The sequence below is a fragment of the Longibacter salinarum genome, from assembly GCF_002554795.1.
Lineage (GTDB): Bacteria > Bacteroidota > Rhodothermia > Rhodothermales > Salinibacteraceae > Longibacter > Longibacter salinarum.
This window is the reverse complement of the sequence record NZ_PDEQ01000006.1, coordinates 57,672-115,342: the sequence shown is the minus strand read 5'-3', so window position 1 is coordinate 115,342 and position 57,671 is coordinate 57,672. Positions and strand designations below refer to the sequence as shown.

Here is a 57,671-nt window from a genome sequence, read left to right as displayed (position 1 = left end):
GGGAAGCCAAACTACGGACGCTCTCCGGCCAGATCGGATACGGTGGTCGTCCCGGTGTCTTCGGAGAGAGCCGATGGACCCACCGGAATTTCTACGGGGCTGCCAGAAATCTGAGTGTGGGAGTCATTGCTGAGACAGGCTGGCCCGTCGAAGACCCATTCAACCTGTTTGGCGGCAATGCATCTGGTGACCCCCAGCGACGCTTCCGGCTGTCGACGACACTCCGGCAACCGTACATTTTCACGACACGACTCTCCGGATCCTTCGAGCCCTTCTTTCAAGAGCGACTCAGCGACAAACTCGTTCCTGCGTCCGACCGATTCCTCGGACTCAACGAGCGTCAGTTCGGATTCAATGCCGGCCTGATCTACGAGATGCTTCCGTTCCGGACCCTCAATTTCCAGTACACCTTTACGCGAACGCAGCAATTCACGGCCCCGGATCCGGGATCGGAGCCCGATCAACAACTCGATGTCGGAGACTCTGACCTTTTCGACAAAAGCATCGTCTCCCTTAACGCGACCTTTGGAAAGACGGACGACTTCCTAAACCCGACGCGAGGCTTTCTCATCCGTCCCTCGGCAGAACTCGGTGGGACAATTCTGGGCTCGGACGTTCAATTCGGACGCCTTGGGCTGGACATCACGGGATACCTTCCGCTAACGGACAATGTTGAAATCGCCGGTCGCCTATTTGGCGGGCGGATCTGGCCCTTTGGGGACAGCCGGGATGCTCTGACCATTCCGTCGGACACGTCTGGTCGACCGGCCGACGAAATACAAACGATTCTGGGTGACAACTTCACCTACCAAAACCGCTTTTCCGATTATCTCTTCTACGCCGGCGGCAGCAGCGACGTCCGAGGCTGGCCCCCCGATCTCGCCGGTGGAAAGGTCGTCCGCTTCTCCTCCGTGACGGGAACGTACGTCTACGAAGCGATCGGAGCCAAGACGACGGTCGGAGCGAATATCGAACTCCGCCTGCCCTTCCCCGGCCTCAGTGATGACTTTCGTACGGCCGTGTTTCTTGACGCCGCGCGACTCGATGCTGGCTCGCTTGACCTGACGCCGCCGCCCGGAGCGACCGATGTCGTGACCTTTCCGGCGTCGGTCCGAGGAGGACAGCCCGTGATCGCGACGGATACCGAGCAAATTCTTGTTGGCACCGGCGCGGGCATGCGATACAAAACGCCCGCCGGATTTATTCGTCTCGATATCGCGTACAAACTGACACCGGATCGTCTGGACCTGAGGCAACCACAATCGGTCGGCGACCGGGCCGAAGTTCGCGAATCTGAACAGGACGACCCGAACCAGAATATCGAACGGCCTCCTTTTGACGCGGACAAACGTTTCATCCGCCGATTCCGACTTCACTTCGGGATTGGACGTACCTTCTGACACGATTCGCGAGCGGGGCCGCCCCGGCGACCAGGCCGCCCTAAACGATCTTTGGTCGTCATTCAGGCCATCTTGAGTATTCAGTCCATGCGCCCTTGAGCACGCCGCCCTCCGACGCATCCGACGGATCACCGTCGAACGATGCTTCTCCCAAACATGATGCGCACAACGCAGAACACGACGCGCCCCAATCGTCGAAATCGGGGACGAACCGCCGCACGTGGACTCGACGGATTGAGCGCGGCCTGGCGTACACCTTTGCTACGATCACGATCATTGCGTTCGGCGTCCTGCTTGCCCTGCAGGTCAACCCGATTTCAACGGCCACGGCGCGCTACCTGGCCTCTACGTTTAATCCCCTCGAAGGCACCACGCTATCGATCGATCGGGTTGACGGCACGTGGTTGACCTCGCTGGAACTGACCGGCGTTCGCCTCACGCGGACGGACTCGACGACCGGGGAATCCGTCGAAATGGCCCGTATCGACACCGTGCGTGCGTCATACCGGCTATCCGATCTGCTGAACAAAACGCTGCACGTCACGAACGCACGCGTGGCTGGACCGGATGTGACCCTCCGCCAAGCGGCCGACTCGACCTGGGACTGGGTCGACGTTTTACCCACCTCGACCGACACCACAACCTCTGACTTTGTGGTCCGGGTCGACGATGCGACGCTCGCGCGTGGCAAAGCAACCGCCCGATTTTACGCCGAGGGGCGCGATAGTGTCGCCGCCGTCCGGGATCTCTACGTTGACCTTCCGCACCTCACGTCGGATGCCACACTCGGCGGTCTAGGTGTGCGTGCCGAACTCGACACCCTCGGGCTGCGAGCGACGGTCCCCGGTGACACGTCCGACGTCACATTTGGGACAAAGCTTCGGCTGGATCCCACGGCGCTGCGTCTCGACACGCTGACGCTATCGTCTTCCCGTAGCGAAGTAAAAGGACACGGGTTTGCTCGCCTTCCGTCCGGACCGTCCGGCCAGCTGGAAGATGTCGACCTGGAGATCCTCGCCCAGCCGCTCTCTTTCCTCGACCTCGTGCCGCTCCTTCCCGCAGCCAATCTCGATGCGAGCGAAGAAGTCACCGCTGCGCTTCGGCTCTCAGGTAGCGGAGACCTGCTCCACACCCAACTGATCGCCGACTTTCGAGACGGAGGCGCTATTGACGTGGACGCGTCATTCACGCCGCGGACGTCGCCCACGTCGGACACAACGAAGAGGCAGTCGGCTTTACGCTATGATGTGCAGGCAGACATTGACCGCCTGACGACGAGTCTCATCGGCCTCCCCGATACGACGGTCAACCGCATCACATCCCGCATCCGTGCCGACCTGGAGGGACCGGCCGTTGACCGCCTGACCGGACCGGTATCGTTAATCATCGCAAACACGCGTGTGGCAGAAACCCGAATCGACTCGTTCGCTGTCGATGCAATGCTTCGCGACGGAACGACGAATTTCGATGTCCGCGGGACCGTAAATGAAACCGGACTGGACGGGTCGGGCCGGGCCGAATTATTCAGAGAGACGCCCACCTATCGCCTTTCTGCACAGCTAACCAACCTGGATGCGACACGCTTTGGGGTCCAAGATTTCCCCACAGACGTGAACGGCAAGATCGACATTGACGGATCTGGTTTCAGCACCTATGACCTGCAGGCCGCCGTCGACCTATCGCTCGAGCGCTCCCGCCTGCGTGACCTCACCCTATCGAGCGGCAACGCCCGTCTAAGTCTATCGCCGGATTCTGTTGCCGGCCGGGTGGGCCTGCAGACCGCCGATGGCTCCGTGCAGGTATCGGGGAAAGCCTATCTCGATGGATCGGAACGCTTTCGCATCGACACGGCTCGCGTGAAAAACCTCAACGTGGCTGCGCTTATGGCAGACACGACCGATAGCCGATTCCATGTGAGCATGACGGCCAATGGGCGCGGCTTCGATCCGACGGAAATGCGCCTCGACGGTCGACTCACTGTCGAAGAGTCTCACTACGGCACGATCCGGATCGACTCGCTATCAAGTCGCGTCGGGGTGGAAAACGGACGCCTGTCCGCGAATCTCGCCACAAGCCTGAACGAGGGGCGAATCTCCCTCACAGCCAGTGGGCGACCTTTCGACGACACGATCACACTCGGCATCGATGAAGGCCGGTTCGAGGCGATCGACATCGGCGAGTGGATGGCTGACAGCGGATACTCATCTGACCTCAACGGTACGTTTGAGGGATCGCTTCGCGGGACGGAACCGCAACGGCTCCAGGCATCTGCGGATGTGAGAATCGACACGTCGCAGATCAACCGAGCGGAGGTTTCCGAGGCCCGCATCAACACCACGATGGAAAACGGCGTCGCAAATGTCGCAGCGTCCCTGACGTTGCCGGAAGGGACAACCAACCTCGGTCTCACGCTCCGTCCCTTTGCCGACGAGCCAGAAATCGTCATCACCGACGGGAGGATTCAGGGCCTCGACGTGGGGGCCCTCGCCGGCATCGACGGTCTGCGCACCGGCCTAAATGGCGATCTCTCCGGACAGGTACGCGGTACAGCTCTGGAAGAAGTGGCTGGCCAACTCAACCTTCAGATCGCCTCGTCCTACGTCAACAACGCCGACGTTCAGACCCTTGACCTGTCCGTTGACGCCGATTCCGGGCGTGCTCAACTCCAAGTACAGTCGCAGCTTGCGGGCGGATCGCTCCAGGCTGACGGACGACTTGCATTCGACGGCACGACCCGGGATGAAGTCCAGAGCGACGCTGCGACCGATAGCACGGCGCTCGACCTGAACGTACGCGCCGAGACTCTCAACCTCGCTGCGCTCGCCGGAACCGATAGCCTGGAAGCCTCGCTTGAGTCCCTCCGCCTGACATTCGACGGAGCCGGGACCTCGCTCAGCGACCTCCGAGCCGAAACCGACCTCGCCGCCCGAGGAGTTCGAGCCGCGGACCTAAACGTAAGAACGCTCGATGTACGCGGGGCCCTTCGCGATGGACGACTGCGCGTCGACACCCTCCTCGCGCGGTCCAACGCATTCGACGCAAACGGCGGAGGAACCGTCGCATTCGTCGACACGGTCGGCGCACGCTCCGATTTCCGCTTCACGGCCCAGTTTCAAAACCTGTCTCCCCTGCGTCGGATCATGGGCTCGGAGCGACTGGATGCGCAGTCCGCGGAGATCGACGGTCGCATCTACGGCGCACCGGGGGCATTACAGGCAAACGTCGAAGCCCGACTCGAAAGTCTCGTCTACGACGACATTCGCATCGCGAACGCGGAGTTTCGAGCCGCCGGCGCACAGGGCGACACAACCGCAGTCGATAACTTCGAGCTTGCCGGACAGGTCGACTTTTTCTCGGTCTCTGCTTTCCGTGTCGAACGAACGCAGCTCCGAGTGGACTACGATTCGTCGTTCGCTGACGTTGAGCTTCAAGCCAAGATCGACAATGAACGTAATCTGTCGATTGATGCGACGCTCGACCCGTTCTCCGAGCCTCAGCGCCTGCAACTGAATGAGTTTAACGCGACGCTCGGCGAAAGCAAGTGGCAGTTGCTCCAGGAAGCGTCGATCACGTATGGGGACGCGTACCGAGTGAATGGACTCTTGCTTTTCAGCGACAACCAGCAGATCGCCGCGGACGGTCGCATCGATCCCAACGGAACGCAGAGTCTCGTGGCGACCATTGAGCGCTTCGACGTCGCGTCGATCGCTGACCTTGCCGGGTATACCGGTCTGGGCGGCACATTGAACGGCACGGTGAGCCTCAGCGGGCCCGCCACCGCACCCGTCCTGGATGGCAACCTCGACATGGCCCTGAACTCAGGCGGCGAAGATGTAGGCGACCTCGTAATGTCGCTCTCGTATGATAGCCTCCGCATCGAAACCGATGCCACGCTGACACACACGAGCGGAGAGGAATTCACAGCCAACGGGCATCTCCCCGTCGATTTGCGGCTCGACTCAACCGATCCGGTCGACATCAGTGATGACGACGTGGACCTGGCCTTCTCCGCTACCGACTTTCCGATCGACTGGATCGATCCGTTCCTCGACCCCGCTCTCGTGACGGACCCGAGCGGCACACTGACCGCAGATCTGGGAGTCGACGGCACCGTCGCGACGCCAGAACTGACGGGGTCGGCCTCGCTAAATGACGGTCGTATCAGCGTGACGGACCTGGACCTCCGATACCGAGACGCATCTGCTCAACTGAATTTCGAAGGGGAAGACATCGTCCTCGAGAGCGCCTCCGTCTCCGACGATAGTGGCGGCCGAATGGAAGCCACGGGACGGATCAACCTTACCGACCTTACGCTGGGGCAATACGACCTCGACGTCACGGCGAACGACTTTACGGCGATTGACACGCGGGCCTTCAATGAGGTTCGCATCGATGGCAATCTTGATGTTACGGGAACGACGGACTCCCCCGTGGTCAACGGGCGCGTCACGGTAATCCAGGGCGATATCTACTACTCGGAGACGCTATCGGCGGCGGAAACGGCGGACCTGGCCACGGTACAGTTGAACGAAGACGATCAGCGCCTCCTCGAACGACGCTTCGGCGTGCGACTCAGCCAGGCGGACACAACAACCATCGACACCTACGCAGCGATGGCGATGGATCTCAACGTTTCGATCCGTCGCGACACCTGGCTCCGCTCGCGTGCCAACCCCGAGCTTAACATCCAGTTCACCGGGACGCTCGACCTGCAGAAAGAGCCATTCGAGGATGCACGCGTCTTCGGATCGATCGATGTCGTCCCCGAGCGGAGCACCGTGCGACAATTCGGGCAGGAGTTTCAGATTCAGGAAGGCGTCCTGACCTTCAACGGCGATCCCGCCGAACCGTACCTGGACTTTACCGCCGTCTATGAAAAGAAATCCCGCGCGACGAACAGCACCGAAGTCCAGATTACGCTCTCTGCGCAGGGACGGCCGGAAGACCTGGATCTGAGGCTCAGCTCGCAGCCGCAGATGGACACGCGTAACATCCTGGCCTATCTTGCGACCGGGCAGCCGGCCGATCAACTTTTCGGAGGCGGCGGTGGAAGCACCGGGGACTTTGCGGAGAACCTCGCGATCGGTCAATTGACAAGCCTGGCAGAGAACTTCGCCACGAGCAATGTGGGCCTCGATGTCGTGCGTATCCAGTACCAGCCGAGCGGCGGATCCTACTTCGTTCTCGGACGCTACGTAACGCCCCGGTTCTACGTCGCCATCGAACAACCGGTGACCGTCGACCAGAATCAAGGCCAAAACACATCCAGCCTCGCCCCAGACCTGACGCTCGAGTACGAACTGACGGACAACCTCCTCCTTCGTGCTCAGAGCCGACAACAATCGCTCCGGTTCAACGTCCTGTTCGAATACGCATATTAGACCGGCTAGCCCCTGCATCTCTTCTTTTTCTTTCGTAAAAGACAGATAAGGCGAATCGTGCTTTATCGGTCTTTTCAAGTGACACGGTAGCGCATATACAGGGACTACCAACTGGCACCGACGCGCCTCAACGAACCGCTTTTCAAATCTCGTTAGCTCATGTCTTCCCCGCGCTCGTCCTCTATGGCTTCCCCTGAAAGCGACCCGGATACATCTGGAGAAGAGGCGCAGGACCGTGCGCATGCTGCGAACGGAGGAAAGCAAACGACGGCTCCGAATGCAGAAGGCCCCGGTGACGAACCGTGGTTCGATCGAATGACGGCATTCGAAACGGTTCTCATCGCGGGCGGCGTGGTGCTGTTTCTCGTCTTGCTCTACGAGATGGAGGTTCCCTCCCAAGATGGGAGCTTTCTGAATCCGCTTCTTGTCTCGGTTGCCGGACTGATTATGCTCTGGCCCCTCCGAAGGCACCAAACCGTGAGGGCTCTGCTGTTCTCCGGTGGGATGCTGGTTCTCCTATGGACCATGAACCAGGTCGCTGGCATCCTGGTGATGTTCGTCGGCGTCTACCTCATGGCCTACCTCTTGAACCCGGCGGTAACGGTGCTTCGCGACTCGTACCGAGTGCCCCGATGGCTGTCATCGCTGATCGCTGCAATGATTGCGGTCGGGGTTGTCGTTCTATTTGTGCTCTTACTCGCGCCGAACATCGCCAACCAGATCGAAGCATTCTCCGACCGCGTCGTCGGCGGCGTCGACTCGCTCCGTGCGTGGCTCGCCTCGTCAACCGTGCTCGACTCCCTTGAGCAAGCGGGCGTGATCGAAAAACAGGAAGCGATTGGCCAGGCGCAACAGTTCATTCAGGAGCAGGCGCGCCAGCTTCCGGAGGCGGCACAGCGTCTCGCTCGCAGCCTGGGATCGCTTCTCAGCTTCGTGACCGTCCTGGCGCTCGTGCCGGTTCTGTTTTTCTACACCCTGAAGGATTATCCCTCGATTCGTGACGCGATCATTGGCCTGTTTCCCACAGCGAGCGGTCGCAGGGACTACCTCGTTGAGGCCGGTAGTATCGTTGGGCGCTACCTCCGCGGGCAGCTCGTGATTAGTGCCATCGCAGCGTTCAACGTATCCGTCTTTCTGTACATCTTCGACATTCCGTTCTGGCTCCTGATCGGGCTCATGGCGGGCGTGCTGAACTTCATCCCGAATCTTGGCGCCATCGCCACGATGATCATCGGAGGCGTCATCGCCCTCATCTTTGGCGGTTGGATCAAAGCCCTAATTCTCGTTGCCGTGTTGCTCGGACAGGGACTGCTTGAGCAAAGTCTCTTAACCCCTAACATCATGAGTTATCAGGTCGGGCTCCACCCCGTTCTGGTTCTCTTTTCGCTTCTCGTTTTCGGATCGTTCCTCGGCATCTTTGGCTTGCTTATCGCCGTTCCCGCAACTGCAATTCTGACGACCGCCTACCGCGCCTACCGAGAAGAGCTGACACTGGAACTCAGCGACTACGGCACGCCGGATGAGGCAAAGGGGCAGGGCTCTAAACCGCTCATCTAGACTGGGCCCATCTCGTGCAATCTGAAATCAACCCTAAGCCTCTACCCGATCCTCGGTGCTTCTCGGTAGCACCACGTGGGTTTCCGTGAAGACTTTCGAACTTATTAGCGTAAGTACAGCCGGAAATCGAAGTTTTTTTGTTTCAGGGTTGGTGCTTTCCGGGCGGCTTTGTACGTTAGTCTACCTCACACGCGGCAACTCTCGCGTGTTTATTCTCATGCCCCCGTTGTACCAACCGAACCTGTCGCTTTGACGCGCACCTTTCGGTCACCTCGAACATTCAGCCTACCCCATTCACTGCTCGGACGGTGGATTCGCCGCATGACCGGCGACCGTTTGCGAGGCGAAGCGTTATTCATTTTAACGCTAACGACACTCGTCATGGGGGTGCTTATCGCCCACTACCTCGGCTGGGCTCTGCTTCAGCCGATGATGACTGGCTCGGACACGAGCACCTGGCAAATCGGCTTCTGGCTCGCCCAGGTCGGATCGGTCGCTTTCCTCCTCCTCATCGGAGGCATCGGATGGCGTCCTGAAGTTATAGCGACTATCGACACCGAGGCCGGCCTTCTGTCGGTCGAGCAAGGAAATGTTTCTGCATCGGTGGACGTGGATGATATACAGGATGTATCTGTCGTTTCTGCCCGTCAATATCATCTTCACTACCGCCGGTATGCAGCGACGAAGCCGTTTATCGGCAAACTGGGCGATGAAGTGGTAATCGTACGCACGACCCAGGGGCCGCTCGCCATTTCAATCGATGACGCGGAAGCCGGCGCCCTCGTCGATCTCGTATCCGAGCGAGACGAACTTCTGGTCGAATCGGCACCTGCGAGCTAACGGACGTTTATACGATTTGGGTTTCAAAACGTCGGCGTCTCTAACGGCCTCGATTCGGTGGACACGCCCCCTCCAGCAGAAGAACGTTTGAACGTATCCCGTTGAAACGCTTCTCTTCTCAACTCGGAGCCGCTTCGACGACACGGTTTGGGCAATCAAGACCGTATCGTTCGGAAAACGTAATTCTACGTGCGAACCGGATGTCCCGGTCGTCGTACCGCTCTGTCCGTGCCCCCTGTCAGCTCCCCCTCGCAACGTGCAGTTTCACCTCGATTACACCGACGCCGCCACCGATGCTCGGGTCGGCCGCATCGTGACAGATCACGGCGTCATCGAAACACCGACCTTCATGCCCGTCGGCACGCTCGGCTCCGTCAAAGCGGTCGAGCCCCGCGAGCTCTCTCGCGACATCGATGCCGACATCATTCTGGGCAACACCTATCACCTCTTCCTCCGCCCGGGCACCGACGTGCTCGAGACAGCCGGCGGTCTGCACCAGTTCATGAACTGGGACGGTCCCATCCTGACCGATTCCGGTGGGTTTCAGGTGTTCTCGCTCGGTCACCGCGCGACTCTTTCCGAGGAGGGCGTCGAATTCCAGAACCACATTGACGGCGATAAGCATCTGTTTACGCCCGAGACGGTGATCGACATCCAGCGCTCCATCGGTTCCGACATTATGATGGTGCTCGACGAATGCCCTGCCGCTGATGTCACGAAGCAGTACGCGCGGACGTCGAACGAACTCACGCTTCGCTGGGCGGAACGGTGCAAAAAGCACTTCGACGCCACCGACCCGCTCTACGGCCACGAGCAGGCCCTCTTCGCCATTGTGCAGGGCGTCGTGTATCCCGAGGTTCGCCGGGAGTCCGCCCGTGCGCTCGTCGACATGGACTTCCCCGGCTACGCCATCGGTGGCCTCTCGGTCGGCGAGACGCACGAGGAGATGTACGATATGGTGGAGGTCGTCGCGCCGCTACTGCCGACGGACAAACCGCGCTATCTTATGGGCGTCGGGACCCCGGAGAATCTCCTGGAAAATGTCGCCCGTGGCATCGACACATTCGACTGTGTGATGCCGACGCGCAACGCGCGGAACGGGACCATCTTCACCACGCAGGGCCGGATTAATATCAAGAATGCGCAGTTCACCCAGGATCACACGCCGATTGATCCGGGACTAGAAAACCCGGTGTCGCAGAATTTCACCAAGTCGTACCTGCGCCACCTACAGAAGACCGGCGAGATCCTCGGTCTCCAGCTCGCCTCCATCCAGAATCTGGCGTTTTACCTCTGGCTGATGAAGACCGCGCGCGAGAAAATCGCAAGCGGCGACTTCAAATCGTGGAAAGATGATATCATCCCCCAGATCACGCATCGCTGGTAGAAATGGCAATGCTAAGGGCGAAAGGCGAAGGGCTAAGTGCTAAGTGCGAAATACGAAAGGCGAAATGATAAAGGCGAAGGGCGAAGTGCTAAGGACTGAGTGCTAAGGGCTGAGCAGGGGTTCAGAATTTAGACTCGGTATCCGGCGGGACCGATCGACCACGACGTCCGCCTCCCATTCTCCCCTTCCCCCTTTCCCCCTTTCTCCCCTTTCCCCCTTTCTCCCCTTTCCCCCTTTCTCCCCTTTCCCCCTTTCTCCCCTTTCCCCCTTTCTCCAGCCCTCGCCGCGAACTCGAACGGGCCGCTTCCGTACATCCACGGCACCTCACGTGAGACGTAATCACGGCGCTGACCTGCCCTTCCAGACCCGACCTCACTTGCTTCCATGAAACAGTTTGATGTCCCGGTTTTCTACCGGAGTCCCATCATTTCGACGGTCAAGGACGCGCGGAAGACGCTCGACCCGCGGAAGAAAGATCTGTCGCCGTCCGTCATCGACTTCGGTCCCGTGCGATTTAAGATCGCACGGCACTTTGGCTTTTGTTACGGTGTCGAGAACGCAATCGAAATCGCCTATCGGGCCCTCGACGAGAACCCCGACAAGCGGGTCTTTCTCCTGTCGGAGATGATTCACAACCCGCATGTCAACACCGACCTTCAGGAGCGCGGTGTCAAATTTCTCCGCACCACGAGTGGAGAACAGCTGATCCCGTTCGACGAGTTGAACGAGGACGACGTGGTCATCATCCCCGCCTTCGGGACAACGCTGGAAGTCGAGCAGACGCTGGCCGACCTTGGCGTAGACACGGAGACGTACGATACGACCTGTCCGTTCGTCGAGAAGGTCTGGCGTAAGAGTAAGCAGATTGGAGGCGACGAGTACTCGATCGTCGTCCACGGCAAGCGGTACCACGAAGAAACGCGAGCGACCTTCTCCCACGCGAAAGAGCAGGGACCGGTCGTCGTGGTGCGCAACATGGAAGAGGCGGAAGACCTCGCGAAGGTCATTCGAGGAGACGAGGATGCTGAGTTCTTCTACAAGCACTTCGACGACAAGTATAGCGAAGGCTTCGATCCGGAGACCGATCTTGAACGCCTCGGCGTCGTGAACCAGACGACGATGCTGGCCACAGAGACGAAGGCGATCGCGAATCTGCTCCGCGAGGCGGTCATCGATCGCTATGGCGTCGACAACGTAAAGGAGCATTTCGCGGATACAAGCGACACGCTCTGCTACGCCACCAACGAAAATCAGGATGCGACGCTCAGTCTAATCGACGATGGCGGCGATGTCGGCATCGTCGTCGGTGGATACAACTCGTCGAACACGAGCCATCTCGTGGAGCTCTGCGAAGAGAAGATGCCGACATACTTCATTCGAAGCGCCTCCGAGTTCGACTCGCCAGCGGAAATCAAGCATTTCGATCTTCACCGCCAGGACGTGACGACCACGGAGAACTGGTTCCCGACCGACGACACCCCGGTCGATATCGTTCTCACGTCCGGCGCGTCGTGCCCCGATGCACTGCTCGATGAGGTCATTCGCAAGGTCGTCGCCTGGTTCCCCGACGCGCGATCCGTGGAGGAAGCCCTCGAGCCGTTCGAGACGGCACAGGAAGAGGAATAGAGCGGAAGCGACATCGCTCTTCCCGACCCATTTCCCCCGGAAGATCACCGCATCGACTCTCCGATTCGTATGGCGTGGTACGATACCTGGTTTGGTAGCGAGGCGTACGAACTCGTATACCAGCATCGCGACGACGACGAAGCACGCACGGCAATCGACCTTGTCGAATCGTGTGCAGATCCCGAGGACGAAGCCCGGATTCTAGACGTAGGCTGCGGGCGAGGTCGCCATACGCTCGAACTCGCGCGACGCGGCTACAACGCAACAGGAATTGACCTCTCCAAGGCGTCGATCGAAGACGCCCGATCGTCCGCACGAGATCTGGACCTCAAGGTCCATTTCGATGTCCAGGATATGCGAGAACCATTCTGTGACGCCTGTATGGATGGTGTCGTCAATCTATTCACGACGTTCGGCTACTTCGAGCAGGACGACGAAAGCGAACGGGCCATCCGTGCCATGACGACGTCACTTCGTCCCGGAGGCTTCCTCATCCAGGACTTCCTCAACCCGCCGTACGTCCGCGAGACGCTCGTCGAGGAAGACCGTTCGGAGCAGAATGACGTCTCTATTCGACAGCGTCGATGGATCGAAGACGGGCGCGTCCACAAGCGTATCGATATTACGGAGGGACGCGAGACGAGAACATTCCGGGAGAGCGTCCGCCTCTTCACGCGCGACGACTTCGAGGCGATGTACAATCGAGCGGGACTGGAACTACAAGAGGTCTACGGCGACTACGACGGGTCCGCACACACCGAGAATAGCCCACGGACCATCCTCTACAGCGTCAAGAGATAATCCCTTCGCCTGCGTCGTGTGATGCATCGCTCCACAAGCAACTCAAGGGACAAATCGGACGACAAAGCGTCGCAGCGTGAAACGCATCAACGCGAAACGTCCCAACGCCTAACGCTAAAACGCACCAACGCCAACCGCCCATGCAAGCCGCACTGAATTACGCGAACGACCACTTCGACCGCTTTACGGAAGAGTTGGAAGACCTGCTACGGATTCCGTCGGTCAGCACCGACTCGTCATACGCGGACGATGTAAAAGATGCAGCCGACTGGCTGGCGAAGAACCTCTCAAGCGTCGGTGTGGAGCACGTCGAGGTCGTCGAAACCGACGGTCACCCGATCGTCTTCGCAGAGCATCATGTGAGCGACGACAAGCCGACCGTTCTGGTCTACGGGCACTACGACGTGCAACCGCCAGATCCGATCGACCTGTGGGACACGCCTCCCTTCGAGCCGCAGCGGAAGAATGGGACGCTCTATGCCCGCGGTGCGTGCGACGACAAGGGACAGATGTTTATGCACGTGAAGGCGGCAGAGGCCTACCTGACGCAGGAAGGCGAGCTGCCGGTCAACCTCAAGTTCCTGATTGAGGGCGAAGAGGAAACCGGCTCTGTCCACCTGGCGCCGTTCATCGAGGCGAATCAGGAGAAGCTCGCAGCCGATGTGGTCCTCATCTCCGACACCGCGATGTTCGCACCCGGTGTGCCGTCCATCACGTACGGGCTGCGTGGGCTCGCCTACACGGAGGTAACGCTCCGCGGCCCGAGTCGCGACCTCCATTCGGGCATCTACGGCGGTGCCGTCGACAATCCGGCGAACGCCCTCAGCCGCATCATCGCCGACCTACACGACGATGATCACCGGATCGCCATTCCGGGATTCTACGATAACGTACGCGACCTCACGGACGAGGAGCGCGAAACGTATGCCTCCCTCCCGTTCGACGAGGAGCAGTGGAAGAAAGAGATCGGCGTCGACGATCTTCGCGTGGAAAAGGGCTATACGGCAGTGGAGGCGATTTCCGCTCGTCCGACGCTCGACGTGAACGGCATCTGGGGCGGCTACACCGGCGAGGGCGCTAAGACCGTTCTCCCGGCCAAGGCCCACGCCAAGATCTCGATGCGCCTCGTGCCGAATCAGCGCGCAGAGGACATCTACGACAAGCTGGAGGCATTCCTCATGGAGCGGTGCCCGAACACGATGACACTCGAGTTCAAGCGTCTGCACGGCGGGAAGCCGGTCCTGGTCGACACGGAATCCGATGCCATGCAGTCCGCCAAGCACGCCATGGGCGAGGTCTTCGGGAAAGAACCCTTCTTCGTCCGTAACGGTGGCTCCATCCCCGTCGTGGCCGACTTCAAAGATATCCTCGGGCTCGACAGCGTTCTGATGGGCTTTGGGCTCGACTCCGACGCCATCCACTCCCCCAACGAGCACTTCGGTCTGGAGCGCTTCCAGAAGGGCATCGAGTCGATCATCCGCTTTCACGACCACTTCGGTAGCACAAGGTAGCACGGTCTTGCTGTACTGGCTACAACCAAAAAGGACGGAGCGCTCCGACCCTGGCGCTCCGTCCTTTCTGTGTTACGACCCGTATGTCACTGCGAGTCCAGACTCCCTAGCTGAAGTAAATCCAGATGGCCGCGACGGCAACGAGCAGTGCGATGGTAAACTGAACGTCGAGGCGCTGCCAGGCACCATCATCATCTCCGTCGGACGAGGCGGTGGCGACGGCAATATCTGCGCGCGCCTCCTCGCTCAGGCCGGCGACATCCTCGTCCGCAGTTGCAAATGTGAGCCCCGCCACTTTGTGTCCGCTCGGTGCACCCGTCAGGATACTGACGCCAATCAGGATGAGCACGCAGACGACGAAGAGGAAGAATGCGAAGTGCAGGAAGTTCATTTCAGCGAACGTCTCCAGTAGCGTGCCCGAGGGTAAACTATCGCCCGCGGGACCGTTGACCAGCTCCATAACGAGACGGAGCGCTCCGATCACGAAGCCAGACAGAAGCGACGCCATCGCGCCGCGTGCATTGACACGCTTGGAGAAGATACCGAGCAGGAAGACAGCCGCAATCGGCGGCGAGATGTATCCCTGAACGCTCTGCAGATAGGTGTACAGCTGGCCGCTGATGCTATCCATCAACGGAATCCAGGCGAGGCCGAGGAGCGTGAGCACGATCGTCGACAGGCGCCCGACCCACACAAGCTGGCGTTCGGATGCGTCCGGCTTAAGCTCGCGGTAGACATCCCACGTCACGAGCGTCGAGCACGAGTTGAAAACACTCGACAACGAAGACATCAGTGCCGCAAGAAGTCCGGCCACGACGATCCCGCGCAATCCGACCGGAAGCAGAGCCCCAACGAGAACGGGAAGCGCCTGGTCCGGGTCGGCAAGCTGCAGCGCACCCTGCTGATTCAGCGCGTAGGCCACGATGCCGGGAATCACGAAAATGAACACCGGCAGGAGCTTGAGCCAGCCGGCGAAAATCGTTCCCCGGCGCGCGTTATCGATGTTCTTGGCCGAGAGGGTACGCTGAACGATGAACTGATCGGTACACCAGTACCACACGCCCAGAATCGGAGCGCCGAAGATGATGCCCGTCCACGGGAAGTTCGGATGCGACATCGGCTTCCACATATCGAAGAAGCCCTGTCCAGCCGCCGCCTGAAGCTCACCCCACCCGCCGAGTTGACTGATACCGATGACAGTCACCGCGATGGCTCCACCGATCAGGACGAAAACCTGAACGAGGTCCGTGTAAAGCACGGCGCGCAGGCCACCAAGGATCGTGTACGCCCCGGTAACGCCGACGACGATCAGTGCCCCCGTCCAAAATGGGACGCCAATGGCCGTGAAGACGACGCCACCCGCAAAAATGGTGACGGAGATCTTCGTCAGGACGTACGCTATGATCGAAATCGTGGCAAGGTACCATCGGGCGCCCGAGGAATAGCGGCGTTCGAGAAACTCCGGCATCGTGAAGACGCCGCTCTTGACGTAGAACGGAACGAACACCCATCCGAGCAAGAGCAGAATGATGGACGCTAGCACCTCGAACTGGCCGACCGCCACCCCGCTACTCGCTCCGGTGCCGGCGAGACCGATCAGGTGCTCCGAGCCGATGTTCGACGCAAAGAGAGAGGCACCGATGACGAACCAGCCGACGTTTCTCCCGGCGAGAAAATAGTCCGCCGAGTCTTCCGTCCCCTGGCGCTCCTTGATGGTGGCCCAGGCCGCGACGCCGAAGATAATCAAAAAGTATCCGACGATGACGGCCCAGTCCGTTAAGCCCAGGGCGAGCTGTTCGATTTCCTCCATTGTGTGGTGTACGCCTCAGATAATCGGGGATGAAGTATCCGTCGCCGCTACGGATTGACGATCGATTCCGGCTGGTAGACACGCACGTAATCGACCTCCATCCGCTGCGGGAAAATGCTATCGTCCACACCCTGTGCACCACCCCAGGTCCCACCGACAGCGATATTCATCAGCAGGAAGAAGGGCTGGTCGAATGGCCATTCCGCGTACCCGGCGGAGGGGTTGGACAGTCGCTCATTCGCAAAACTGAAGTACTGGGTGCCGTCGATGTAGGCTCGCACCTCGTCCGGCGCCCATTCGATGCTGTAGACGTGGAAGGCAGAGGTCGCATCGGACACCGTCTTTGATTTGCCGCGTTGCGTTCCCTGGATGTGGTTGTATGCTTCCGTATGGACCGTCGCATGAATGACGCCTTCATCGTATCCGACATGCTCCATGATGTCGATCTCGCCGTTGTCCGGCCAGTAGGCATCGCCGTAGACATCGTTCTCGGCGAGCATCCAGAGCGCGGGCCACGTACCACGACCGCTCGGCAATTTTGCACGGATCTCGTAGCGACCATAGGTCCACGTTTCCTTCGAATTCAGGCGGGCCGACGTGTACCCGTTGCCGCTATAGTCTTCCTTTTTCGCCTCAATGATGAGATGCTCGCCATCGACACGTGCATTCTCCTGGCGATCCGTGTAGTACTGGAGCTCTTGATTACCCCAGCCGTTTCCACCCAGGTCGAAGCTCCATTTTGTCGTATCCAGCATCGACCCGTCGAATTCGTCCTGCCACACAGAAATCCACGTGGGCTCTTCTGGCCATGATTCCGAGTTCGTTGCCGAACCCGACGAAGACGTCCCCCCCGATTTCGACTCGGGTGCATCTAGACAACCAACAGGAAATAGCCCGCTAAGAAGCAGAGCGAGAAGAAGTAGCGTCTGGCGTTTCATGTGTCGAGTATTCCTCCGCACACCATAGATGTTAATCGTCAGCCGTATCGCCTTACTCCGTCATCGGAACAGCATCGGGTCCGTTATTCCGAGGAGGAAAGTTGCAGCGGCTGTCCAGTCACGCGTAGTTGCTCGTTGAGGGCATCAATCTGAATCCGAAACTCTCCGGGCTCAACGACCGACTCGCCATCTCGTCCGATAAAGCTGAGATCGTCTTGGGATAGCGTAAACGTGATCGATCGCCGTTCGCCCGGCGCGAGATCAACTTTTGCAAATCGTTTCAGGCGCCGTGCTGCGGGTGTCACCGTGGCGACGACATCCGTCACATAGAGCTGAATGACATCCTTCCCCGGCCGGTCTCCCGTGTTTTCGATTGTCACCCCGACCTCGATTTGCTCTCCAGCCTGCAGGTTCGATGTCTCGATTAGAGCTGGACGTACGTGCAGATCGCTATAGGCAAAGGACGTGTAGGACATGCCGTCACCGAAGGCAAATAGTGGATCGGCACCGTCCATTCCAAAGTCTTCCGCAAGCCGCTCGCTCGGCTTATGATCGTACGTCGCGTACCCGGAAGGCGTCGCCGGATACGTGTACGGCAGGTGACCCGACGGATTCACGTCCCCGTACAGAACCTCCATGATCGCCTGTCCTCCCTCCGGCCCTGGATTGTAGGCTGCGAGAATAGCGTCCGCTCCTTCATGGACGGTCCCGAGCGTGCGTGGGCGTCCCTGCGCAAGAACCAGCACAACGGGGGTACCCGTGGCGGCAATGCGACGCAGCAGGGTGCGCTGCGCGTCCGGGAGCATCAGATTGCGAATGTTGCCCGCGGTTTCGGCGTACGCGCCTTCACCCAGGGCTACGACAGCGACGTCAGACTCTTGGGCGGCGACAACAGCTCGGTCGAGGCCCTTTGCATCGGTCAACGTCGCTCCCGGCACATATGTCATCCGGTCCGGGCCAACGCGCTCTCGAACAGCCTCCATAATGGTTGGACGCCCCTCGTGAAACATATCCTGCGACAGCCCCCCTCCCTGCCAGGTGTACGTCCAGCCGTTATTCAGAGACTGCATCGAGTGAGCCGTAGGGCCGGTCACGAGAACCCGTTGGCGGTCCGAAAGAGGGAGAACATCGTCGCGATTGCGGAGCAACGTGAGGGACTCACGTGCGGCCTGAAGGGCAACCTCACGATCTTCTTGAGTGCCAACGTTTTCAGCCGAGCGCATGCCTGCAAGTGGATCCTCAAAGAGTCCCAGACGGAGCTTCATTCGAAGAATGCGCCGGACCGAGGCATCGATGCGTTCTTCGCTTATCTGCTCGCTTCGGACAAGGTCCAGCGTATGCTCGATGAAGGATATGTCAGACGGCACCATACTCATGTCGATGCCGGCCTCAATCGCCATCCGAGTCGCCTCACGTTCCGTCGCCGCCACGCGATGCAGGCTGACGAGCTTTTTCACGTCGAGCCAGTCCGTTACGACCACACCCTCGAAGCCGAGTTCATCGCGGAGGACGTCAGTGAGCAGATAACGACTGGCATGCACCGGCACGCCGCTAACCTCGCCAGAATTGACCATGATGGAGGCTGCTCCGGCCTCAACCGCATCCCGAAATGGCGGAAGATACGTTTCCCGCAGCTCGATTTCAGGGATCTGTGCCGGCGTTCGATCCCGCCCGCTATCGGATCCCGAGTATCCAATGAAATGCTTTAGACAGGCCGCTACGTGATCTGGGCTTGATAGATCTGTGCCCTGCAGACCCTGAAGCGCGGCGAGACCCATCATCGACGTCAGATACGGATCTTCACTCGGCGATTCGTACAACCTCGGCCACCGTGGATCCCGGCCGACGTCGAGCACCGGAGCAAAATTCCAGGGGATGCCGCTGGATCGTACGTCTCGCGCCGTAATCGCCGCTGCCTTTTCGGCAAGCGGCAGATTCCACGTCGCGGCCATGCCCTGGCTTTGTGGAAAGAGGACCGCCTCCTGCGTATAGTTCGCCCCGTGTACGGCATCGATCCCGTAGAGGACCGGTATTCCCAACTCACCGGACATGGCCTCCTCCTGAATCGCCCGAATAATCTCGTGCCAGTGCTCGAGCGGATAGGCGGCACTGACGACATTTAGAATGGACCCTACATGGTGGTCTCGGATGACACGCCTGAGCTTCTCCGAATCGATGGCCTCGGGAAAATTGTCGGAGCGAGTGACCATTCCGAGCTCTAGCTGCGTCATCTGCCCCACCTTCTGCTCCAGTGTCATGTTGGACAGGAGCTGGTCAATCCGGGACTCGACGCGGGCTGAATCTGCATCGGCGGAGCTGGACATGATGCGCTCTGCGAAGGCGCCGCTCGATCGTTCATCCACGGTGACCGCCTCCTCGTCGGCTGTCACAAGATACACGGTGCGATCCATCGGCATGGTGACGCCCTCTGCGTCCGCGCGCTGTCCCGTTTGGCTGACCTCATTCGAGCCCATCGCGCCGTCGCCACCGACCGTAGGCATCGGCCCCGTCGACTGCGACTGTGCGCATCCGAGGACGAGAACGGAAAGGGAAACCCCGATTACAGCGAATACGAACATCATGGGCGAAAACGAGAGGGCGAAGGTCCGTCGGAAGGGGCGCGTCATGTGTATCCAGCAGAGAAAAGGATCGATCACGATCGCGATGGGGTGCCACCGCGCGGAAACCATGCGGCGGCCCGCTCTCAATTCTAGAGCGAGCCGCGCACGCTGCATCAAGCATCAACGAACGATGGTGAGTTTTTCCGTGCGCGAGAAGCTGCGACCTTCAAACCGAAGGAAGTAGACGCCGCTCGCGAGGTCGGCAGTGGAAATACGCGCCGTTTTCGCCGCCCCGGGCGTCGACACCCCCGATGCGACCGTTCGAATACGCTGGCCGAGAATGTCGAACAGCTCGATCGTCACGGGCTCTCGTTCCTTCACCAGGTACTGTACACGCGCCATATCACCGGATTGGATCGGGTTGGCCGTATTTCGGAGGAGCGTGAACGAGGAAGCCATGTCGATCGACAGCGTCAGCTCTTTGGTAGGGGTAGAACCACCATCGACGTCGACCTGGCGGAGACGGAAGCGGTGCTCACCCGGCGAAAGGTCTCGAACCCGGTATTGGTACCGCTGGACTTCGGAGGTCGTGCCCGCGCCATCCACGAAGCCATTTGTGCGAAACCCATCGCCTCCAGATGCGACCTGCACGTCGAAGCCGGCATTATTCGTCTCCGTCAGCGTTTGCCAGGAGAGGATTGCGTCCGTGCCATCCAGGCGTACATCAAAGCCCGCGAGTTCGACCGGGAGCGGTCCGTCGGCAGTGAAGCTAATCGCGTCCAGAAGTAGCTGTCCGCCCTCAGGATCGCCGACACCATCGTCAGGCGTAGCACTCGTGATGGAGAAGACAACGCCTGCGACGGTCCCGTTGAAAACGCCATCCCCGCCGGCCTGACCGTTCTGATTGCGTTGTAGATTATCGATCTCAACAGATGCCAACTGGTACGAGGGCGCTCCCTCTTGGAGCGACGACGCTCCCTGGACGCGTAGCTTGAGCCGGAATTCGTCATCGACCGCCGGGTCGTATGAGCCGTCGCCGTCTTCATCTTCCTGCACATTCGCCTCAAGGACAAACGACGTATTCGGGCTTCCTGCGTTGAACTTGTAGTAGAAGTTCAATCGCGGCGACGAAAAGCCACTGAGATCGGCGTTGATATCGTTTTTCCCAAAACCACCAATAAATCCGCCCTGGCTTCCGTCGCCGGACGCAAAGTCTGCAGCGAGCGACACGGCGCCTCCATTCTCCGGGGGTGTATCTCCACTTGTACCAAGCGTGACCCCGGTCTCGCCAGCAAACGTGAAGTATTCCGACACATCATCATCTTCGATGTCATCGAAGATCGTGGTCATACCAGGAGCTGCATTCGGCTCGATGGGTTCGCCATCGGAAAAGCTCACATAATCGATGACAAGTTGACCACCCTCTGGGTCGCCGCTTCCGTTGTCCGGCGTTGCCTCGTTGATCGAAAAGACAACCGCTGCAACGGTGCCGTTAAAAACGCCGTCTCCACCGGCCTGGCCGTTCTGATTGACCAGCATTCTCTCGACCTCAGCCGAGGCCAAAGCAAAGTCGGAGTCTCCCTGCACTCGGATAAAGAGACGAAATTCGTCATCTACATTCGGATCGTACGAGCCGTCGCCGTCTTCATCTTCCTGTATGTTGGCCTCGATCGTAAACGCAGATTCGGCACTACCAGCGTTGAACTTGTAATAGAAATTCAGTCTGGGTAGCGAATAACTGGAGATGTCCGCGTTGATATCGTTCTTACCAAATCCACCGATGAACCCGCCCTGGCTTCCGTCACCGGCTGCGAAATCAGCCGTCAGCGCCGCGGCCCCACCGTTCTGCGCGGGTACGTCCGTTCCCGTGCCCAGCGTGACGCCCGTCTCGCCGGCGAACGTGAAGTACTCCGAGACGTCGTCATCCTCAAAGTCGTCAAATACGTCAACCGTTGGTTGGGCGACACTTGCCGTCGCTGCGAAAAACGTCAGGCAAAAGAGCATGGCAAGTACAGAGATGCCACCGCGCATGCTCTTTTCGAGAACCCCGACCATCATGGATGACCGTCGAGTGCGAAATCGGGGCGTGGTAACGGATCGAATCATTGGCTCATGGTCGTTTGGTGAAAGGCCACTCTCGAATACATTCCCGATCGCCACAATGGGGTGTGGGAAACCGACCGGGGATACCAGAAGGTGAGAGGGCCAGTCCGGTGGCTCTCTCGGTCATACAGAAACGGACTGCAATAGCCCGAAAAGCGCAGCAGCAGGACGCTACGACGCTCAGTGCGTCGTACGGTCTCAGTTAGCGGGTCGATAGAAGCGCACCCAGTCATACTCAGCACGGACCGGGAAATTGCTGTCATCGATCTCTCCTGCGAAACTCGGCGAGTTGGAGACCCAGAGGTTCATCATGATTTGCATGTCGAGGTTCGGAATCTCACTCGAGCTGGCCCCCTCGACCGTCGCCTGCTTCACGAGCTGACCGTCGCGGTACCATTTGATTTCTCCGGGCGTCCACTCAAAGGCGTAGTTGTGGAATTCCTGTGACGCATCGTAGCTCAGACCCACACCTTCGGGAAACGGCGGCACCTGGTACGCATCGTTATTGGCCGCCCCCTCTGGGCCATCATTGTAGTAGATGTTGGTCAGCATCGAGCGATTGTTTTTACCCACGATCTCGATGTCGATCTCTTGCCAGGGGTTGTATCGGTAGCCAAAGAAGGACGAAACGGTACCGCTGGGGCCGGCCGACTTCATTCGCACTTCGTAGCACCCGTAGCTGTAAAATCCGGTCTGATTGTCTGTGCGGAGTTCAGCACCTGTGTACGGTTTTCCGTTGAACTGCTCTTTCTTCAGGTTCAGCACCATCTTTCCATCCTCGTACGTAATGTTGTCTGGACGGAAGGTCGCGAGGTTTCCGTTGAATGTCGCGTTCCCGCGATCCCAGAACGTGTCGTTCGGGGCGTCGAAGTTGTCCTCGAAAAACAGCTCGTAGTCGTTTCCACACGCACTCTGGACGGTGCCGCCCCCGGCTCCGAGATCCTGGTCCGAGAAGATGATGTCGTCGATCGTGAGCGTGAATGATTCAGCCGGCAGGTTGCCGATGGCGAAGATCACATTTGCGATCCGGGAAGAAAGCTGTCCATCCCCCCCGTTGTTGACGTCGTTATCATCCTGAAATGCACTCAGCGGAACGCTGATGCGCGTGTATCCCGAGGCACTCGGCTCTACCACGTAGTCGTACTGGAACTCGTCGTCTGTGGCGCCGCTGCCATCGTACTGATCGTTCCCGTCTTGATCTTCCTGGAGGTTGATCTCCAGGGTGTACGTTGAAGCAGCATCCGACTTCACGTACATCGTGAAATATGGGTCGCTGCCGAGATCAGAGACATCGACGCCGTCTTGGCCACTGCCGTACTCTTTGCCGAATCCGGCGAACCCACCGCCGCCTCCCCCATCAACGTTGGCGGCTATGGCCGCCATTCCTCCCGCGTCCATAGCTGCGTCACTGCTCTCGGAGAGGCCGATGGTGGCTCCTTGACCCTGAAACGTGACATATTCGTCGGCCTGAATACCATCTTCGAAATCGTCATACAGGATGAGGCCATCACCGTCGCCGTCATCGCGGAACGTGCTTCCTCCGTTCGAACCGTCCGATACGGAAACCGTCTGCGTCGATGTGGAGGTAACGCCTTCGTCATCCGTCACCGTGAGCGTGACGGTATAATCGCCTTGCGCACCGTAAGCATGAGACGGCGTCTCACCGGTTGCCGTCGTGCCATCACCGAAGTCCCAGTCGCGCGATACGATCATGCCGTCGTCACTCGATCGATCGGTGAAGTTAACCGTCTCCCCGACCGCCGGCTGGCTCGGTGCAAAAATGAAGTTGGCATTCGGAGCAGCGTTGCCGCCCCCCTCTTCACCGGGTATGTCTGGACGACGGGCAAGACGATCAATCTCGAGGGTACCTGTGAACGTGTCCGAACGCCCGAGGAAGTCCAGCGAACCGCCATCGTTGACCAACAGAACGACCTCGGTGATATTGGTCGCGTCCACGGGCTGGCCGTCGAACTGCACGAAGAGATCGCGGAAATCGAAATAGTAGTCGGCGTATTCACCGTCTGCGGGTACCTCCTTGATAAGCGGCGCCGCACTGCTGTTGGCATCCGGCAGGTCGCCCTCCTGGTTGAGTGCCGCACGCACGATCGCCGGCCCCGGGCTGTCCGCCGAGACCCTCATTCGAGCGACGAGTACGGGCGTTTGTCCAAAGTCCACCGTCTCACTGAGCGCATGGCTTACGCCCGGGAAGACGCCCGGGCCGCCCGCACCTGAACCTGGCACAGAGAGTTGTCCATCGATGCTGCTCGCACCTTCGAGACCATTGAATCCAAAAAAGTCATCGACGATACCAGAGCCTGCGTAGTCGGTGATCAACTCATCATTGAAGCCGACGAAGCCAAAGAGTTGAATGGTCACGTACCGCCCCCCTGCCGAAAAGATGAGCTTTTCGGTAAAGGTCGCTTTATCCTGAGGCGGCGAGAATGTGACGTCAAACACCGACGTCCCATTCGAAGGATCTCCCGTCTCCTCGACAAGCTCGACCGTAAACGGCGTCGGGACATCCCCCGGCTCGGGGCGAACGTCCAGGGACGTATAGGTCAGCGTCAGTTGCTGTGTCGTATCCGTCGCCCCGGGTCGAACCTCAAACCCGACGCGGGACGTGCTCGGGGCGATGAAGTTATCGCCGTCGTCGTTCATGCCTCCCTGGTCACAACCGGAAAGCAGACTTACCGTCGAGACGGTAAGTACGCTAAGGAGGAGCCCAAGAAGCAGCGTCCAGAGTGGTGATGTCGTCGTACTACGATCGATATACATGTCAGCGGAGCAATAGGGATAAAGCAATCATGCCGAGGAGAAGAGGTAGCGCACCGGAAGCCCATCTAGCGCCAGGGGCTCGATTCGCCTAATAGCCTGGATTCTGCGTCAGAACGCCGTCGCTCAAATCAATCTCACGTTGAGGAATCGGCATGCGCTCGTGCGTTCCCGCATCGAAGCCTGCATCACCGAGGACCTCCGGTGCGCGTCCCTGCCGGACGAGATCAAAGAAGCGCAGATCCTCCATCGCAAGCTCCAGACGCCGCTCCCGGTAGATTGCCTCCAGCAGTTCCTGTGCATCGGTCGTGGTAATGTCCGGCAGCACGCCAGCTGGATCGTTATTGGGGTTGTCGTCGTCATCTCGAGCGCGAGCTCGCACGCGGTTCAGCGACTCACGAGCGGCTGGCAGGTTACCATTCTCGGCTGCGGCCTCCGCGTGCCAGAGTAAAACATTCGCGAGGCGGATATACCGAACGTTGCTTGGGCCGGCAAACACGCCAATGCCCTGTGCCTGCGGATACTCAGACTGCGGTATCCATATTTTCTCGTTGTGATATCCCGATCGGCTGCTTCCTCCGGCGACGACGGTGCCGTCGGGCATCTGCTCACCCGGCTCGATGATCGTTGCGTCACGCCGGGGGTCGTTGCTGTCGAACGCCTGGTAGAGATCCTCCGTCGGGTTGTTGAAACCGAAGCCCCACGTTGACCGACTGGCCTGATACACGTTGCCGTAGTATCCCTCGACCTGATTCGGGAGGGTCGCGTAATTGATTTCGAAAATCGAACCCGGCCCGTGCTCTCCGCTCAGGCGGAAGATGCTGGAAAAGTCCGGCTCGAGTCGGTACTCACTGGAGCTGATCACCTCCAGAGCCAGCGGTTCTGCTGCAGGCCAATCTTCCTGAAAGATGTGGGCCTTGACGAGAAGCGCTTTCGCCGCCCCTGTCGTAGCTCGACCGTACTGTTCTGCACCACGCTCGCTCTTCGTCGGGAGCTCGTTGATCGCTGCCTGAAGATCTGTTTCGATCTGCGTCCACACCTCGGGTTCGGGCGAACGCGGCTTATCGGCTCCACCGATCGTGACCACGTCGTTGACGAGGACGATGCCTGGCCCATTATTCGTTTCGGGCTCTGTTCCAAACGCCTGGAGGAGGTAAAAGTAGGCGTATGCTCGGAGGAATCGGGCCTCGGCCAGAATGTCCGCCTTTTCCTCCGGATCCATCTCGATGTCGGGCACACGGTCGAGCAGACGATTGGACCGGGTCACCGCCTCATAGAGACTGCTCCACATCTTCGCGATGTAGAGGTTGTTCGGGTCGACCGTGAACGTCTGAATGTCATCGATGTCCGGCTGGTCGTTTCGGCTCTCGCCGCCTTTAAACGAGTCGTCGGAAGCAACGCTACCGAATACCATGTCGTAGCCAGCGAGAAACTCGGGCGCCCCCTGGTATGTGAGGCGCTTCTGCTGCTGAATCGCGGAATAGACGCCGGCAAGGGCGCGATTGGCATCCTCAGGGGTACGGAAAAAGTTAGCGGAGGTCTGCTCGCCCTGTGGCTCGATATCGAGCATGCTATCGCAGCCGCTGGCAACAAGCCCAAGCGTGAGGAGCAACACTCCAGCAACGAGCGCTGAAAGGCGACGAGTAATCTGGCGTAAGACCGTCGAAGTCGCGGAAACAATCATGGAGACGAAGCGAGGTCAAGGTGATTCGGAAACGGGGCCGGCGAGCGCACAAAGGGCACGCGGCAGAAGCGGGATAGCAAGAGAGGCTCCACTAGAATCGAAAGTCGATGCCAACGGTGTACGTTCGCGCCTGCGGATAGACACCTCGATCGATGCCGCGATCCAGTACGCCGCCACGTTCACCAATCTCCGGGTCGAGCCCGTTGTAACCGGTGAACGTCAGCAGATTCTGGCCGCCGACAAAAATGCGAGCCTTGCGAACGTCGGCGCCAATCGATTCGAAGAGACGCTGGGGCACGGTATAGCCGAGCGTCACATTTTTGAGTCGTAGATACGATCCGTCCCGAACATATCGGTCGGAGATCCGCGTATTCTGGTTGGGGTCGGACACAGTCAGGCGCGGCACATCGTTACTCGTCCCGGGTCCCGTCCAGCGGTTCAGAGCATCTTCTTCAAGATTGAAGATGCCCGAACCCAGCGTGTAGTACTCGTAGGCCGCGAAGAGCTCGTTGCCCTGGACTCCTTGCAGGAAAAAGCTGAAGTCGAATCCGCGGAAAGCCACGCTGCCGTTGAGGCCGTACGTGAAGTCAGGAAATGGATTGCCGAGAAAGGTCCGATCGGCGTCATTGATCACGCCGTCGTCATTTAGATCACGGAAGCGAATGTCGCCGGGCGCCGTGCCGGCGTCCTGAAACGCGGCATCATCGACCTCTTCCTGCGTCTGGAAAATGCCGTCGGTCACGTGGCCGTAGTACGAACCAATGGGCACACCAGGAACCGTTCGGGTAATGAGTCCCTGCCGGTAGGCTCCCCCTTCAATGTCGCTTGTCGCACCAAGGCTCTTCACCTCATTCGATGCCTGTGCAATATTTCCGTTGATCTCGTACGTCAGGTCACCATCAAACAGGTTATCGGCCCAGCCAAGCGAAAACTCGAACCCGATATTTTGAACCTCTCCCGCGTTCTGAACCTGTCCAAAGCGCTGCGCACCGCTCGTGGAGAGCTGCTGCACGTTGAGGAGTAGGTCCTTCGTGTTCTTGACGAAGAAGTCAGCCGTGGCGGTGAGGCGCGAATCGAAAAGCGACGCGTCAATGCCCGCCGTCGTCTGCCTCGATTCCTCCCATTTGAGGTCCGGGTTACCAGATCCAGCAACCGTGGCCCCTGGAAAGACCGTGTTGTTTGTGCCGGTAATGTAGTTTCGGAAGCCCTCAATCCCCGTGAGGAAGAGGAAATCTCCAATTGCATCGTTTCCATTGATGCCGTAGCCGCCGCGCAACTTCAGGTCGTCAACAAATTCGACCGATTCCATGAAGGCCTCCTCGGACACGCGCCAGGCAAGCGAGAAGGATGGAAAGAAACCAAATCGGTTGTTTTCCCCGAACCGGGACGAACCGTCATACCGGGCAACTACGGTAGCAAGGTAGCGGCTATCGTAACCGTAATTCACGCGACCGAAGTACGAAACGAGTCGCGAACGATCCAGATCGCCTGTCGCGCCCTGACTTGCGCTTCCCTGCTGCAGGTACCGAAGCGATGGATCGTCGTTGGGCAATCCGGTCGTGTTCGCACTAATGAACTCGTAGGTGTTCCACTCCGCTGACGTGCCGCCGAGCACGGTGAGGTCGTGCTTCGTCCCAAAGATGCGGGAATATGTGGCTGTGTTCGACCAAATCAAGGACGAGCGCCGGTCAGAGTACCTGCTTACGGAGTTTGTCAAGTTCGAGAACTCCGGGCTGACCGAGTATGTCGGTGTGAACGAGTAATTGTCGCCGTAACGCAAGTCGACGCCAACGTCCGATTTAAGACTCAGACCTTCGATCGGCATGATATCAGCAAACACGTTCCCCGCGAGGCGCGTCGACCGATCCTCCGAATTGTTGAAGTCGAGCACTGCGACCGGATTGAGAGCGTTATTGCCGAACTGGCTGAATGTGTAGTTGTCCGTCGTATTCAGATCTGGATCACGGACCGGCTCCGTCGGAGAGAATTGGAGCGTCGAGATCATGAAGTTGTTTACGTCGTCATTCTCCGGAACGACATTTCTGAAATCCCGACCGATCGAAAGATTCTCGCCTACGGTAAAGAGGCCCGACTCCGGCGTATATTCGGTATTCAGGCGGAAATTGATCTGGCGATAGTCCGATGTTTTGACGATCCCGGTTTCATCCGTGAAATCACCGCTGACCCGGAAATTGAACCCGTCGCCGCCACCGGACACTCCGAGTGTGTACTTCTGGAAGGCACCCGTCTGGAAAATTTGATCCTGCCAGTTGGTTGACTGCCCGCGAAGCGACGCCGGATTGGGGTAAACAGGCGTTCGGTTGGCGTTAATTGCGGATTCGTTCCGTAACGTTGCGTATTCCGCGGCTTCAAGCATGTCGATCTGCCGCGGCGCCTCGGAGACACCGTACTGAGCGTTGAAATTTACTCGCGTCTCGCCCGACGTCCCTTTTTTCGTTGTGATGAGGATGACGCCGTTGCTTCCCTGCGTGCCATAGATGGCTGCGCCTGCCGCATCCTTGATCACGTCGATCGATTCGATATCGTTCGGGTTGAGATACTCTGGTCGATCCGGCAACGGAAGACCGTCGACGACATACAGCGGCTCGTTGCTGCCCGTCGACGCAATACCTCGAATCCGCACGCTAAACCCCTGCCCGGGACTGCCGGAGTTCTGCGTAACAACGAGACCAGGCACCGTCCCCTGAAGCGCCTCCGCCGGATTTGTGAGCGCCCGGTCCGCAATGGCCTCTTCCGAAATGGAGGAAACGGAGGTCGTCAGCTCCTGGCGTTGCTGCTCCCCGTACCCGACGACAACCAGTTCATCAAGGCCAATCGAGCCTTCTGCAAGCGAGAAGTCCACCTCCGTCGTTTCGCCGTCAACAACCTGAACATCTGCACGAGTTTGAGCGCGGAATCCAATGAAGGACGCCCGGAGATCGTACGTCCCGGGATCGACACCCGGAATCGTGTACGTTCCATCGACGTTGGTCGACGACCCCTTTTGAGAGCCGACGAGGACGACGTTGACGCCAGGCAGCGGTTCACCGGTGGCTTCCTCGACCACGGTACCGACAATTGTGCCCGTCTGCGCGGTCGCCGCCTCCGGCAAAGCAATCATACCGGCGAGAAAAAGGCCAAGGATCAGGTGCAGATTCTTCCAGACCATGAGAACGGTGGATACGGAGCGTGGGATAGGTCTCGTATTCGCTGACGAATTTGCGGAGAGCCGACGGAGGAGATCCAGCGTGAGCCCGATCTTCCGCCGCAGAAAGCGCTTCCACCTTCGGCGGTTGAGGATGGCACGCCGTCGACTCAATCGACGAGTCAGCAGGAGTGCAGGAACCGTCCGACCACAATCGTCGAAACGAATGAAACCGGTTTCATTCCCGCGCTAATACGATACTGTGACGACATGGAGAAGTGCAAACCAGACCGAAATAATTCTCCCAGACGTGCCCTGAGCGTCGCTCAAGGTTGATTATGCCGAGGCGCCCCGATCGGGTGAAACTATCGGGAGCAATGAAATGAGCCCAAGGCGCGGTTCTAGCGATCCAGACCTTGACCGTTCGGATACTCCAATTACCACGGTTCTCAATCAACGCTTGGCTTAGGTCAGGCTTGGGGCTATACGGAACGACGCCGACCGACTCATCCTCTTTTCCGAGCCACGGAGACTCCGTCCGAGAAGCAGGATCGCGTCCGGTAGGACGAGCCGTCTAGACGCTCGTTCAACCCATGCGATTGTGCCACCGGGCATATCTTCGACTGTGACGCGCCGGACGGTGATGCAAGACATCGGTCATCCGATGAAATAAGCGTGCCGCTCCCCGACCGGAAGCGGCACCCTTGAGTGTGCGTACGTAAAGAAAGCAGATGTGGTCAGGCCGACTGCTAGTCGGACTCTGTCATTCACGTACTCGATCGAATGACGAGTTCGGAACCCAGAGTTGCTTCCTCGATGGGCATCTCAGAGTGACCAGCCATTCGATCGAGCAGCCGTTGCGCAGCCCGCCGGCCGAGATCGAAGACCGGCACGCGAACCGTCGTCAGCGGTGGAGATGCGTAGCGCGCGCTCGGAATGTCGTCAAAGCCGGCGATTGCGATGTCGCCCGGCGTCGTTATTCCTGCTTCCTGAAATGCCGAAATGGCCCCGATCGCCATGTAATCATTGCACGAGAAGAAGGCATCGGGACGCGGATCGAGCTCCAGAATCTGTTTCCCCGCCTCGTATCCGCTCGCGCGGGTAAAGTCGCCATCGATTACCGGCGCTTCGGACGGATTTCGCCCGCTGTCAGACAGCGCGTCACGGAATCCGGACAGCCGCTCCTGCACGTCGAGACTGTTGCGCGGCCCCGTGATCACGCCGATGTTTCTGTACCCGCGCTCGATGAGGTGCTTCGTCGCCTTGTAGGCTCCCTCCCGGTTTTCGATGTCGTATGCGTCATGATCCGGCCCGACGTTGGAGCTGTTCATGAAGACAACCGGCACATCCGGGCGCGGCGTCTGCAGGATATCGTCTGCCTCCACGTGCGTGGTCATGACCAGCAGCCCATCCACACGGCCGCTCAGCGCACGCATAGCCGCCTCCGCTTCATCGCGATTGTAGTGCGAACTCGAGATCAGCAGATGATAATGAGAGGACTGCGCCACCTCATCGATCCCGCGCATCACTTCAGAGAAAAACTCACCGTGCGGCGCCGGCAGAACAACACCGATCGCGTCCGTGCGACCGTGACTCAGACTCTTGGCCGTCGCGTTCGGCTGATACCCCATTTCGTCAGCGATTCGGCGCACGCGCTCGACCGTTTCCGGCCGAACGAGGTCTGTGTGGTTGAAGACCCGGGAGACAGTTGTCGCCGAGACATTGGCCTCGCTTGCCACATCACGAATGGTGACAGCCATAAGAGGATCACTTCGGTCGCGTCGGTGAGAGATCGGGAGGTCAACCTGAAGGGTTAACCGATTTCCTACTCTCTACTGTCCTCTCGGCGAAGGGATTCCCACCGGCGCCACAGCCGGATGAAGCGGCCCCTCACGAGGCCCTCGAAGAAAACGGAGACATCTATCTGGACGTGGGCAGTGCGTCGTCGACAAACGGCAACAGCGGCCGGGCACTGTGGAGCGCGACGGCTTCACGTTCATCCGCCGTACGATGCAGAAGGCGCAGGCGACGCAGATAGTCCGTTCGATCGTCCGTCGGTAGGGAGAGCAGAATCAACACACGCGCGGCCTGGTCCACCGTCCAATCCGATGGGTCCCAGTCGGGGTTTAGCGAGCGAGCATGCGACAGATCCGACGCGCCCAGGTCGAGCGGCGCAGTCCCGGTCCGTTTTGGGACGTTTGTAAAGGCCGGGAGCACCCGGGCGTCTCTCGCTCCGTTTGCGATCGACGCCGCGATACTCGTCAGCCAGCGGACATCCGCCGCGCGGACCTGCTTTTTTAGCCATCGTTTCAGACAGTCGCGAGTGGCGACGGTCCCGGCCACCGTGTCGGGTGAGGCGGACGCCGGTGACGAGGCGTCCGAGCCCGGAGCGGAGGCCGTCCACCGATTCGACGCGGCGGAATCATGGCGCGGGCGATCCTTCAGGACGCCGGCGTGCTGTGGCAAGAAGGCAGCGGCCGAAGACGCCGCAGGAGAGCGGGGAAGTGTAGGTGTCGGTGCAGACATGGCGGGGAGACGACGTACAACGGGGGCGAACCTCGCAGATGTCGCGAGGGGCCGAACAATGTCCTGCATCCATACCAAGCCGATATGCTCCAGACGGCCGCTTCGTATGCGCCTTTGGATGAATCCACCTTTTCCAGCCTGGGATGACGCCTCTCGTGGACATCATCGAACGTCTTCCCAAATGATCCACCGAACCTTACAGATGAGACCGGAACCAATCCCGCCGTCACATCATTTCGATTGTCGCAATTATACTCAAGGCCCGAGTGGCGGAACTGGCAGACGCGACGGACTCAAACTCCGTTGTCCGTTAGGACTTGTGGGTTCGAGTCCCACCTCGGGTACAAAGACAGAACGCCCCTTCAGCAATCACCGCTGGAGGGGCGTTTTTACGTCATATGCCACCTGCCCCTATTCCGTATCGTAGAAGTGGACGGTTTGGCGTAGCTTATCTGCGTGATCGTAGATTTCATCAACAGCGTCGATAGGCACTCGCTCCTCGTTCTTTTCCTCGTCGAACAGGCCGAGGTACTTTTGTGCCGTTTCAAATCTCAGCCGACAGATTGGCTGCCTGTTATTGTCATCGAGAAGAATCCCGAAGTACGACTTCACGTCTCGAGACACGACGCGATCAACGTCGACTACCTCTCGCATAATCGCGCGAACAATGCGGAAGCCCTCCATCTCTTCCTCTGTTGTCACAACGTCTCCATCCTTAGCAATTACACCGTCTGGTAGTGAGTCAACTCGTTCTTCGGATTCGACACCGTCTTCTTCATTGAATGCGTCGTCAGTAACTGCCTCTTCTTCAGCTAAGGCTGTATTTAAGCGTCCACGGATTTTGTCGCTCACGAACTGACGAAGAGCATCATGGACGATCTCGCTAAATTGATACCGAACGTTTTTTGTTATTCGTCCGTCGTAGACCTGTCCCGTCATAAATCGAACGAATTCTTGCTCCGGCTCATCCCACTGGGTTTGTAAATATTCTAAAAGTGCTTTTCGATACTTCAGGTCGTGTGCCGCAGATAGCATGTCATCCAGGTCGAACGACGATTTTCGAAGACGCTTGAGTTCGCCGACCTTGTTCTCATTAACATGAAGAAGGTTGAACGTCAAGAAAGGACGCTCGTCCATTTTATTCTCTTGCTCCAGATCAGTAAAAAATTTATACGTTAATCCGTTGGTAAGGACCCCTATTTTTGCCTCCGTGACGTGGAAATATCTGAAAAGCTGATCGGCGTGATCTGGGTCGAGCGGTGCACCGGCATGCTTACACTCAAAAAGCATCACGGGCCTACCCTCTAACTTGATCGCGTAGTCGACTTTCTCTCCTTTCTTAGTACCTACGTCGGCCGTGAATTCCGGAACGACCTCCGTCGGATCAAAAGGGTCGTACCCGAGCGCTTTGATAAAGGGCATGACAAGGGCATTTTTCGTCCCCTCCTCCGTTTCCAGATGATCAATCTGGCTGATCGCGCGAGAGGACAACGAGGCAATCTCCTCAATGAAATCCATAACTTACGCCCTGGTAACTGGGTTTACATGACTACATCAAAATACAGTTATTGCCTGGATGAAATCAACTAAATGGTGCTAAGGCAGAATGCATATAAATCGAGACGCCGTGTCCTTCCCCGCAAACACTCTAACACAAGAACACCCAACCCCCTATCTCACATCCCAAAAAGACGCCACCCGGCCCGCACGAAGCGAACCGGGTGGCGTTTACCTTCCAGAAGAACAGAATGCTACAGCGGGCACCCCGCATTGTTGTACTCATCGAGCTCATACGACAGATCCAGCATCGTCTCCCGATCGCCTGAATCCAGAGCCGCATTCACGTTCGCAATCGTCGTGGAAGCAGATGGGCCGGCATACGCCACGTCCGGATGCGCGCTACTCAGAACGGCGGCAATAGCCTGTTTCAGCAAGAGACGCGCAGCGGCCGTAGCATCGGGGCCGCCTCTGTAGCTCAGGGCCTCCAGGAGCGTGTCGTCGTCCAGACCGTACGCAGCAGCGCTACTGAACACGCTTCCGACTGTCTGATACGGCGAGTATCCCGTGGCGGCCCAGGCATTCTCCTGATTCCCCGGGCCGTCTCCCGTATGATTCTTCCAGTACCCCAGCGTGCACCCTTCGTCGCCCCGTTCTACCATGCGGCACATTTCAAGATCGTCGATGCCACCGGAGCCGGTTTGATTATCAAGCGTCTCCGTTCCGAGCGTAAACAACATCGAGTTATTGATGACAGGCGTGGAGGTCGTCGTCACTTTTTCAACCGATCCGTTCCCCTGACCGGTTGACGCGCCAACCTGAACACCGTCCACGTACAGGGACACCGGCGCTTCGTAACTCTCATTGTCGACAGTCACATACGACTTGATGTAAATCCCCGACCCGGAGAAGCCAGAAATCGTTACCTTTCCGCCCCACTGATGGTCGCCGTCTGCGGCGAATCCCGTGCTCGACGGAATCACGAGGAGACGACCCTGCCCGTCACAGTCGGCACACTGGCCATTATTCCATACGAGATCGGGATCGGGGCTAACGGTTCCATCGAGATCGGTGTCGAACGCAACGGGTGAAATCCCGGCCGCCGCGCCCGGCGCGTATCGATCGGCTGAGAATGACAGCGTCGTTCCGAAAATCGACCCAGACGTGATCGCATCCCCGTGCGACAATGAATTGAAGTCGACATACTCACACACTTCGTATGATCCGTTCGCAGACTTCGAGAACTCGTCGGAGGAGGCATCAACGATGCCATTGGAAGAAGAGTCGCATCCGGTGATAACAAGAAAGGCCGCGGCCAGGATTAGAGAGGCCCGAACGAGATGATCTGATACCAGGGTAAAGAAATGCGGACGAGTGTTCATGGCGTTTCAGGAATTTAGTGACGGCGCAATCAGACGGACAGTTGCCCTCTGCTCGAAATGCCGAAACCACCATCGTCTAACGGGAAATACCGAACTGCCCCCGAGCATTACAGTCTGTGCAGAGGACGAACCTGGCACACAAACTCACTACTACACCGACATACATCACCCTCCTATGATCTCGCAATCACGTCCGTCAAAGCGCATGCAACGTCGATATGCGGACACCAATGTCTGCGCCTTCTCGGACACATCACTTAATCGACATACACTTTAACAGTATCCACTTGTCGAGAACGGTCTCTTGGATCGGCGTAAGCCACCACGCATGTCCAGAAATCACCGCCACCCGGTGCCTAAAACGATATGGTACACCGGCTTCGTCTCATCAACAACCTGCCAACGGATCACGACGCCAACGCACCGGACAAGCGTGACACAGGACAACAGTCTCCTTTGATTGCGGCATCAAGAAATATCAAACGCGCCCACAGCCGGAACTGGGACGCGTTTCAATGGGCCTTGTCTGGCGTGCTGACAAACCAATCCCTTCGGCTCTGCACAGCAATTACCGAAGGTTTCGGGCGTCCTACGCTGATTTACGACTCCATGCGCTCCTCCCGATCCTCGCCCACGATACATTCACGCCAGGTCAGGATCCGCCGGTGCGGTAGCGCGTCCGTCGACATCTCCCCTTCCGTCTGCGCGAAGTTGAGAATGGCCACGAGCAGGACCCCACCGACGGTGTTGCCGAGCACGGAAGGAGCAAGAAAGTCGATTAGATACGCCTTCCAGGTCACGGCTCCACGAAAGACAGCGAAGAGAGTCTCTGTCGACCCGACGATACAGTGCGCAAGGTCCGCGGCGGCCACGACGTAGATCAGAATGAAGGTGATGAAGAAGCGGGCGGTCGTGCTCCGCGCCGCAAAGTTCAACCACACCATTCCGGCCACGAGCCACCCGGCAAAGATCGCCTTCCAGAAAACTGTATCCCACGGCAGCTTGACGAAGTGCTCGCCGTACTTCAGCCCGGTTTCGGTCATCGCCGCGTCGAAGACGCCCGTCCATGCGAAGACCAGGGCGCACGCCGCGGCTCCGACCACGTTCGCGAGGAGCACGATCCCCCACACGCGAAACAGAAGCGGAAGGCTTGCGCGCCGGGTGAGCACGAGGGCCACGGGCGACAGCGTGTTTTCCGTAAACAGCTGATATCGCCCCATCACGACGAAGAAAAACCCGACCGGATACATCAGTCGTGACACGAGTGGCGCCCCTGCTCCGCTCAACCTCGATTCCAACGCGACAATTCCGAGAAAGGAGAGACTGATCGACAGTCCAGCTGCCAGGCCGCTCAGAAAGAGAAGGCGATTCGATCGGGCGAATTCCTCGTCCGCGGCGGCAACAAGCCGGCGAAAGATTTCGTCCGTAGAAAAGCGGTCCTCAAGAACGCCACCGGCGTCTGGGGCCGGGTCGGGCGCATCCCGTCCGCCATCCGGATCCGAGTCCCGGGTTGCAGACGACGAGGTGCCGTCCCCCGCCGACGCTGAAGCAGCGCTAGACGTATTGCTTGCGTCTCGGTGATCATCTGAGGACCGGGAAGGCATGAGCAGCGGACGTTAGAAACAGTCGAGTACAGACGTTGAGTTAAGCTCTTGGCTTCGTCATCGCACCGGTTACGACGGCTCTCTCGTGAGCTTACCCTTCGCAGCCAGAGCCGCGTAGAGAGAGTCTGCCGCACGATCTACCTCCAGACCGAACTGCGTGACGTCCCCGGCGATTTTTCGCTTCTCATCCCGGTATCCCTTTTCGGCCCCGGAGGGTAGTCCTTCGAGTCGGTCCGAAAGAAGTTGCCGCTGTTCTCGCAGTTCAGCAATCCGTTGCCAGTACGACGGATCCCCGGCCGTCTTCGCTTCCTCAAGTTCGAGCTCCATACGGTTAATCCGGCTCGTCAGCTCGTCCAAACGATCGTTCACCGCCTTGTAGAAATCATCGCGCCGTTGGATGGACCGGAGGTACGTTTCGCGAAGACGTCGCTGGAACGTGTCAAGGCGCCGGTGTATCTGCTCGCGCTCGCTCTCGCTCACGTCAACATCGTCATCGGTCAATCGCTGAAGGTCTTGATCTAGCGAATCCCGAAGCTGTTCGAGTTCCTGGAGTTTCCGGTCCAGTTCCGGCTCAACCTCCGATCGGTGCGCCTGTAGCGTCTGACGCACCTCTGTGATACGAACCCTTGCCGGCGCAAGCATCGCCCGAATCTCGCCGGAGAGGGACTGTGCCTGCTCCTTTATTTCTGCTTTTGTCTTCGGCGTAGCGGATGCCGACGACTTCTCTTCGTCTCCACATCCGGCAAAAAGCACGACAGCCAGAAAGAGCGAGACAACGGTAAGACTGCGAAGGAGGATCTTCATATGTATTCGGAGGGTCTGGTTCTTAGTACGGAGTCAGATCATTCAACGACATCGCCGTCTCGGGCTGCAGGCTACAATCGATTTGCCGTCAACGGCTTTTCGCGTATGACCCAGTGTTGGAAAAGAGCGACCCGGTTGTCGGTAAAACGTGATCAACGCGCGGGGGATCGGCTGGTAGGTCGCAGTTTGGGCGGACTACGAGCGTCCGGAGATGAGAGATACGACGAAGAGAACCAGAAACACGAAGACAAGAATCTTGGCAATCCACGCCGACGCACCGGCGATGCCACCGAATCCGAGAATAGCAGCGATGATAGCGACCACGAGAAAAAGGATCGCGTATCGAAGCATAGTGAGTGCTTTTTTGAAAGAGATCGATAACAGACGTTGTCGTACCCGTGCATCGGCCTTGGTACGAGTGGTCGTTTCGTTTCCCACCTATCGAAACTGCATGACGTACGGAGGCCAATCGAATTCCTTTCAACGGATCGCAGCCACTGCCAATGACTTTACATCCGTGACGCACCGCTTCTACCTTGCGACGTATACGTAACGCACCCGGTGCAAGTGAATCGCAGGTGCCCGCACGTATCAACCCACGTTTCGATGCCTTTCCCTCTGCGCACGTCCACGATGACTCGCCTGCCGATGCACTCCTCCGCGCCGTATCTGATGGCGCTATGTATGATCGGCATCCTTCTTTTCGGCTGCACGGGCGAGCAACCAACGACATCCGCTCTATCTGCCGATGGCCTCGCCGGTGCCGAGCTTCCCGTTGACTCGACATTCCTGCAAGATCCGCTCTGGGACGACGGTCAGGCCGAAATCGCCTTCTACGAGGTAAACCGTTCGTACAACGTGTACGAGCGCCCCGAACCTTCTTCGTTTACCGTCGGGACGTACCTCGTCAAGCACAATTTTTCAAGAGACCGCATGACGAAGACGACGGATGGCTCGGGCGTCGCGGCGTTCAAGTCGGCCCTATTCTATGAAGTAAATAGCGGATCCTATCAGTACAAGCGAAACTGGGTGGTAAACGCCCGACGCTCGGATCTCGCACCGATCAAGCAGTCGTTCACGAGTTTCGACTGGTGCTCCAACCTCTACCGCGAATATGCCTTTCCGCCGGACGGAAACGTCGTTTTCCGGAAGCGCAGCGATGATTATGGAAATGCCGAACGTTCGCTTGAAATACCGCAGGGCCGCTCCAGCCGCGCCATCCCGCCCGCACACGTGCCTCTGCTTATTCGCGCCATTCCTGGAGACGATACCTCGGACGTGTCGTTTACCGTGCTCCGCCCCGACGGTCCACCCATCGCTGCTCGGACATCGTTCATCGATACGACGACCGTCGAAACGGAAGCTGGAGCGTTCCAAGCTGAACGTATCCGCGTTGCGTACGATGCGCCTGTCCCTTCCCTCATCGCCGAGCGCAGCGCCTCGTCCGAAATATACACGCGCAGCATCACCCCGGACCGGCGCCTGCTCTCCATCCGGGCCGAAGATAATAGCTACGAAATGACGCTTGTCGAGCACGTGCGATCGGCCTACTGGTCGACCAACATCTGGGATGTGCTGGAGCAAGTGGACGCGCGTCCGTAATCACGAAAATAGATGCGTCGGAGACACGGAGTGCGGGACGAGCAAGCTCGCGCACAACACCTCGTTGCAAAAAAATTATCGTCTGAGTGCCATTACCCGGACCAAGATCACGCGGTGAATCGTGGAGGCGATCAACATGCTGCTACCTTTGGGGTCTTCGCCGTGCATGGATCCAGACATCGACAGACGCACATCCGTTGTCATCGGAGACGCCGGCCGTACCGGCGGTGCAACTGCACAGGCGCTCCATGCTAAACGTGCTTGTGTCCGTCTTGCGGATGTTGATGTGGCGGCGATTGAGCAGATTGCTTCTGCTGTCAAGTAAGCGGTCGTTCGCAATCGATACCCTGGGCACCGCGTAGCCCTCCCGGCGCATAACCAATCATTTCTGTGAAAAGGCACGCGACTGACGCCTCATCGCGTGCCAACCTCTCGTCTGATACTGCGTTTTGTACAGGACGAGTGTTAACATTCACAGATTGTTTGACAAACCGCCGATAAATGTTCAATTTGCCTTATTAAATAAACAGGTTACGTTTACTGTTAGAACATTATGGCCACCCCAGGAGCAAGTAGACGCGTACCGACCGGAATCGAAGGTCTCGACGCCATCCTACGTGGGGGGTTACCTCGAGGTGAAGTTTTTCTCGTGCAAGGCACGCCCGGGACGGGGAAAACACTTCTCAGCATACAATTTCTACGCGCCGGCGTCGAAAACGGCGAGTCGTGCCTGTTCATCTCCCTGTCGCAGAGTGCGGAGGGGCTCCGGCGCAACGTCGGGGGCGCAGGTCTTTCGCTTGAGGGAATTCGCGTCCACGATGATCTTCCCGTGGAAGCACCGGGTAGCGTCGAACAAGAACAGGTCATTTTCCACGATGAGCATGTCGAATTCGACGAAACGGTGAGGGCGTTGACGGAAGCGGTCGAACGCGCAGAGCCCGACCGAGTGGTCTTTGACGGGATCGGGTACTTGCGCCTCCTGGTTCGGTCGGCCGCTCAGTATCGCCGACAACTTCTTGCGTTGCGACGATTCTTCAGCAGCCGGGACATCACGGTCATGCTGACCGACGACCAGAGCGTCGTTCCGGGAGAGGATGTGCTGCAGAGTCTCGTGTACGGTGCTCTACTACTGGAGCAAACGCGGACCAATTATGGAGACACGCGCCGCGAATTGCATATCGTAAAACTCCGTGGTACCGACCACGCATCTGGTACGCACGAATTCCGAATTTCGACCGGTGGACTGAAGGTTTTTCCCCGTCTCCGATCCCACCACGTCTCCTCGTCCGAGCAGAATGAAGCGCTGACGAGCGGAATTGAGTCCCTGGATAACCTCCTGGGCGGGGGGTTACAAGAAGGAACTTCGTGTCTCATTCTCGGGCCGGTTGGCACCGGTAAGACGAGTCTCGCCACACTCTACGCGGATGCGGCGGCTCGGCGAAACCATTCCTCGGCTGTGTTTCTTTTCGACGAGCGACCGGAAATATTCGTTCGTCGATCAGAGGCCCTCGGCATGCCCATTACGCAGCATGTAGAGGAGGGACGCGTGAGCCTACACGCAGTGATGAGTGGAGAGATCACGCCGGGCGAGTTCGCCTACTCCGTAAGCCGAGAAGTCAGAGAGCGGGACGTGCGTGTCGTTATCATCGATACGCTCACCGGGTATCTCAGCGCGATGCCGGACCAGCGCCACCTGATCACAAAAATCCAGGACCTTCTCACGTATCTCAGTCGGCAGGGCGTCTTAACGATCCTTGTGGTCGCCCAGCACGGTGTCATCGGCGAACAGAGTCAGCACCAGAACCAGCTCCGCGGGCCGATCGACATCAGCTACCTCGCAGATGCCATCCTGACGACGCAACACTTCGAAATCGACGGCGCCCTCCGCCGGGCCGTCTCCGTCTATAAAAAACGGTATGGTGCTCATGAGCGACGAATCCGCGAGTTGTTTATCGAAGACGGCCTGATAAAGGTCGGCGCCCCCATGACCGAAGCCGTTGGTACGCTGCTGGGACATTCCCTCGAAGCGGGCACAGACGCGAGCGACGATGATACATAGACGGACGTGTCGAGGATACGTACCGGTACCGATGCCACCTTCCTTTTCGTAGGCGGACAATCCATCGACCCAATGAGAGAAGCAACAAAGAGCACCGTATTGAGCGACAACTCCTCGTCCACATCGTCGGTGCCATCCGACAGCAGTTCGAACGCAGAACGCATTGTGGTGTGGGCCCCTGTTGGTCGTACAGCCGGACTCATCCGTCAGGCGCTCGAACACGCCGGGATGGCGATCGCAATCTGCGAGAACGCCGATGCATTCTGTGACCTCGTCCGAGATGGCGCGGGGGCTGCCCTTCTCACAGAAGAAGTGTTCACCACGAATCGAGAGAACGCGACCTGCATTGCGGAATTTTTGGATTCCCAACCTCCCTGGTCTGACCTACCGGTCAAGGTGTTTGTGAGCAACGAGCACGGGAGCGCTCAGCTTTCGGATCGGCTGAGACAGGTCAATCCTCAACGTGGCGTCACCATGCTGGACCGCCCCATTCGTCCAGCTGTTCTCGTATCGATCATGGAAGCCGCGCTACGAAACCGGCGACGCCAGTATAAGCTTCGTGATGCCCTTCAGGCCCTTCACGAGACGAATGAAACGCTAGATGATCGCGTGCAGAAGCAGACCGCGGACCTGCGCCGACTCGCCGGCCGGCTGACGCGCGCCGAGCAGGCCGAGCGGCGTCGGATTAGCCAGCTCCTTCACGATGATCTTCAGCAACTTCTCTACGGCGTCAATCTGAAGCTGAGTGCCGTGAACAGTCAGATGGAGGAATGGTCGATGTCGAAGGTCCACGAACATCTGGAGGAAGCTCGCACCTGGGTCGAGGATGCGTTCGCGCTGACCCGCAAGTTAACGTCCGACCTCAGCCCTCCGGTTCTGGAAGGGGACGATTTCGGGTCGGCTGTGCAGTGGCTTCGTATTCATATGAAGAACCTTCACGACCTCGAGGTCACAGTCGAATCCGTTGGTCAGCACCGGATAGAAGACGAAGATCTTCGTGAACTGGTATTCCAAATCGTGCGGGAGCTGCTTTTCAATGTGAAAAAGCATTCGAACACAACGGAGGCCACGGTCCGATTGACGGAGGAGCCCGGTTATCTGGTCGTGCACGTGATCGACGATGGAGGCGGGTTTGACGTAGAGATTGAAGCTCAGAAGACCAAGCAAGAAGGCGGCTTCGGACTCTTCAGTGCAGCCGAACGCCTCGACCTCATGGGAGGCGGCATGGAAATCGACTCTACGCCGGGGAAAGGCACCCACGTCACGATACACACATCTGCATAGCCTGCCATTTGTCCGGCCTCACCAGGCAGCATGACACAGCGCCTCTGTTGTCATTCGGTACGCAAGGGCCTAGACGCCGATCGAAGCGGCCTGACGGACGGCCCATTTTGCTTATGACCTGAAATACGGTCCCCCCTTCTTATGGTAGGCCGATGACACGGAGAAACGACCGGATTCGCAGTTTACATTGAAGCGGCTGAACAGCTGTCGGCATGTCAGCAGCGACCGGACGAGCCGCAAAGAACCGGAGTAAAATAGAACGAGGCGCTGGGACCCGTACCGTCCCGGCGCCTCGCTCTTCTCTCACTCCATCCGTACTTTAGGCCGAACTCGGCGCTAAAGTACGCTCGTTCCGCCCCGGCAACTTGTGCCTACCGTCCCGATCACCTCGGGTCGTTAAAGGGCGGACGTGTCGATCCGGCGGGTTGAAATGCCGGCATTTCATCTCTGATTACTCGGTGGTTCGATCGTGTTCGGCCGAAGGGTGTGCGCTTGGTCCTTGGGGTCTCTCTGTCATACTTCCCCTTCCTGATGTCGCGTGGTAGAACAACTTGTCGTATAATAAGTGGGGTCCACCGAATCTTGACGCACTCGATACTGACGAGTCACTAAGCTGTTACGTCCGTACGAGGTGCACCTACAACCTCGGTTGCACGATGAATCGACTTCCCGGTCGAGCCGTTGGTAGACACCAACGCTGTAGGCAGCCATGCTCAGAATGTCCTGCTTGCTCTACGTACCTCCCGGATGCAACACCGCTACCTCATGAGTTCATCATACCGTGGGTTTGAGATCTCTCCCGCCATCGACGACGCTGACACCGACGTACAGACCGTGTCGGCTAGCCGAGGTCGCATTACACTGCGCGTTCATCTATCAGAAGGACCGATGCCAGAGGGGTGGACCCTCGAAGATGTTCTTCGCTTCGAGATCGATCGGCTTATCGATCCCAAAACCATGCGCGGTGTGAAGAGGCTGAACTAAACACGGATCCTGCACGCCGCATCGATCACCGACGTGCACCTTCGGCAACCCAATGTTACCCTCGTTACTCACGTAACGATTCCATACGTCCCTCGTCCTTAAAATGAATATTCTTTTTTCAATTTCGATTTGGATATTTAATCGCGAGGCGATATTATGTTAGTACGTGCTTGTATCGGAAGGCACATAGATCCTTGAAGCGTCTAGATCTTTCCTGTAGTATGCAGTGTCCCGCCGCCGGGTTGGCGTCGGGAGCATCCCCCCGGCGCTCGCCCCCTCTCTCCGCATGTCCTCGCTTCCATCCGTACTCTCCTCTCGCCTAATCGCGTTCCGAGGCGTAGGCCTGATCCTCCTTCTCGCAATCGCCTCGCCCTGGGTTCCTCTCCCCTGGCTTGCCGCGATCGGCGTATTGATGGCATTCGCGATCGAATGGATGCTCAAGCGGCGAGAAAGCACCAATCGAAGTCGGCCGGAAGGCATCATCGAGTCCGCAGTCGATCACCTTCCCGGCGTCTTCTTCATCGTGGGACCGGACCTCTTGATACAGCGATGGAACGACGGATTCCGGAGCGTGTCCGGATATGACCCCGCATCCGTCGTCGGCCGCCCCGTCAGTTCCTTCTTCGACGCCTCGGATGAGGAACTGATACACGACACATTTTCGTCTCTGCTCTCCGGTGGCACGCAACGCTTCGAAGCGACCATGACAACGCACGGGGGGCGACGGATCCCCGTTCGCGTCACCGGAACCCGTGTGTCCGGTGCCGATGGGCCCGTCATCGTCGCCACCGCCATCAACGTGCTGGAGCAGAAGCGAACGGAGACGGCGCTCGAACGTCAGCAAAACCAGTATCGTCTGCTGGCGGAGAACATCTCTGACGTCGTCACGCTCCACGATGAAGCAGGCCGTCGTCTCTACGTCTCTCCGTCCATTCGAGACCTCGTAGGGCGCGACCCGGACCGCCTGTTCGGCTCGTTGCCATTCGAGTACGTGCATCCCGCCGATGTCGCCCGGGTCCGGGACACCTTCGCATTCGCCGTGGACGGGGCGAACGAGGTTCGCACCGAGTACCGCATTCGACACGAGGACGGCCATTACATCTGGGTGGAGTCGATTGGGCGTACGACGGACAACAGTCAGGGCGAAGCCGCTCTGCTCGTCGTCACGCGGGACGTCACCATTCGCAAGCGTCGCGAGAACGATCTCGTTGAAAGCAGAGAACGACTGTCGCTCCAGAAGCGACGCCTGCGACTGTTGTACGACGTTATTTCGCAGCAGGACCGGCCGACAGACGAACAGCTGCAACGCGTGCTCGACCTCGGTACGGACCTTCTCGGAGCGGAGGTTGGGATCGTCAGCCGGATTCATGATGATACCTTTGTCATCGAAGCCTCGACCGGCGACGACGCTTACGCGGTCGGAAATGAGTACGACCTGGAAGACACCTACAGCGCATTCACCGTTCGCGAGGATGACGTGGTGGCCATCGGGGATACGTCGCAGAGCGAGCTTGCTGACGCGGCCTGTTACGAACGGTTCGGCCTGAATCAGTTTCTCGGCGCCCCCATCCACGTAGACGGATCGCTATACGGTACGCTCTCCTTCGCGTCCAGACGGTCGCGCAGCCGACCCTTCACGACGGACGACCGCGACTTTCTCCAGGCCCTCGTCCAGTGGGTTCGAGCGGCGCTGAAAAGTCGCATGCAGGAACGCGCGCTCGCTGACAGCCAGCGACTTCTGGAGAAGACGGAGGAGGTCGCCAATGTGGGTGGCTGGATGTACGAGGATCAGACGGAGAACTTCACCCACACGCAGCACCTCGCGACAATTTTCGAGGTGGACGATCAGTACCGATTCCACCCGCGGGACGGCTCCGACTTTTTCGGGGATGAAGCCTGGACGCGCCTCCTCCGGCATATGCATCAGGCATATCGCGGCGGACGTCCGTTCGATATTGCCGTGCCCGCAATCACGGGCGAAGGGAACCGGCGGTGGCTTCGGATCAGCTGCGAGGTGGAGCGGGGAAGTAACCGATCGGGGCGTATCTGGGGCACCGTCCAGGATATCACGGACCGTCGGGAGGTCGAAGATGAGTTGCGGGTGACGGCCCAACGGCTTGCAGCCCTGCTTACGAGTCTCCACGAGGGCGTCTTGGTCGAGGACCAGAATCGCCTCGTACGTCTCGTCAACCGGCCATTCTGCGACCTCTTCAACATCAATGTCGACCCGACCGACCTGATTGGCTCGGACGCGCGTGATCTCGCCCTGGAATCGGTACAAGTCCTGAAGCATCCCGATGCGACACTGAACCGTCTAAGCGAATTGATGGACGCGCGGACGACGACGGTTGGCGAACGGGTTGAGCTCGACGATGGACGCGTTCTTGAATGCGACTACGTCCCGATTCATATTGACGGCAGCCGGTTTGGCCACCTCTGGAAATACCGGGACGTCACGATGCGCGAGGAGCGCGAGGCCAAACTTCGACGTGCCAAGGAGGCAGCCGACGAAGCGCGCGACGAGGCCCGAAGAGCGGAGCGCCTGAAGTCGATCTTCCTGGCAAATATGAGCCACGAGATCCGAACGCCTCTCACCTCGATCATCGGATTCGCCGAGGTTTTGGAGGAGGAAGTCCCAGAGCCGTACGACCATCTGGCAGGCCTCGTCGGCACCAGCGGACGCCGACTGCTCAACACGATATCGTCTGTGCTTGACCTCTCCAAGCTCGAAGCCGACCGGTGGAAGCTCGACGTCGACACCGTGGATGTCATCGGAGAGATTCAAGAAGCAATGGAGGTGTACACGCCGCGCGCGGACGACTCCGATATTGAACTCAAGGTCGAAGCAGATGACGACAAACTCTTCGCTCGGGCGGACTGTGCGGCCTTACAACGAGTGCTTGACAACCTCGTCGGCAATGCCCTGAAATTCACCCCCGAGGGTGGGTGCGTGACCCTTCGAGCCAGCCACGCGGATGACCACGTCGAGCTTGTGATCGAAGATACGGGCCCGGGTATCGGCGAGGAGATGCGTAGCCATCTATTCGAACCGTTCGTACAGGACCCGGACGAACGGAGCGAAACCGATACGGGCAGCGGCCTGGGCCTTGCTATCACGCGCCGACTTGTAACCGCGATGCGGGGGGCGATCGAACTGGATGCGGATTATGACCCAGGCGCACGCTTCGTCATTCATCTCCCCACGCCGGCCACTTCGAGCAATTCTTCGCCCGGCAACGACAGCGAGGAGGAACAGCTAGAGAATGAGCACGAGCGGGAGAAAGCCCTCCACGACTAAGACTCGGGCTTCTTCATCGTGCCCGATAGCTTTTACTCCGTCGATTCAGGTTCGACGTCTGCTTTCATCCGTTTCTTCAGCGTCTTCGCCAGATCCTCGCTGGGCAACAGTCCCGCCGCCGGCAGGCGCTCGACGAGTTCTGCCCACCGCTCATCCTGCGCGAATGCACGCCGGAGGAACGGGATCGCTTCGTCGACCCGACCTTCGGACGCGAGTGTGATTCCGACCCAGAACGGGGCCTCGCCGTTCGTTGCCGAATCCGGTACGAGCCCCATCGCGGTCCGGTAGCTCTCCATTGCGGACTCGATGTTGCCTTCCGTCACGTGCCCGTCCCCTTCATTCAGCTTCTGGTAGGCGCGCTGAAGTCGCACCAACCGCTTCAACTCTTGAACGGGCTCCGGATGGTCCTCGACCCGGAGATCAAAGATCCGATCATTCCACGGCTGGCCGGTCGACTCCGGGCCCACAATCAATAACGCCGCCGACTGCTTCCCACGGATGTCTCCTCCCTCGTCCTGTGCCGCCTCAAGTGCAGCGACAAGTCGAGCGGCAAGATCACCTTCGCTCGTCTCGTACGCCTTCGCCATCGCGCCCCAAACCTTATCGCTCTCCATCAAATTCGCCTGCACGGAATAGCCGTTTCCGGTTTGATGACCGGCGGCCTGGATGGCATTTTCGCCCGTGTGAGCCGCCACCCGCCCCTCCGCATCGACCATTGCGACCTGGCGGACCGCGCGGGCGGCGTCCGTCGACACCAGCGCGTTTAGGGCTTCTTCAGCGGTTCGCCCATGGTGCATGAGTTCGAGACCCAGCGGGCCATACCGAGGATCAACGAACGACTGCGTCGCGACAGCTCCGACGCCGGCGCGCGCCCACGGAACAACGGATCCCACGCTGAACCAGTGCGATTGCACAGCGACACCCATCTGGCCGGTTACGGAGTCGCGCGCGACGATGCTGTACGTGGCAACCGGGCGACGCGGCACATCCGTTTGTCCGTACGCATATCCAGTATCACTCTCCACAAACGGACTCGAGGTCTGACCGTAGCCAGCGGGTGCAAACGAAGCAACGAGTACCGCTAGGCCGACCAGCGATAAGGGAAGGGAGCGGATTGGGTGGCGAAAATCGATCATACGTTCGTACACCTGGAGGAGAGAGACAATCGTTTTCTGGTGAAAGTATACCCGTTCTGCCCCGAAATGACCAGCGGATCTGGGCCGGTTTCAAACCGACCGGCCGTTTGACCACACATTGGAAACGGAACGTCACATTCAACCCAAACGCCCCGCCCCCGGTCACGTTGGTAGCGACCGAGGGCGTTCCCGTGACCAAACGGGGCGTTCTCCGCAGACTTCTCCTTGCACATGTGAGCCGACGACTGTAGCGCAAGAACGAAATGCCAGATGGCAGGAGATCCGAACGTAGCAGAACGTGCAGCCGTACGTGGGTTGGAGTATAGTGCGGATTGAAGTAGATGCAGAGTACCGTCTTCGCCGTGTCCGTACAGTCCGACTTCCGCTTTAATCAGGCCCGCCTTCTGCTTTCGTTACGCCTGCGTCTTCCCTCCTCCCGGAAAGTCACGAAACGGACCACAGCCGCGCTCATGAACGGTTAACCCGAATCAAACATCCAGCGTAGGCAGGGTCATCCACGGCTCAACGCGCCGACCTGGCTCCCTCGACTCCTGTCATTTTTCTCACGTGCACGCTTCTAACCGTCTGTCGCTCCGAACTCGAGCGCAAACTTCCTCCCCTCTTTTTCCGATCCCTTACACGGCTCCCGATGGCATCGATCTCTGTTCTCGGCGGTGGAGTTAACGGTGTGACAACCGGACTCCTGCTCCGGCTTTTCGGTCATGACGTAACCTTGTACACTCGGCGGCGGGCCGATCACGCACACGGCACGCATGACCCTGTAATGGCCAGCCTCTATCCGGCTGCGTCTGTCATCCCACATGCTGTCACCGTGGACGACCCCGCCAAACACCTCGCAGATGCGCAGGCTATGTTCGACGTGCTCCGCTCGACTGGTGGCTTCGGCGTTCGAAAGCAGCTTCACTTTGAGGCATACGAGTCGCCCGAAGCCGACCCACCCTACGCCGCCGCACTCGACGGCTTCCGTCGACTTCGCCACTCGAACCTCCAGCCTCCCCGGCGACGCGGTGCAGACGACGTGTACGGCTGGCACTTCGACCTCTATTTCGCAGAGGCGCCTGTTTACTTCGACGCCCTGTTCGCCGCCTTCGAACAACTAGGCGGTCGCATCGAGCATCGGGAAATTACACGGTCGACGCTTCACGAACTCCCTGGCGATGCGTTCGTCAATGCACTCGGGGGAGAGGCACCCAACATCTTTCCCGATCCTGCCCCCGCGCAGTACCTCCTTGGCATCCTCATTTTTGCCGCGTCCCCAGGTCTTCCCCGGCATACAGGCACGGGTCGACGCGTTTCCTACAACTACACACCTGCGTCCGACGTGTACGCCGCTGCAGATGGATCGCCCGCCGGTGTGTACGCCTATCCTCGACGCGATGTATGGGTGCTGGGAGGCACCAAGCAACCCGGACACATTGCCGCTGATGGCACATGGAACGGCGAACCCATGGACGGTGAATTGGTCGAGCTCCCGCTAGCGGGCGTGCCCGACCAGACCGTTGGCGTTCCGCGTCCAATTATCGACCTGAACCGACAACTTCTGTCCGACCTGACGGGTCACTCGCTCCTGATGTCGGGGCTCGAAGCAACCTACGGAATTCGCTACGCACGCGACCTCGACGGCGCCGGCGTCCGATTCTGCCTCGACAATACGCCGGATGGACGTCCGGTCGCGCACAACACCGGGCATGGAGGCGCAGGCGTCACCCTCTCGTGGAGCTCGGCGCTACGCGTGCTGCGCATTCTGCAGGACGCCGGCATCACGACGTCACCGCTGTCGTCGCACCCGGAGCTCCCACACCTCTTCCAGCGTCTTCGCGACACCGCATTGCATCTTCTTCGGAGATCAGGCGTCAATGATGAAGCCCAAACGTCAGCTTCTGGATCGTCATAACATGCGTTTTACCGCACAGGCATAAAGATTGCTTTACATATGTGGTGACAGCTTAAGGGACCGTTTGGCCGCGATACCTGAGGCTTTTGCAGAAGTGTCGGTTAATATTTCTGCAGATTTGAAGAATTCCCCACTGCCCGGGTATTAACGTATTGCAAAATGCTTTTGAACGGTTTCAGAATTTCATACCATGAAACCGTTCCGGCATTTTCGGTATCTTTTCGTCCCTAACCCATGCACTGATCACCATGGATAACCCCGTCGACCGCATGATTCGGTTGATGACCTTAGGTGCCGGCCTCGTCGGTATCCTGGTCTACACCGTACTCGAATTGCTGTAACGGCGATTTTCTAGCGTTACGTTGGTAGCGCTTTCGAGAATCGTCCCCCGTCGCCGCACATTTCCTCTCTCCGTTTCGCGTAGACCGGCTGTTTCCGAGCCGCTCCGTCCCCCACACGCTCGGAACGGGCTTCATACTGCGGCGCACCCTCAATTTTTCGGTATCACCCAATCTCACTCCGCCGGTATCGCTGGCTTGTTGGGCGGGTGGCGAACCTGCGTGCGCACCCTCCGTTCATTGGATCACGTGACGGTCCGTCTCGTGTGACCCGCGCCTTCGCCCTCTCAATGAGTCCAGTGGTACCGCTTTTATGTCTGAACTGATCGTCATCGGTGATCGCGTCCTGATTCAGCCGCAGGACGGCGAGCAAAAGACGAAATCCGGCCTCCTCCTCCCCGCGGGTGCCGCAGAACAGGAAAACGTTCGGTCGGGTCGAGTTGTCAAAACCGGGCCGGGTTACCTCACGCAAAATCCGGAGTACTCTGAAAGCGACTCGTGGCGCCCGTCGGACACGCCGGTCCGCTACCTGCCACTACAGGCCGAGCCGGGCGATTACGCTTATTTCGTGCGATCGGAGGCGATCGAGTTGAAGTATGACGACACCGATTACCTCATCATCCCTCACTCTGCCATTCTCGCCATTGTGCGAGACGACGCCACCTCCGAGGAGAAGTCTGACACAACCCTCGAGGATATCGAGGACCTCTGGGAAGACGAGGAATAGCGGGTTCAATTCGTTAGAATCCTGACGCGACCATGCTCCATTGGAGCACAGAAGAAGGTGCCAAAAGATGAGACAATTGTGGCACATGCTTGTGTCAGGATGATACAAACGCAACACGTATCCACGACCACCTAAGGATTCAGTGTTGCTCCCACCAGGGACCATCCGACGCCGCCGGCTCCGGAAGCCGAGCGGCGTTTTTTTGTGCCGCGCTGGTCGTCTCGCGTGAGGGTGCGTGTCTTGTTCGCTCAGGCAGCGTCACGAGGTAGAGCAACCAGGCCAGGTACCGTCCGAAGGAAAGAGGCGCAAGATCTGAACGTCGCTCCTCGACCGCCTCATGCTCCGTCGACTGAACCTCGATCTTTTCCTCGGCCCGGCGGATCTCGGCGTCGATGTCCTCCACCCGGTGCTCTACGTATCGGCGAAGGCGACGCTCCTCGGCAGGCGATAGTTCATCCGGCATCTCTTCTTCCGCTTGCCTGATGAGCGTCGCACGCCACATGGCGATTCGCGCGCGCGTCGCATCCGCGAGGCCTCGCAACTGCCCCACACGCTTCTCCGTTGCCTCGTACGCCGTACGGATGTTGGCTGACTTCAACCGCACGACATGCTTATGCGTGAGCCCCTCGATGTCGCGCAATTCACCGACAAAGTGATATTTCAGATGATCGTATATCACTTCCTCTCGGAGCTCGTTCAGGCGCTCGGCGCGCCGGTCATCCACCGAGTCTAACACCTCCTCCCGGCGAAGCTGTAACGAAGCGATCTGACGACGTACGTTTTGGATCAGGCGGCTGATGCGCTCCGCCTCCCTTGTGAGCCGACGATTCCGGCGCACAACAGGGTGTCGGCGATATCGAAGCCAGGCGGCCGCTCCAGACACGACTACGATTGAGGCAGTCATCACAGCCCCCATCGTCATGCTCAAACCAATGCCGAGCGCGACGGCCAGAACCAGAGCCAGGACGACACCCGGGGCCCAGAGGCGTTCGACGGTGTCACGCTGCGCCACTGGATCGGCCGCCCGGTCACGGGACCGCGACCGGGCGGTGACTCCCGAAAACGAGGCCTCACCGTGAACGATGTCATCAAGACTCGGGACATCCTCCGGCTCCACGTAACATGCCGTTCGTAGCGACTCGACGAGCGGAGCCATATGTTCTATACCGCGCAATTCGTTCAGCAGAGGCGACGAATCGGGATCATAGAAATCGCCGTCGCGGAAAAGGAGGTTCTCCCCTGTGTCGTACGCTTGCCAGAGCTCGGGACGAGCGGCACACGCCTGCAATCCCGCGTAGATGACGAGTGCAGAAAAGCGGTCGATGCCCGGCCCAAAGTCCTGCTCAGTTCGATCCGGGTGCTGATAATTTCGGTGCCCGACCTCCGCGCTTATCCGGCCGGAGAGCGCCGGTACATACATCGTGTCGTAATCGACGAGGCGGATGACCACGTCGCCGTCCTCGTCAACCACGCGGATGTTTCCGTGCTGCAAATCGCCGTGTGCTATTTCTGCCTTTTCCAGATCCCGAGAGACATCGAGCCAGCGATCAGCCAGGCTCAAGAGCACATCCGGCTCATTGATGTGCCGGTCGACGAACCGATTCAGACCCGCCCCCTCGGCCCATTCCATCTTGAGAACCGGGTACGTGCTGCCGTTCACGTCAATGCCACGACGCTGGTAGTCGAATGCAACCGTCCACGGCAGGTCAACCGATGAAAGATGCTCAGACACCGCAGCATATCGGCGTTGTTGATTCGGCACCTCTGACAGAAAACACTTGGCAGCATATCGCACGCCGATATCTGTCGTCATCGGGAAGACCGCCGCAAAAGCGCCTGTGATCGGCTGGGGTAGACCGAGCACGTTCTCGCGGGGCGAAGCTGTCTGCAGTTCCGGATCGTGAAACGCAGATTCCGGGTCCTGCACGGCTTCCTGATAATCGCTCGGCGTGGGGTAGCTCATGAACGGAACTGGGGCGAAAAAATAGGCGAGCTCAAAGAAAAGCAGTGGCGTCAACCGGCCGCCATTGTGATGCGGATGATGGTGCAGTCATCATTGCGTAGATGTCCTTCCTGCCGGGCCGTGCGGAGCTGCTCGCGGAGAGCATCCGCGTCGTGGGCTAACTCGGGTGTCTCGCGAAGGAGCCAGGCCGCGACGGCGTCCGTCGCGAGAAGAAAGACATCTTCCTGATCCCACGTCCCCTCGGTCGTCTGCGCGGTAATCGTCCCCGCCTCGGAACGACTAGAAAGTAGTGCGGGCCGATGCGTAAACGCCTCTGGATCGTCAACGGGCCAGGATTGCTTGCTCCCCTTCGACTGCTGAATGAGGACGCAGTCCCCGACCCATCGCGCCTCGAACGTTCCGTCGCCCCGAATCACCAGGCCGAGCACCGTCGCGAAGGCTCCCTGCTCCCGCTTCTCTGCGACATACCATGGAACGTCAACCGGTTCCGCGTCGACGACCGTCTGCCACTCGGACCGAGCGGCATGAACGGCGTCGTCCCAGCCCGTACCCGACCAGTCGTCCAGTGCTGCGATCTGCCGCGTAAGCAGGTCTGCCCAGACGCCTGAGTACACGGCTTCGGTTGCACCATCCGCGACGGCAGCCCGAACCGGAAAAGTCTCATCCCGGACAACGAAGGCGTCTTCGTTTTCGTCCTCGTCATGACCGGCTTTCGGAAGCGTGACCGCAACAGAATCTGCCACAGGCGACCCGGGGTCACCCCGCACATCTTCTTGTTCGATCGAATTGGAGTCGGCTGCCATGCACATCGTTCGTGGATCGAAAGCTCCCGGGGCTCGATGTTAGCGGAGCGTGCTTGGTCGCGTACCGATTTCGAGGAACGTTACGAGCGAAACTGGATCGGCGTTGAAGATAAAGCCGCGTGTGTCGAGGTCGACGTGCAAGCCCTCCTGTTCGGCGGCTGCGCGCATCGAAAACGGTAGCGTGCTCGACATCTGAAAGAGGGTCTCCGCGTATTCATCGTCATGCGGCAGCTCGCTACGATCCGACGGCAGCATCAACGCCGGCTCCTCGGACTCCGACAAATGCACGTTGAAGAGTAAAACCTCTCCGTCGTCCGTGGCAAACGAACGGAGCTGCTGCGCATATCGAAGCGGATCTCCGTCGGTCGCCTCGCCGTCCGTCACGTTTATCACGACAGGCGGGAAGCTGGACGAATGGTCGTCGATCCACGACCGCACCGACTGCGCGGCAAGGTCGAGCGCCTGGCACATCGGGGTGCCGTTCTTCGCATGCGGATCGAACCAGACCGGCGACTTCACGCGGCGCTCTTTCTCGCCCCCGTTGCTGTCCGTAACGGTTTTGACTCGCTCCTCCATGCGACGCGGCCGCTCAGCGAGGTGACTGATCGGAATCAGACCCGTCCCGGTATTGTGCTCATCCGCCGGGGTAATCAAATGTTGCACCCGCTCTCCGTAGCCAATGATGCCGACGTCGAAGTAGTCACGAACTCCTTCTTCCTTCGCGCACCGAAGGACGAGATTCTGGAGCAGACGGTTCACCGTATCGGCCAGTACGCGTGCCTTGCTTGGTGCAGCATCGCCTTTCGCTTTCGCCCCACCGAACGTGTCCTGCATCGACGCCGACTGATCCAACAGAAATAAAAACGCCGTCGGCTGTTGTCGACTGATCTCGGCGGAGTACGGCATGTACAATTGGGGTTTGAGAGCGGAGAAAAGGAGTGACGTTTGTCATCGTTGACCCCGTAAAACGTTCCGGCGTCTCGCGACCGTAACGCACACGCGACATGCGTGAACGTGGTGCGGAGACGCCGGACGAAACGACCGGGCGATATGACGCGCGACATTAACTCAGATCATTCAGAAGCTCTTCCGCTTCCTTCTTGTGCTGCGGGTCGTCGGGATCTTCATTCTCCATGGCGAGGACCGTCTGAAGCTCCTCTTTGGCCGCATCCTCGCGGTCCATCTTCATGTACGTTCGGGCAAGTTCGATATGGTGAACGATCTTGTCTTCCTTCTGAATCGCCGTCTTGAAGTCACGCACGGACTGCTCGAACGAGGCTTCGGGGAGTCCGCCATAGACCGTTTTGACAATGGCACGAGAGAAGAAGCCAAGGTCCGCCACTTCCCGGTTCCAGCGAGCCCGGACGTGGTACGCGGAAGCCATATCAGGGTCGAGCTCAATCGCCTGGTCGGCATGACGCTTGACGGCACGGGAGCGCTGAATCTTCTCTTTGGTCCCTGCGGTGAGGGCAACGCGGCCCTCGGCGATAGCTCTAGAGAGGTGTGCAAACGCGAGCGCCGTATCTGCTTCGACGGCTGCTTTCGCGTCTTCGAGCGCCGACTTGTACATCGACTGCCGCCTCTGACCGGAGTCCGCGATTTCCCCCATGTCCACGCGGGTCAGTGCAAGCCGATACAGGACTTCGGCATTGGACGGATGTTCTTGCTTTAAGGACGTAAGTAGACCGAACGCCTCGCGGAATGCTCCAGCACGACGAAGGCTGTCCGCTTCAACTAGGTTCGGCTTCAGTTCCGGTGACGCGTCGATCTCGTCTGGATCCGGCGTCTGTGCCGCCGCTGACATCGGGACGAGCGACACGAAGAGAAGCACAAGAGTTGCGAGCGTGAGAGACAACCCGAAACGGGTCGGCAGTCGGTTAGACATCATCGGAGAAAGCGAGTCGGTGAGCGTGGAATGCTCGCTGCCCACTCTCGATGAGAACCGAACGGATCAGGCAGCGATGTCGCGACGAGGTGCAACGCGTGGGATCGCGTCTTGTGCCAGAATACTTTGCCCCAAAAGCTCGTGCAATTTGCAACTCCATACGCCTGCACTGCGGAGCAACTGAAGTGGCACAGCGGCCCCATCCTTCAGGTGAAGCAGGAAGTTGACGTCGTTGAGGACGGCCCACCACTGGAAGCGATCGATGTTATCGAGTTCGATCGATCGGGAAAAGCGACCCCGCCAATTCCAACCCGAAAGTTCGATATGATCCTCATGGAGATGTGCACGGCTGAACCACAGGCTTCGTCCGGGTAACTTACACCGCGTCGACAGGATCGGCTCGGCATCAGAGGGATAGGACATGAAGCGCTCGAGAGTTGTGAAACGGGTGATTGGGGGATCCGGGCCAGCCGGATCGGGCAGCGTCGTAACTAATCTACAAGGAATATGCCGACCTCGTTAATGTCGCCTGATCTCACGATTTGAGACAGCAATGAAGCGACGTCGGATCGACACGGTTCTGTCTCCCATCGTCACGCATGAAGGTCAGAACCAACTGTGTGAGGCAGTCTCATGCGTGAAGCGTCATTCAGCAAAGAATCCAGGCCGAAAATCCGGCTCGGAGTCAAGGGGCTTCTAGACGAACCGTATGCAATCGCCAAGTATAAGGCATCGAAGAACGAATTGTGAAGTTATTTCTGTCGATGCTTCAATATTGCTACTCTCGGCCCCGTGAGCCCTGCCGGGATGAGTTGCGTATTCGCTAGGAAAGCTCCGCCTCCGGCATGGGCACGTACAGACGATCACTCCCCTGACCACGCATCGCATCGCCCAGCCGGTGCGCGAGCGTCGTTAGGACAAGCGACAACCGAACGTTTCGCTCGGCGAGGTGAATGGCCTGTTCAACCATGTCGATCATCGATTCGAGGTTGGCATCCGGGACGCGACGGACAAAGTTTTCGATGACCTCTTGCTGGTCCACATTAACGAGGGGAGCTTCGTCGTTGAGTTCGCGATAGAGCATCAGATCCCGGATCCACCGTAGCATCAGTTGCAGAACCGATTTGGCTCGCTCCCGGCCCTGAGACGAGATCTCGTTAACCTGATCGCTCAGTTGATTGACGTTCCGTGCGTACGACGACCGAAAGAAGTCGATCACGAGCTGTCGACTTGTCATCAGGTCGTCGCTCTCGGCCAGCTCGAGAGCACGCGTGTACGACCCATCGGCCATGCGGGCGAGCATCGCAGCCCGCGGCTCGTCCATGCCCTCCCGTTCCCGGAGCGCTGATTCGATCGACTCGACCAGAAGCGGATCGAAGCGGAGTCGCTGGCAGCGCGAAACGATCGTCGGAAGCAGCTGCTCCGGCCGACTCGTCGTCAGCAAAAAGATCGTCCGCGGCGGCGGCTCTTCCAGCAGCTTCAGGAAGCCGTTGGCGGCCGACTCGTTCATGTGCTCCACATCCGTGATGATCGCGACCTTGGACGCCCCTTCCGATGGGCGGTACGACATCGGCCGAAGCAGATCCTCATGCACCCGGCTGATGTGGTACATCACCTGTTTGTTGGACGTCTCCGTCGGGTCGTTGAGCGACGGGCGACGGACGTAATCGACCGCGGCGTACGGATCCTCACCGAGCCGCTGGATTCGCTCTGCAACATCGTCCTCGTCCGTGCCCTTCGGGTACGGAAACAGCACGTGGACATCCGGATGCACCATGCGCCGCGTTTTCCGGCAGTCCGCGCACTCTTCGCACGGGACCGCATCATTGCGGCTGCATTCGAGCGCGCGGGCCATCGCAAGCGCAACCGCTCGCTTGCCGACGCCGTCGGGCCCGTGGAACAGGTAGGCGTGAGCGACACGGTTCTGTTTGAGCGTCCGTCGAATCGTTTCCACGACGCGCTCCTGATCAATGATGCGGTCCCACATAAGCGGACACTAAAAGAGGAAAAACGAGGTCTGGGGCGACGCCAACGTACGAAGACGGGGGCGGTGAATAAAGCGAATCGGCCAGCACGTCACGTCACCCCGATCGTGGCTCGCGGGTGCCGGCGGAACGGATCAGTGTTTGAGATCACGCGCGTGAATCTGCCGGGTCCACTGCTCGGCCCCATCCGTATCATAGATCGTCACGGTGAGCGTTCGGTCGGTTCTCGGACCGCTAAACGAGAGGATGCCGTAGTTGCGCATCTGGTCAACGAGCGTCCCATTGACGCGGAGGTCGTTCTTCTCCTCGATCGGCCCCACGCTTCCGGCGGTGAGAGGCGAGACGGTGATTTCGTACAGCGGG

The 57,671-nt window shown here is 58.9% G+C and carries 37 protein-coding genes and 1 tRNA gene (2 of these 38 cut by a window edge); 16 read left to right on the top strand and 22 right to left on the bottom strand.

The features are described from left to right. The 8 genes from CRI94_RS12230 to CRI94_RS12190 all read left to right on the top strand — a co-directional run. Nucleotides 1–1,400: the 3' portion of a BamA/OMP85 family outer membrane protein gene (locus tag CRI94_RS12230; RefSeq protein WP_245846177.1), read on the top strand. The gene continues 922 nt to the left of window position 1, outside the view; 1,400 of the gene's 2,322 nt are visible here — the last part of the coding sequence; its start codon lies off the left edge, out of view; it ends in the stop codon at nucleotides 1,398–1,400. A 95-nt stretch (nucleotides 1,401–1,495) separates the two neighbouring features. Beyond that, nucleotides 1,496–6,781: a translocation/assembly module TamB domain-containing protein gene (locus CRI94_RS12225; RefSeq protein ID WP_098076130.1), complete on the top strand. Its 5,286-nt coding sequence runs from the start codon at nucleotides 1,496–1,498 to the stop codon at nucleotides 6,779–6,781. Between the two features lie 183 nt (nucleotides 6,782–6,964). Next, complete coding sequence (locus CRI94_RS12220; protein WP_245846176.1) at nucleotides 6,965–8,338, top strand: AI-2E family transporter; 1,374 nt, start codon at nucleotides 6,965–6,967, stop codon at nucleotides 8,336–8,338. A 321-nt stretch (nucleotides 8,339–8,659) separates the two neighbouring features. Beyond that, entirely contained in the window at nucleotides 8,660–9,178 is a 519-nt protein-coding gene (locus tag CRI94_RS12215) for a hypothetical protein (protein ID WP_098076128.1), read from the top strand. Between the two features lie 256 nt (nucleotides 9,179–9,434). Further along, nucleotides 9,435–10,565 carry a tRNA guanosine(34) transglycosylase Tgt gene (gene tgt, locus CRI94_RS12210; protein ID WP_098076126.1) on the top strand — a complete coding sequence of 377 codons (1,131 nt, stop codon included), beginning with the start codon at nucleotides 9,435–9,437 and terminating at the stop codon, nucleotides 10,563–10,565. A gap of 384 nt (nucleotides 10,566–10,949) precedes the next feature. After that, on the top strand, nucleotides 10,950–12,191 hold the full coding sequence (locus CRI94_RS12200) for a 4-hydroxy-3-methylbut-2-enyl diphosphate reductase (protein WP_098076122.1): 1,242 nt from the start codon (nucleotides 10,950–10,952) through the stop codon (nucleotides 12,189–12,191). 69 nt (nucleotides 12,192–12,260) lie between these two features. Next, entirely contained in the window at nucleotides 12,261–12,992 is a 732-nt protein-coding gene (locus tag CRI94_RS12195) for a class I SAM-dependent methyltransferase (protein ID WP_098076119.1), read from the top strand. A 140-nt stretch (nucleotides 12,993–13,132) separates the two neighbouring features. Beyond that, entirely contained in the window at nucleotides 13,133–14,503 is a 1,371-nt protein-coding gene (locus CRI94_RS12190; protein WP_098076117.1) for a dipeptidase, read from the top strand. Between the two features lie 106 nt (nucleotides 14,504–14,609). Here the strand turns inward: CRI94_RS12190 and CRI94_RS12185 are convergent, their stop codons facing one another. From CRI94_RS12185 to CRI94_RS12145, 9 genes are all read right to left on the bottom strand, one after another. After that, a complete protein-coding gene (locus tag CRI94_RS12185; RefSeq protein ID WP_179862280.1) occupies nucleotides 14,610–16,313 on the bottom strand; it encodes a sodium:solute symporter in 1,704 nt (567 codons plus the stop codon). 47 nt (nucleotides 16,314–16,360) lie between these two features. Further along, entirely contained in the window at nucleotides 16,361–17,251 is an 891-nt protein-coding gene (locus CRI94_RS12180; protein WP_098076115.1) for a glycoside hydrolase family 16 protein, read from the bottom strand. A gap of 83 nt (nucleotides 17,252–17,334) precedes the next feature. Further along, a complete protein-coding gene (locus CRI94_RS12175) occupies nucleotides 17,335–19,878 on the bottom strand; it encodes a glycoside hydrolase family 3 N-terminal domain-containing protein (RefSeq protein ID WP_245846175.1) in 2,544 nt (847 codons plus the stop codon). A gap of 114 nt (nucleotides 19,879–19,992) precedes the next feature. Continuing rightward, the gene (locus tag CRI94_RS12170; protein ID WP_098076112.1) at nucleotides 19,993–21,918 is read right to left on the bottom strand and encodes a T9SS type A sorting domain-containing protein; all 1,926 of its coding nucleotides are present in this window, start codon (nucleotides 21,916–21,918) and stop codon (nucleotides 19,993–19,995) included. Between the two features lie 195 nt (nucleotides 21,919–22,113). Then, complete coding sequence (locus tag CRI94_RS12165) at nucleotides 22,114–24,690, bottom strand: family 16 glycosylhydrolase (RefSeq protein ID WP_098076110.1); 2,577 nt, start codon at nucleotides 24,688–24,690, stop codon at nucleotides 22,114–22,116. An 88-nt stretch (nucleotides 24,691–24,778) separates the two neighbouring features. Continuing rightward, complete coding sequence (locus CRI94_RS12160) at nucleotides 24,779–26,371, bottom strand: RagB/SusD family nutrient uptake outer membrane protein (RefSeq protein WP_098076108.1); 1,593 nt, start codon at nucleotides 26,369–26,371, stop codon at nucleotides 24,779–24,781. Between the two features lie 91 nt (nucleotides 26,372–26,462). Then, a complete protein-coding gene (locus CRI94_RS12155; RefSeq protein WP_245846174.1) occupies nucleotides 26,463–29,540 on the bottom strand; it encodes a SusC/RagA family TonB-linked outer membrane protein in 3,078 nt (1,025 codons plus the stop codon). A 743-nt stretch (nucleotides 29,541–30,283) separates the two neighbouring features. Then, entirely contained in the window at nucleotides 30,284–31,276 is a 993-nt protein-coding gene (locus CRI94_RS12150; RefSeq protein ID WP_098076106.1) for a LacI family DNA-binding transcriptional regulator, read from the bottom strand. Between the two features lie 160 nt (nucleotides 31,277–31,436). Next, the gene (locus CRI94_RS12145; RefSeq protein WP_098076104.1) at nucleotides 31,437–32,042 is read right to left on the bottom strand and encodes a hypothetical protein; all 606 of its coding nucleotides are present in this window, start codon (nucleotides 32,040–32,042) and stop codon (nucleotides 31,437–31,439) included. A 260-nt stretch (nucleotides 32,043–32,302) separates the two neighbouring features. On the opposite strand from CRI94_RS12145, the gene CRI94_RS12140 reads away from it, so the two are divergent. After that, nucleotides 32,303–32,386 (top strand) — tRNA-Leu (locus tag CRI94_RS12140). A gap of 67 nt (nucleotides 32,387–32,453) precedes the next feature. Here CRI94_RS12140 and CRI94_RS12135 read toward each other — a convergent pair. The 5 genes from CRI94_RS12135 to CRI94_RS12115 form a co-directional block, all read right to left on the bottom strand. After that, complete coding sequence (locus CRI94_RS12135) at nucleotides 32,454–33,560, bottom strand: type I restriction endonuclease (RefSeq protein WP_098076102.1); 1,107 nt, start codon at nucleotides 33,558–33,560, stop codon at nucleotides 32,454–32,456. A gap of 233 nt (nucleotides 33,561–33,793) precedes the next feature. Continuing rightward, the gene (locus CRI94_RS12130) at nucleotides 33,794–34,921 is read right to left on the bottom strand and encodes a hypothetical protein (RefSeq protein WP_098076101.1); all 1,128 of its coding nucleotides are present in this window, start codon (nucleotides 34,919–34,921) and stop codon (nucleotides 33,794–33,796) included. 599 nt (nucleotides 34,922–35,520) lie between these two features. Then, nucleotides 35,521–36,525 (bottom strand): formate/nitrite transporter family protein, encoded by a 1,005-nt coding sequence (locus CRI94_RS12125; RefSeq protein ID WP_098076099.1) that lies wholly within the window; start codon nucleotides 36,523–36,525, stop codon nucleotides 35,521–35,523. A gap of 69 nt (nucleotides 36,526–36,594) precedes the next feature. Continuing rightward, a complete protein-coding gene (locus CRI94_RS12120; protein ID WP_098076097.1) occupies nucleotides 36,595–37,329 on the bottom strand; it encodes a hypothetical protein in 735 nt (244 codons plus the stop codon). Nucleotides 37,330–37,524: 195 nt separating this feature from the next. After that, nucleotides 37,525–37,680 (bottom strand): DUF1328 domain-containing protein, encoded by a 156-nt coding sequence (locus tag CRI94_RS12115; RefSeq protein WP_098076095.1) that lies wholly within the window; start codon nucleotides 37,678–37,680, stop codon nucleotides 37,525–37,527. Nucleotides 37,681–37,935: 255 nt separating this feature from the next. On the opposite strand from CRI94_RS12115, the gene CRI94_RS12110 reads away from it, so the two are divergent. From CRI94_RS12110 to CRI94_RS12090, 5 genes are all read left to right on the top strand, one after another. Then, nucleotides 37,936–38,931: a hypothetical protein gene (locus CRI94_RS12110; protein WP_143815395.1), complete on the top strand. Its 996-nt coding sequence runs from the start codon at nucleotides 37,936–37,938 to the stop codon at nucleotides 38,929–38,931. A gap of 553 nt (nucleotides 38,932–39,484) precedes the next feature. Further along, nucleotides 39,485–40,990 (top strand): ATPase domain-containing protein, encoded by a 1,506-nt coding sequence (locus CRI94_RS12105; protein WP_098076092.1) that lies wholly within the window; start codon nucleotides 39,485–39,487, stop codon nucleotides 40,988–40,990. 72 nt (nucleotides 40,991–41,062) lie between these two features. Next, on the top strand, nucleotides 41,063–42,274 hold the full coding sequence (locus tag CRI94_RS12100; protein ID WP_098076091.1) for a sensor histidine kinase: 1,212 nt from the start codon (nucleotides 41,063–41,065) through the stop codon (nucleotides 42,272–42,274). Nucleotides 42,275–43,039: 765 nt separating this feature from the next. Then, nucleotides 43,040–43,258, top strand: coding sequence for a hypothetical protein (locus CRI94_RS12095; protein ID WP_143815394.1), 219 nt, complete (start codon nucleotides 43,040–43,042; stop codon nucleotides 43,256–43,258). 286 nt (nucleotides 43,259–43,544) lie between these two features. Further along, on the top strand, nucleotides 43,545–46,556 hold the full coding sequence (locus CRI94_RS12090) for a PAS domain S-box protein (RefSeq protein WP_098076089.1): 3,012 nt from the start codon (nucleotides 43,545–43,547) through the stop codon (nucleotides 46,554–46,556). A 32-nt stretch (nucleotides 46,557–46,588) separates the two neighbouring features. Here CRI94_RS12090 and CRI94_RS12085 read toward each other — a convergent pair whose 3' ends face one another. Next, nucleotides 46,589–47,692, bottom strand: coding sequence for a DUF1028 domain-containing protein (locus CRI94_RS12085; RefSeq protein ID WP_098076088.1), 1,104 nt, complete (start codon nucleotides 47,690–47,692; stop codon nucleotides 46,589–46,591). A gap of 649 nt (nucleotides 47,693–48,341) precedes the next feature. Here CRI94_RS12085 and CRI94_RS12080 point away from each other — a divergent pair. Together CRI94_RS12080 and CRI94_RS12075 are read left to right on the top strand one after the other, a co-directional pair. Next, nucleotides 48,342–49,607 (top strand): FAD-dependent oxidoreductase, encoded by a 1,266-nt coding sequence (locus tag CRI94_RS12080; protein WP_098076087.1) that lies wholly within the window; start codon nucleotides 48,342–48,344, stop codon nucleotides 49,605–49,607. Between the two features lie 651 nt (nucleotides 49,608–50,258). After that, nucleotides 50,259–50,672, top strand: coding sequence for a co-chaperone GroES (locus tag CRI94_RS12075; RefSeq protein WP_098076086.1), 414 nt, complete (start codon nucleotides 50,259–50,261; stop codon nucleotides 50,670–50,672). 139 nt (nucleotides 50,673–50,811) lie between these two features. On the opposite strand, the gene CRI94_RS12070 is transcribed toward CRI94_RS12075, so the two are convergent. The 7 genes from CRI94_RS12070 to CRI94_RS12040 all read right to left on the bottom strand — a co-directional run. Then, complete coding sequence (locus CRI94_RS12070; RefSeq protein ID WP_098076591.1) at nucleotides 50,812–52,635, bottom strand: hypothetical protein; 1,824 nt, start codon at nucleotides 52,633–52,635, stop codon at nucleotides 50,812–50,814. A 50-nt stretch (nucleotides 52,636–52,685) separates the two neighbouring features. Then, nucleotides 52,686–53,438, bottom strand: a complete 753-nt coding sequence (locus CRI94_RS12065) for a protein phosphatase 2C domain-containing protein (protein WP_179862279.1) — start codon at nucleotides 53,436–53,438, stop codon at nucleotides 52,686–52,688. A 39-nt stretch (nucleotides 53,439–53,477) separates the two neighbouring features. Further along, nucleotides 53,478–54,344: a vWA domain-containing protein gene (locus tag CRI94_RS12060; RefSeq protein WP_098076084.1), complete on the bottom strand. Its 867-nt coding sequence runs from the start codon at nucleotides 54,342–54,344 to the stop codon at nucleotides 53,478–53,480. Nucleotides 54,345–54,501: 157 nt separating this feature from the next. Then, nucleotides 54,502–55,326 (bottom strand): tetratricopeptide repeat protein, encoded by an 825-nt coding sequence (locus CRI94_RS12055; RefSeq protein ID WP_098076588.1) that lies wholly within the window; start codon nucleotides 55,324–55,326, stop codon nucleotides 54,502–54,504. Nucleotides 55,327–55,389: 63 nt separating this feature from the next. Continuing rightward, nucleotides 55,390–55,746, bottom strand: coding sequence for a hypothetical protein (locus CRI94_RS12050; RefSeq protein ID WP_098076083.1), 357 nt, complete (start codon nucleotides 55,744–55,746; stop codon nucleotides 55,390–55,392). A 400-nt stretch (nucleotides 55,747–56,146) separates the two neighbouring features. After that, complete coding sequence (gene holB / locus CRI94_RS12045; protein ID WP_098076082.1) at nucleotides 56,147–57,310, bottom strand: DNA polymerase III subunit delta'; 1,164 nt, start codon at nucleotides 57,308–57,310, stop codon at nucleotides 56,147–56,149. Between the two features lie 132 nt (nucleotides 57,311–57,442). Beyond that, nucleotides 57,443–57,671 carry the 3' portion of an alkaline phosphatase D family protein gene (locus CRI94_RS12040; RefSeq protein WP_098076080.1) on the bottom strand. Its footprint extends 1,214 nt past the window's final position, so 229 of the gene's 1,443 nt are visible here — the last part of the coding sequence; the start codon falls outside the window, past its right edge; its stop codon occupies nucleotides 57,443–57,445.

Coding starts and splice junctions, on each gene's coding strand:
- CRI94_RS12220 (WP_245846176.1), top strand. CDS start 6,965: ATGGCTTCCCCTGAAAGCGACCCGGATACATCTGGAGAAGAGGCGCAG.
- CRI94_RS12215 (WP_098076128.1), top strand. CDS start 8,660: ATGACCGGCGACCGTTTGCGAGGCGAAGCGTTATTCATTTTAACGCTA.
- CRI94_RS12200 (WP_098076122.1), top strand. CDS start 10,950: ATGAAACAGTTTGATGTCCCGGTTTTCTACCGGAGTCCCATCATTTCG.
- CRI94_RS12195 (WP_098076119.1), top strand. CDS start 12,261: ATGGCGTGGTACGATACCTGGTTTGGTAGCGAGGCGTACGAACTCGTA.
- CRI94_RS12190 (WP_098076117.1), top strand. CDS start 13,133: ATGCAAGCCGCACTGAATTACGCGAACGACCACTTCGACCGCTTTACG.
- CRI94_RS12185 (WP_179862280.1), bottom strand. CDS start 16,313: ATGGAGGAAATCGAACAGCTCGCCCTGGGCTTAACGGACTGGGCCGTC.
- CRI94_RS12180 (WP_098076115.1), bottom strand. CDS start 17,251: ATGAAACGCCAGACGCTACTTCTTCTCGCTCTGCTTCTTAGCGGGCTA.
- CRI94_RS12175 (WP_245846175.1), bottom strand. CDS start 19,878: ATGACGCGCCCCTTCCGACGGACCTTCGCCCTCTCGTTTTCGCCCATG.
- CRI94_RS12170 (WP_098076112.1), bottom strand. CDS start 21,918: ATGATTCGATCCGTTACCACGCCCCGATTTCGCACTCGACGGTCATCC.
- CRI94_RS12165 (WP_098076110.1), bottom strand. CDS start 24,690: ATGTATATCGATCGTAGTACGACGACATCACCACTCTGGACGCTGCTT.
- CRI94_RS12160 (WP_098076108.1), bottom strand. CDS start 26,371: ATGATTGTTTCCGCGACTTCGACGGTCTTACGCCAGATTACTCGTCGC.
- CRI94_RS12155 (WP_245846174.1), bottom strand. CDS start 29,540: ATGGTCTGGAAGAATCTGCACCTGATCCTTGGCCTTTTTCTCGCCGGT.
- CRI94_RS12150 (WP_098076106.1), bottom strand. CDS start 31,276: ATGGCTGTCACCATTCGTGATGTGGCAAGCGAGGCCAATGTCTCGGCG.
- CRI94_RS12145 (WP_098076104.1), bottom strand. CDS start 32,042: ATGTCTGCACCGACACCTACACTTCCCCGCTCTCCTGCGGCGTCTTCG.
- CRI94_RS12135 (WP_098076102.1), bottom strand. CDS start 33,560: ATGGATTTCATTGAGGAGATTGCCTCGTTGTCCTCTCGCGCGATCAGC.
- CRI94_RS12130 (WP_098076101.1), bottom strand. CDS start 34,921: ATGAACACTCGTCCGCATTTCTTTACCCTGGTATCAGATCATCTCGTT.
- CRI94_RS12125 (WP_098076099.1), bottom strand. CDS start 36,525: ATGCCTTCCCGGTCCTCAGATGATCACCGAGACGCAAGCAATACGTCT.
- CRI94_RS12120 (WP_098076097.1), bottom strand. CDS start 37,329: ATGAAGATCCTCCTTCGCAGTCTTACCGTTGTCTCGCTCTTTCTGGCT.
- CRI94_RS12115 (WP_098076095.1), bottom strand. CDS start 37,680: ATGCTTCGATACGCGATCCTTTTTCTCGTGGTCGCTATCATCGCTGCT.
- CRI94_RS12110 (WP_143815395.1), top strand. CDS start 37,936: ATGCCTTTCCCTCTGCGCACGTCCACGATGACTCGCCTGCCGATGCAC.
- CRI94_RS12105 (WP_098076092.1), top strand. CDS start 39,485: ATGGCCACCCCAGGAGCAAGTAGACGCGTACCGACCGGAATCGAAGGT.
- CRI94_RS12100 (WP_098076091.1), top strand. CDS start 41,063: ATGAGAGAAGCAACAAAGAGCACCGTATTGAGCGACAACTCCTCGTCC.
- CRI94_RS12095 (WP_143815394.1), top strand. CDS start 43,040: ATGAGTTCATCATACCGTGGGTTTGAGATCTCTCCCGCCATCGACGAC.
- CRI94_RS12090 (WP_098076089.1), top strand. CDS start 43,545: ATGTCCTCGCTTCCATCCGTACTCTCCTCTCGCCTAATCGCGTTCCGA.
- CRI94_RS12085 (WP_098076088.1), bottom strand. CDS start 47,692: ATGATCGATTTTCGCCACCCAATCCGCTCCCTTCCCTTATCGCTGGTC.
- CRI94_RS12080 (WP_098076087.1), top strand. CDS start 48,342: ATGGCATCGATCTCTGTTCTCGGCGGTGGAGTTAACGGTGTGACAACC.
- CRI94_RS12075 (WP_098076086.1), top strand. CDS start 50,259: ATGTCTGAACTGATCGTCATCGGTGATCGCGTCCTGATTCAGCCGCAG.
- CRI94_RS12070 (WP_098076591.1), bottom strand. CDS start 52,635: ATGAGCTACCCCACGCCGAGCGATTATCAGGAAGCCGTGCAGGACCCG.
- CRI94_RS12065 (WP_179862279.1), bottom strand. CDS start 53,438: ATGGCAGCCGACTCCAATTCGATCGAACAAGAAGATGTGCGGGGTGAC.
- CRI94_RS12060 (WP_098076084.1), bottom strand. CDS start 54,344: ATGCCGTACTCCGCCGAGATCAGTCGACAACAGCCGACGGCGTTTTTA.
- CRI94_RS12055 (WP_098076588.1), bottom strand. CDS start 55,326: ATGATGTCTAACCGACTGCCGACCCGTTTCGGGTTGTCTCTCACGCTC.
- CRI94_RS12050 (WP_098076083.1), bottom strand. CDS start 55,746: ATGTCCTATCCCTCTGATGCCGAGCCGATCCTGTCGACGCGGTGTAAG.
- holB (WP_098076082.1), bottom strand. CDS start 57,310: ATGTGGGACCGCATCATTGATCAGGAGCGCGTCGTGGAAACGATTCGA.